At 72.1% G+C, this 57671-nt stretch carries 50 protein-coding genes (1 of these 50 running past the window's edge); 13 read left to right on the forward strand and 37 right to left on the reverse strand.

Annotated features, from left to right (window positions below):
- Positions 1-314: glycerophosphodiester phosphodiesterase family protein (locus H0524_RS07930; protein WP_309225061.1), on the reverse strand; the 314-nt coding region annotated here is incomplete at its 3' end.
- A 275-nt stretch (positions 315-589) separates the two neighbouring features.
- On the opposite strand from H0524_RS07930, the gene H0524_RS07935 reads away from it, so the two are divergent.
- Entirely contained in the window at positions 590-2029 is a 1440-nt protein-coding gene (locus H0524_RS07935) for an MFS transporter (RefSeq protein WP_180198080.1), read from the forward strand.
- 92 nt (positions 2030-2121) lie between these two features.
- Positions 2122-2784, forward strand: coding sequence for a leucine efflux protein LeuE (leuE, locus tag H0524_RS07940; protein WP_180198081.1), 663 nt, complete (start codon positions 2122-2124; stop codon positions 2782-2784).
- Positions 2785-2795: 11 nt separating this feature from the next.
- On the opposite strand, the gene H0524_RS07945 is transcribed toward leuE, so the two are convergent.
- From H0524_RS07945 to H0524_RS07965, 5 genes are all read right to left on the reverse strand, one after another.
- Positions 2796-3725: a sporulation protein gene (locus H0524_RS07945; protein ID WP_180198082.1), complete on the reverse strand. Its 930-nt coding sequence runs from the start codon at positions 3723-3725 to the stop codon at positions 2796-2798.
- Positions 3726-3748: 23 nt separating this feature from the next.
- Positions 3749-4813 carry a hemolysin family protein gene (locus H0524_RS07950; RefSeq protein ID WP_018728285.1) on the reverse strand — a complete coding sequence of 355 codons (1065 nt, stop codon included), beginning with the start codon at positions 4811-4813 and terminating at the stop codon, positions 3749-3751.
- Entirely contained in the window at positions 4810-6168 is a 1359-nt protein-coding gene (locus H0524_RS07955; protein ID WP_180198083.1) for a hemolysin family protein, read from the reverse strand. Before H0524_RS07955 ends, H0524_RS07950 begins: the two co-directional genes overlap by 4 nt.
- A gap of 177 nt (positions 6169-6345) precedes the next feature.
- A complete protein-coding gene (locus H0524_RS07960) occupies positions 6346-7902 on the reverse strand; it encodes a M20/M25/M40 family metallo-hydrolase (protein WP_180198084.1) in 1557 nt (518 codons plus the stop codon).
- Positions 7903-8061: 159 nt separating this feature from the next.
- On the reverse strand, positions 8062-8457 hold the full coding sequence (locus tag H0524_RS07965) for a hypothetical protein (protein WP_026322995.1): 396 nt from the start codon (positions 8455-8457) through the stop codon (positions 8062-8064).
- Positions 8458-8630: 173 nt separating this feature from the next.
- Between H0524_RS07965 and H0524_RS07970 the strand changes: the two genes are divergently transcribed.
- A complete protein-coding gene (locus H0524_RS07970) occupies positions 8631-13250 on the forward strand; it encodes an ATP-dependent helicase (RefSeq protein ID WP_180198085.1) in 4620 nt (1539 codons plus the stop codon).
- Positions 13251-13332: 82 nt separating this feature from the next.
- Positions 13333-14145 (forward strand): S-adenosyl-L-methionine hydrolase, encoded by an 813-nt coding sequence (locus H0524_RS07975; protein WP_180198086.1) that lies wholly within the window; start codon positions 13333-13335, stop codon positions 14143-14145.
- Between the two features lie 106 nt (positions 14146-14251).
- Here H0524_RS07975 and H0524_RS07980 read toward each other — a convergent pair whose 3' ends face one another.
- Positions 14252-15031, reverse strand: a complete 780-nt coding sequence (locus H0524_RS07980; protein WP_018728279.1) for an NAD(P)H-dependent oxidoreductase — start codon at positions 15029-15031, stop codon at positions 14252-14254.
- Positions 15032-15167: 136 nt separating this feature from the next.
- On the opposite strand from H0524_RS07980, the gene H0524_RS07985 reads away from it, so the two are divergent.
- Together H0524_RS07985 and H0524_RS07990 are read left to right on the forward strand one after the other, a co-directional pair.
- A complete protein-coding gene (locus H0524_RS07985; protein ID WP_180198087.1) occupies positions 15168-16016 on the forward strand; it encodes a helix-turn-helix transcriptional regulator in 849 nt (282 codons plus the stop codon).
- 18 nt (positions 16017-16034) lie between these two features.
- Positions 16035-19832 (forward strand): hypothetical protein, encoded by a 3798-nt coding sequence (locus H0524_RS07990; protein WP_180198088.1) that lies wholly within the window; start codon positions 16035-16037, stop codon positions 19830-19832.
- 82 nt (positions 19833-19914) lie between these two features.
- Here the strand turns inward: H0524_RS07990 and H0524_RS07995 are convergent, their stop codons facing one another.
- The 7 genes from H0524_RS07995 to H0524_RS08025 all read right to left on the reverse strand — a co-directional run bounded on the left by H0524_RS07995 (position 19915) and on the right by H0524_RS08025 (position 26161).
- Complete coding sequence (locus tag H0524_RS07995) at positions 19915-20694, reverse strand: hypothetical protein (RefSeq protein ID WP_180198089.1); 780 nt, start codon at positions 20692-20694, stop codon at positions 19915-19917.
- A gap of 22 nt (positions 20695-20716) precedes the next feature.
- Positions 20717-21592, reverse strand: coding sequence for a PspA/IM30 family protein (locus tag H0524_RS08000; protein WP_018728275.1), 876 nt, complete (start codon positions 21590-21592; stop codon positions 20717-20719).
- Positions 21593-21739: 147 nt separating this feature from the next.
- A complete protein-coding gene (locus H0524_RS08005; protein ID WP_018728274.1) occupies positions 21740-22192 on the reverse strand; it encodes a helix-turn-helix domain-containing protein in 453 nt (150 codons plus the stop codon).
- Positions 22193-22393: 201 nt separating this feature from the next.
- On the reverse strand, positions 22394-22921 hold the full coding sequence (locus H0524_RS08010) for a CinA family protein (RefSeq protein ID WP_180198090.1): 528 nt from the start codon (positions 22919-22921) through the stop codon (positions 22394-22396).
- A 26-nt stretch (positions 22922-22947) separates the two neighbouring features.
- Positions 22948-23535 carry a CDP-diacylglycerol--glycerol-3-phosphate 3-phosphatidyltransferase gene (pgsA, locus tag H0524_RS08015; protein WP_180198429.1) on the reverse strand — a complete coding sequence of 196 codons (588 nt, stop codon included), beginning with the start codon at positions 23533-23535 and terminating at the stop codon, positions 22948-22950.
- Positions 23536-23591: 56 nt separating this feature from the next.
- Positions 23592-25142, reverse strand: a complete 1551-nt coding sequence (gene rimO, locus H0524_RS08020) for a 30S ribosomal protein S12 methylthiotransferase RimO (protein ID WP_180198091.1) — start codon at positions 25140-25142, stop codon at positions 23592-23594.
- A 98-nt stretch (positions 25143-25240) separates the two neighbouring features.
- The gene (locus H0524_RS08025) at positions 25241-26161 is read right to left on the reverse strand and encodes an ornithine cyclodeaminase family protein (RefSeq protein ID WP_180198092.1); all 921 of its coding nucleotides are present in this window, start codon (positions 26159-26161) and stop codon (positions 25241-25243) included.
- Positions 26162-26264: 103 nt separating this feature from the next.
- On the opposite strand from H0524_RS08025, the gene H0524_RS08030 reads away from it, so the two are divergent.
- Entirely contained in the window at positions 26265-26579 is a 315-nt protein-coding gene (locus H0524_RS08030) for a multidrug efflux SMR transporter (protein WP_026322993.1), read from the forward strand.
- Between the two features lie 30 nt (positions 26580-26609).
- Here H0524_RS08030 and H0524_RS08035 read toward each other — a convergent pair whose 3' ends face one another.
- Positions 26610-29075, reverse strand: a complete 2466-nt coding sequence (locus tag H0524_RS08035; RefSeq protein ID WP_180198093.1) for a DNA translocase FtsK — start codon at positions 29073-29075, stop codon at positions 26610-26612.
- A gap of 112 nt (positions 29076-29187) precedes the next feature.
- Between H0524_RS08035 and H0524_RS08040 the strand changes: the two genes are divergently transcribed.
- The gene (locus tag H0524_RS08040) at positions 29188-29664 is read left to right on the forward strand and encodes a YbjN domain-containing protein (protein ID WP_018219032.1); all 477 of its coding nucleotides are present in this window, start codon (positions 29188-29190) and stop codon (positions 29662-29664) included.
- Positions 29661-31295, forward strand: a complete 1635-nt coding sequence (locus H0524_RS08045) for a YbjN domain-containing protein (protein ID WP_180198094.1) — start codon at positions 29661-29663, stop codon at positions 31293-31295. The genes H0524_RS08040 and H0524_RS08045 overlap by 4 nt, the downstream gene beginning before the upstream one ends.
- A gap of 35 nt (positions 31296-31330) precedes the next feature.
- Here H0524_RS08045 and H0524_RS08050 read toward each other — a convergent pair whose 3' ends face one another.
- From H0524_RS08050 to H0524_RS08075, 6 genes are all read right to left on the reverse strand, one after another.
- Positions 31331-33019, reverse strand: a complete 1689-nt coding sequence (locus H0524_RS08050) for a ribonuclease J (protein WP_180198095.1) — start codon at positions 33017-33019, stop codon at positions 31331-31333.
- A gap of 52 nt (positions 33020-33071) precedes the next feature.
- Positions 33072-33998: a 4-hydroxy-tetrahydrodipicolinate synthase gene (gene dapA / locus H0524_RS08055; RefSeq protein ID WP_180198096.1), complete on the reverse strand. Its 927-nt coding sequence runs from the start codon at positions 33996-33998 to the stop codon at positions 33072-33074.
- Positions 33999-34044: 46 nt separating this feature from the next.
- Positions 34045-34788 (reverse strand): FAD-dependent thymidylate synthase, encoded by a 744-nt coding sequence (gene thyX / locus H0524_RS08060; RefSeq protein ID WP_180198430.1) that lies wholly within the window; start codon positions 34786-34788, stop codon positions 34045-34047.
- 222 nt (positions 34789-35010) lie between these two features.
- Complete coding sequence (locus tag H0524_RS08065) at positions 35011-35598, reverse strand: DUF2752 domain-containing protein (protein ID WP_180198097.1); 588 nt, start codon at positions 35596-35598, stop codon at positions 35011-35013.
- On the reverse strand, positions 35595-36824 hold the full coding sequence (locus H0524_RS08070; protein WP_180198098.1) for a winged helix-turn-helix domain-containing protein: 1230 nt from the start codon (positions 36822-36824) through the stop codon (positions 35595-35597). The genes H0524_RS08065 and H0524_RS08070 overlap by 4 nt, the downstream gene beginning before the upstream one ends.
- Positions 36825-36834: 10 nt before the next feature.
- Entirely contained in the window at positions 36835-38073 is a 1239-nt protein-coding gene (locus H0524_RS08075; protein ID WP_180198099.1) for a glycosyltransferase 87 family protein, read from the reverse strand.
- 35 nt (positions 38074-38108) lie between these two features.
- Here H0524_RS08075 and H0524_RS08080 point away from each other — a divergent pair, with 35 nt between their 5' ends.
- Positions 38109-38705: a GNAT family N-acetyltransferase gene (locus H0524_RS08080; RefSeq protein ID WP_180198100.1), complete on the forward strand. Its 597-nt coding sequence runs from the start codon at positions 38109-38111 to the stop codon at positions 38703-38705.
- A gap of 81 nt (positions 38706-38786) precedes the next feature.
- Here the strand turns inward: H0524_RS08080 and dapB are convergent, their stop codons facing one another.
- From dapB to truB, 6 genes are all read right to left on the reverse strand, one after another.
- Positions 38787-39560 (reverse strand): 4-hydroxy-tetrahydrodipicolinate reductase, encoded by a 774-nt coding sequence (gene dapB, locus H0524_RS08085; protein WP_180198101.1) that lies wholly within the window; start codon positions 39558-39560, stop codon positions 38787-38789.
- A gap of 132 nt (positions 39561-39692) precedes the next feature.
- On the reverse strand, positions 39693-41060 hold the full coding sequence (locus tag H0524_RS08090; protein WP_375371996.1) for a M16 family metallopeptidase: 1368 nt from the start codon (positions 41058-41060) through the stop codon (positions 39693-39695).
- A 95-nt stretch (positions 41061-41155) separates the two neighbouring features.
- Positions 41156-43528 carry a polyribonucleotide nucleotidyltransferase gene (locus H0524_RS08095; protein ID WP_180198103.1) on the reverse strand — a complete coding sequence of 791 codons (2373 nt, stop codon included), beginning with the start codon at positions 43526-43528 and terminating at the stop codon, positions 41156-41158.
- A 234-nt stretch (positions 43529-43762) separates the two neighbouring features.
- Positions 43763-44032, reverse strand: coding sequence for a 30S ribosomal protein S15 (gene rpsO, locus H0524_RS08100; RefSeq protein ID WP_018728255.1), 270 nt, complete (start codon positions 44030-44032; stop codon positions 43763-43765).
- 222 nt (positions 44033-44254) lie between these two features.
- Positions 44255-45184 (reverse strand): bifunctional riboflavin kinase/FAD synthetase, encoded by a 930-nt coding sequence (locus tag H0524_RS08105; protein WP_180198104.1) that lies wholly within the window; start codon positions 45182-45184, stop codon positions 44255-44257.
- Between the two features lie 38 nt (positions 45185-45222).
- Positions 45223-46197, reverse strand: a complete 975-nt coding sequence (gene truB, locus H0524_RS08110) for a tRNA pseudouridine(55) synthase TruB (protein ID WP_180198105.1) — start codon at positions 46195-46197, stop codon at positions 45223-45225.
- A 49-nt stretch (positions 46198-46246) separates the two neighbouring features.
- Here truB and H0524_RS08115 point away from each other — a divergent pair, with 49 nt between their 5' ends.
- A complete protein-coding gene (locus H0524_RS08115) occupies positions 46247-46567 on the forward strand; it encodes a hypothetical protein (protein ID WP_180198106.1) in 321 nt (106 codons plus the stop codon).
- A 98-nt stretch (positions 46568-46665) separates the two neighbouring features.
- On the opposite strand, the gene H0524_RS08120 is transcribed toward H0524_RS08115, so the two are convergent.
- From H0524_RS08120 to rimP, 10 genes are all read right to left on the reverse strand, one after another.
- Entirely contained in the window at positions 46666-47994 is a 1329-nt protein-coding gene (locus H0524_RS08120) for an MATE family efflux transporter (RefSeq protein ID WP_180198107.1), read from the reverse strand.
- A 515-nt stretch (positions 47995-48509) separates the two neighbouring features.
- Positions 48510-48719, reverse strand: coding sequence for a DUF6186 family protein (locus tag H0524_RS08125; protein ID WP_180198431.1), 210 nt, complete (start codon positions 48717-48719; stop codon positions 48510-48512).
- Positions 48719-49126, reverse strand: a complete 408-nt coding sequence (locus tag H0524_RS08130; RefSeq protein ID WP_180198108.1) for a hypothetical protein — start codon at positions 49124-49126, stop codon at positions 48719-48721. Before H0524_RS08130 ends, H0524_RS08125 begins: the two co-directional genes overlap by 1 nt.
- A gap of 253 nt (positions 49127-49379) precedes the next feature.
- Positions 49380-50426, reverse strand: a complete 1047-nt coding sequence (locus tag H0524_RS08135) for a bifunctional oligoribonuclease/PAP phosphatase NrnA (RefSeq protein ID WP_180198109.1) — start codon at positions 50424-50426, stop codon at positions 49380-49382.
- Complete coding sequence (rbfA, locus tag H0524_RS08140; RefSeq protein ID WP_180198110.1) at positions 50423-50893, reverse strand: 30S ribosome-binding factor RbfA; 471 nt, start codon at positions 50891-50893, stop codon at positions 50423-50425. Before rbfA ends, H0524_RS08135 begins: the two co-directional genes overlap by 4 nt.
- Positions 50894-51048: 155 nt before the next feature.
- A complete protein-coding gene (locus H0524_RS08145) occupies positions 51049-51342 on the reverse strand; it encodes a DUF503 domain-containing protein (protein ID WP_018728247.1) in 294 nt (97 codons plus the stop codon).
- An 86-nt stretch (positions 51343-51428) separates the two neighbouring features.
- The gene (gene infB / locus H0524_RS08150; protein WP_180198111.1) at positions 51429-54434 is read right to left on the reverse strand and encodes a translation initiation factor IF-2; all 3006 of its coding nucleotides are present in this window, start codon (positions 54432-54434) and stop codon (positions 51429-51431) included.
- 93 nt (positions 54435-54527) lie between these two features.
- Positions 54528-54860, reverse strand: a complete 333-nt coding sequence (locus tag H0524_RS08155) for a YlxR family protein (RefSeq protein ID WP_180198112.1) — start codon at positions 54858-54860, stop codon at positions 54528-54530.
- 15 nt (positions 54861-54875) lie between these two features.
- A complete protein-coding gene (nusA, locus tag H0524_RS08160; RefSeq protein ID WP_180198113.1) occupies positions 54876-55919 on the reverse strand; it encodes a transcription termination factor NusA in 1044 nt (347 codons plus the stop codon).
- Complete coding sequence (rimP, locus tag H0524_RS08165) at positions 55916-56578, reverse strand: ribosome maturation factor RimP (RefSeq protein WP_180198114.1); 663 nt, start codon at positions 56576-56578, stop codon at positions 55916-55918. The genes nusA and rimP overlap by 4 nt, the downstream gene beginning before the upstream one ends.
- A gap of 238 nt (positions 56579-56816) precedes the next feature.
- On the opposite strand from rimP, the gene H0524_RS08170 reads away from it, so the two are divergent.
- On the forward strand, positions 56817-57251 hold the full coding sequence (locus tag H0524_RS08170) for a hypothetical protein (RefSeq protein WP_180198432.1): 435 nt from the start codon (positions 56817-56819) through the stop codon (positions 57249-57251).
- On the forward strand, positions 57248-57671 hold the 5' portion of the coding sequence (locus H0524_RS08175; protein ID WP_180198115.1) for a ferritin-like domain-containing protein. 20 nt of this gene lie beyond the right edge of the window; the window shows 424 of its 444 coding nt (coding positions 1-424); the start codon lies at positions 57248-57250; its stop codon lies beyond the right edge, outside the window. The genes H0524_RS08170 and H0524_RS08175 overlap by 4 nt, the downstream gene beginning before the upstream one ends.

Consider the following 57671-nt stretch of genomic DNA (forward strand, 5'->3'; position numbering starts at 1 on the left):
ATCAACACCAGATGCCCGTCAGCCGTACGCCGGACATCGATCTCCACCACGTGCGCGCCCGCCTTCACCGCGGACCTGATCGCCTTCAGGGAGTTCTCCGGTGCGGAGCGCCAGTGCCCGCGGTGCGCCACCACCAGCACCTCAGCACCCGGACCGTGCCGCAGGAACTGCTTCCGCACCTGCTCAATGGTGTGCGCTGGCCCCGACTCGACGGTCTGGGCGAGTGCCGACCCCGCAATCGGCGTGGCCTCGGCCGTGGCCTTGGCCCCCGCCACCGTCGGAGCCACACCGACCACCACACCCGCCGTCACCACGGCCAGCGCCCGACTCCACCATTTCCTACGCACGAGCAACTCCCGGGTAGACACCAGAATGATCAGCGGTCCGCGCCAATGCCAGCGCAAGCCACCGTCATCGTGCCGGTCACCCACCACGAAACACGGGCCCCAGCGGTAACAACGCAGCGAACAGGTGCTGACATGCCGATGCCGGACGTTCAAGATCTTTAGCTACACCCCCGGTTTCCGGTGATATCCCGCATTACCTTCGATGAGCACGAAGCGGTCATTTCACGATCAGGCGGGGGTGGATGTCGCAGTCGGACGCCCCGGGGAGAGCCGGGCACACCCGACGGTGGCGGATCATCGCCATCGCGGCAGTCGTCTCCTTCCTGAGCTTCTTCGACCTGAGCGTCATCAACGTGATGCTGCCCTCGATCGAACGCACGCTCGGCGCCGGCAACGGTGCTGTCCAGTGGATCGTCTCGGGCTACTCGCTGATGTTCGCGCTCGCGCTCGTCCCCGCCGGACGACTCGGTGACGCCAAAGGGCGGCGCCACGCGCTCATCCTCGGCCTCGCGTTGTTCACCGTCGCCAGCGCAGTTGCCGGAACGGCCGGCTCCGGCACCGCGCTGGTCGTCGCCCGGCTCGCGCAGGGTGCCGCAGCCGGTGTCCTCGTTCCCCAGCTCACGGCCCTGGTCGAGGAGTTGTTCCACCCCAGGCGGCGGGGCCGCCCGTTCGGGGTTCTCGGTGCCACGGCCAGCGTCGCCACCGCGATCGGACCGGTGGTCGGCGGGCTGATCATTGCTCTCGGTGGGGTGGAGAACGGCTGGCGGCTGGTCTTTCTCGGCAACGTCCCGATCGGCGTCGTCGCGGCGGTGCTCGTCTGGCGGCTGTTTCCAGCGAGACCGCTGAGCGGCGAGACAGATCACCGACCCGACCTGATCGGCACGCTGCTGCTGGGCACCGCAATCATGCTGGTGCTCCTGCCCGCGCTACAGCGGGAGCAGTGGCCGGGGCTGCTGCCGTGGCTGTTGCTGCCGGCCGGGATCGGCATCCTCTTCGCCTTCCGATCCTGGGAGACCTCCCCGGCGCGGCGACACCCGCCGGTCTTCGACTTTCGCCTACTCACCCATCGGACCTACCGCCTGGGGCTGCTGCTCGGCTTCTTCTACTACGCCGGTTTCACCTCGCTGCCGCTGATCTTCAGCCTGCACCTGCAGTACGGTCTCCACCGCAGTCCGTTGCACACCGGGCTCACGATCGCGCCATTCGCGGTGGGTTCCGCGCTGGGCGCGCTGCTCGGCGGCCGGCACGTCGAACGACTCGGCCGCCGGCTGATCGCCGTCGGGCTACTCACCGTCCTGGCGAGCCTCGCCCTGATGACCGCCCTCACCAGCTTTGCCGGGACGACCTTCTCGGTCCTGAACTCGTTCCCGCTGCTCCTCGCCGGCGTCGGTAGCGGCCTCGTGATCACACCGAACAACACCCTGACTCTTGCGCAGGTGCCCCGGCGAGAGGCCGGCAGCGCCGCCGGAATGTACCGGACCATGCGGCAGGTCGGCGCCGCGATCGGGCTGGCGGCGATCACCGCAACCCTGCTCGGCTCGGTCGGGGCCAACAACGGACACTGGCCAACCGCCCTTCGCTACGCGCTCGTCGTGGAGTTCGGCATCGTCACCGCCGCGCTACTCACCAACCTCACCGACATCGTCGGTAGCCGCCGCCAGCCACTCGACTCGGCAGCCTGACCGTTCGCACAGCCCATGCCCGGCCCTCGCGGTGGCCAACGACACAGACCAGCGACGGGAAAGGGACTCGCCCCGGTGGTGTCGGCACCGGCATGATGTCCGGCGTGCTGGGGATCACCGACATCTGGACGTACGTGCTGGGCACCGTGGCGATCATCATGCTGCCCGGACCCAACTCGCTCTTCGTGCTCTCCACCGCCGCCCGCCGCGGCGTGGCAGCCGGCTACCGCGCGGCCAGTGCGGTGTTCGTGGGCGACGGAGTCCTGATGATCCTCTCGGCCGCCGGGGTGGCGTCCCTACTCCAGGCGTACCCGCCGCTCTTCCTGGTGATCAAATATGCCGGCGCCGCCTACCTGGGCTACCTGGGCCTGGGGATGCTGCGCGGGGCCTGGCAGCGGTGGCGGACCCGCCACGACCCGGCCGCACCGCGACCTCTCGACGCCGACGCCCCCGCCCCACCACGCAGCCCGTTCCGCCGGGCCCTGGTGATCAGCCTGCTCAACCCGAAGGCGATCCTCTTCTTCGTCTCGTTCTTCATCCAGTTCGTTGACCCGCACTACCCCTGGCCGGCGCTGTCGTTCCTGCTGCTCGGGTCGATCGCGCAGCTCATCAGCGCGCTCTTCCTGACCATACTGATCTTCGCGGGCACCTTCCTGGCCGCCCAGTTCCACCAACGCCGCCGCCTGGCCGCGGGCGGGACGACCACGGTTGGCGCGCTCTTCCTCGGCTTCAGTCTGAAACTCGCCACCGGCTGACCCACCCCGGGTCACGTGCCATCGCCACCGCCACCGCCGCCGCCGACGCCCGGGCCCCCGGCCGTGCCGCCCAGCCCGAATCCCGGCGGCAGTGGCGCGTCCGGAGGTCGGCTCACATGCGCGGACTCGTTGATCGGGGCCGACCAGTCAGCGTGCGCCGCCATCGCCGCGTGCCGGTTGATCGCGCTCCGCAGCCACCCGTCCACGGTCGACACCCAGTCCCGCCGCTCGGCGCCGTGATGCCAGATCCGAAACCGGCTGATGCTCTGGTGGGTGATCCCGGCCAGCGCCAGTCGACGATCACACCAGAGGAGCACTTCGAGACCGGCGGAGTTGGCAATGAAGATCACCTCCAGCTCGGTGATCGGTCCGGAATACAACGGCGCAACCCAGTAGCCCAGCCGTTGGTGCAGCGCGAGTTGCTGCTCGACCCCGGGCAACCGCGCGGCGACCGAGCCGGCCTGCCGCAGGCTGAACCCCAGCATCTCCAGGGTGGTGAGAATGTGCGCCTGGGCGATCAGCGGGTGCACGAAGAGCGGCACCATCGCACCCTGATCCAGCCCGGGCTCGATCGCCACCTCGGTACGCAGCCCCATCCGCAGGCTGAGCAGCGGCGCTCCGCCGACCACCGTTACCGGGGTCTCCCAGGGCAGCGGGAACGAGAACGGAATACTGCGGGCCCGCCCGGCGCGCAGGACGAACCCGGTGGCGATCTCCACCTGATGGAACTGCACCAGCCGCCGGGGCGCCTCCGGGTCGTCCGGCTCGGCCGACGTGACCAGGCCGAGCCGGACATGCAGCACCGGAACGTCCACCGAGCCGGCGCTGACGACCACCCGCCCCGGCAGCAACAGGCCCGGGCGGGTGCTCGGGTTGGCCAGCGCGGTCCGGACGGTCAGCCCCGTCCGACCGGACTCCGGCGACACCCCCGTCAACCGCACCGGCCCCGGTTACCCAGACCAGGTCAGCGCAACCGCCGTCCCCGCGGAACCTGGTCCGTCTCGTCGTCGAACTCGCCGATGACCTCCTCCAGCAGGTCCTCCAGCGCGACAAACCCGACCGGCCTCGTCGGCCCCCCACCGTTGCGGACCAACGCCAGCTGGGAACGCCGGGCCCGCATCGCCGCCACCGCCTCGGTGACTGTGGCGGACGAGGGCAGGGTGAACGCGGTCGTCATCAGCTGCTCGGCCATCGCCGTCGGGCGGCTGGCCGCGGCCCGCACCGCCTCCCGTACGTGCACCAGCCCGCACACGTCACCGGCCTCGTCGAGCACCGCCAGGCGGGACCGCCCGCTGTCGCGGCTGACCTGCTCGATCTGGCCCGCATTCGCGTCCCGTCGCACGGTGACGATCCGGTCGAACGGCTCCATCACCTGCGCCACGGTGGTGCCCTGCAGCTGGAGCATGCTGGTCAGCAACTCGTGCTGCTCGGCACCGAGGAGCCCGTGCTCGCGGGACTGCTCCAGCAGCAGCCGCAGCTCCTCCGGGCCGTGCACCTGGGCGAGCTGATCCTGTGGTTGGACCTTGACCAGCCGCAGGATGCCGTTCGCCAGGGAGTTCAGCGCCGACAGCACCGGCCGGGCGACCCGGGCGAAGGCACGGAACGGCAGCGCCAACAACGTCGCCGACCGCTCCGCGTCGGTGATCGCCCATGATTTCGGCGCCATCTCCCCCACCACCAGGTGCAGGAAGGTCACCAGGCTCAGCGCGAAGATCAACGCGATCACGTGGCTCGCCGCGCTGGGCAGGCCCACGGCGTACAGCAGCGGGCTGAGCAGCCGCTCGATCGCCGGTTCGGCCAGCGCACCCAGCCCCAGCGTGCACAGCGTGATGCCGAGTTGCGCGCCGGCCAACATCAGCGAGAGTTCGCGTACGCCGTCCAACGCGGCCCGGGCACCCCGGCCACCACCGGCGGCGGCCTGCTCCAGCCGGTAACTCTTGCTCGCCACGAGGGCGAACTCGGCGGCGACAAAGAACCCATTCAACGCCAGCAGGACCACCGAGGCCGTGAGGGCAACACCGACGCTCATGCCTGCACCTCCGGCTGGTCTTCCGACTCCTGCAGGCGCAGCCGGACCGAGTCGGCGACGTGCCGGTCAACCACGAGCACCTCGACCAGCGCCCGGGGGCTGGCCGCCGCCTCATCCCCGTCTGCCGGCAGGGCGACCTCCAGTTGGTCGCCGACCTCGGGTACCCGGCCCAGTTCCCGCATGACCAGCCCGGAGAGCGTGTCGTACTCCGGGGCCACGGGCAGCGAGATGCCGGTGCTGTCGGCGACCTCATCGATCCGCCAGCGGGCCGGCACCACCCAGGAGCCATCGCGCTGTCGGGTCGGTGTCCGCTCCGGCGGATCATCCTCGTCGCGGATCGGCCCCACCAGCTCCTCGGCGATGTCCTCCAAGGTGATCACGCCGGCGAAGCCGCCGTACTCGTCAACCACACAGGCGAGCTGCCGGTGGCTGGAGCGCAGCCGGTCCAGCACCGTCGGCAACGGCAGGGTCTCCGGCACCAGCAGCGGGGGAACGGCCACCGTACCGACCGGGGTGGTGGCTCGGCGCTCCAACGGTACGCCGAGCACGTCGGCGATGCCGGTCACACCGATCACGTCGTCAACGCCCTCGGCCCCCTGGACGGGGAACCGGGAACGGCCGGTCTCGAGTAGCTCGACGACGCGGCTGACCGGTTCGTGGGCGCGGACGGTGTGCACGTCGACCCGGGGCACCATGGCTTCCCCGGCGGTGAGCTGACGGAAATCCAATCCGCGGTCCAGCAGGGTGGACATCTCCGCGGTCAGGTGCCCGCCCTCGCGGGACTCGGCGATGATCTGCTCCAGATCCTCCAGGGTGGCCCCGCTGGGCAGCTCCTCGACGGGCTCGACCCCCGCCCGGCGGAGCAGCCGGACGGCGGCCCGGTCGAAGAGCTTGATCACTGGAGCGGCGACCTTGAGGTAGATCAGGGTGGAGCCGGCGAGCGCCCGAGCGAGCGCCTCGGGGCGGGCGATGGCGAGGTTCTTGGGCGCCAACTCACCCAGCACCATCTGCACGATGGTGGCGATGAGCAGCGCGAACGCGACGGACAGCGGCCCGCTGACCTGGTCAGACATTCCGGACAACCCAAGCAGATCAGCCAGGCCGGCGCCGAGATACGGCTCGGCGACGTAGCCGACCAGCAGTGCGGTGACCGTGATGCCGAGCTGTGCGCCGGAGAGCATGAACGACAGCCGCCCGGTCACCTCCAGGGCCCGGGCCGAGGCCTTGTCGCCTTCGGCGGCACGCTGCTTGAGCTTGCCCCGATCTACGGCGACGTAGCCGAACTCCTGGGCCACGAAGTATCCGGTGGCTGCGGTGAGGACAACGATGAAGAGGAGCCCAACGACGATCAACACGGGAGCTTCAGGGCTCCCGTCGATGTCGGGGCCAGGGGTAGCCGGGCATAACCCGGCTCGCTACTGCTGCCCTCCTGGGCAGACGAGTCGATCATGTGCCTATTTTATCGGGAGTACCTGAAAGTCCGCTGGCGGTGCCGGAAGGGTCTCGGCGACCCGGACCCTTCCGGCGTACGGTCAGCTCTGGGTGATCCGGACGTCGTCGACGGCGGCCTCCACCAGGCTCGGGTTGCTGGCATCCGCCACATCGATCAGGATTCGTACTGTTTGACCGCTTAGAGATGATATATCCGTGCTGGCTACCTGCCAGGACCCAGCCCGGTTGCTCGCCGTGCCGGTGACGCTCAACGCCGTCACGGTGCTGCTGCCCACCACCCGGACCCGCAGGTAGTCGGCACTGGTGGCGTTGCTGAGATGGGCGAGGTACCAGGAGAAGCTGAGGGTCAGCGCGCCGGTCGACGGCAGGCTGACCGCCGGGGACTGGATCGTGGTGACCCCACCGTCGACGTCGTGACTGCCCGCACCGCTGCCCGCAGCCGCGCCGGTCACCAGGTCGAAGCTACCGCTCACCGTGGTGCCGAGTTGGAGGGTGGTCCCGGAACTGCTGGTGGTGGCGGGGTCGCCGCGTTCCCAGGCCCCGGTGGTGGCGGTGTCGGTGCCGGCCGGGTCCACGACCCAGCCGGTGGCGGTCTCGAAGGTGTCGCTCCAGACCGTCTCACCCGGCGGGGACGTCTGGGCCAACTCCCACACCGTGTACGCGATCGCGTCGGCGTTGCGGTCCAGCGCCGTGTCGTTGACGTTGGAGAGGGTGTCGCACGAACGGTGGTAGCAGGGGTCGAAAGCCTGTCCCGCCGTCCCGCCCCAGAGCGCCGCCTGGGCGCTGGACTTGATGCCCTCCGCGCCGGTGAACGTGCCCCCGGCCGGGATGCCGACCGCGATGAACGGCCCGTAGTCGCTGCGGCCGTTGAAGTCGGTGCCCTGGGTCGTCACGCCGATCGAGGTGTAGTACGCCTGGATGGTCTGCTCGATCTCGGCGGAGCCCTCCGGCCCGGGGCCGGCACCCACCCCGTCGGAGTCGTCGCCGTCATAGACGAAGTAGCCGGCGTTCGGCGAACCCACCATGTCGAAGTTGAGATACTGCTTGATCCGGTCGCGCTCCGCGCCCGAGAGGTTGTTCACGTAGTGACGGGAACCGCGCAGACCCAGCTCCTCCGCGCCCCACCAGGCGAACCGTAGCCGCTTGTCCGGGGTGAAGCCGCTGCTCGGTACGGCCAGTGCCACCTCGAGGATGGCCGCCGAGCCGGACCCGTTGTCGTTGATGCCCGGTCCACTGGTGACGCCGTCCAGGTGCGCTCCGGTCAGGACCACGGCGTCCGGGTCACCCGCCGGCCATTCGGCGAGCAGGTTGTAGCCGGTGGCACCGGCGTAGGTGAACGACTGCACGGTGGTGGTGTAGCCGACCGCGTCGAGCTGCGACCGCAGGTAGTTCACCGAGGCCAGGTAGCCGGGTCGACCGTGCGCCCGGTTTCCGCCGTTGGCGTTGGCGATCGACTGGAGCTGGGTCAGGTGGGCCTTCACGTTGGCCAGCGGGATGTCCGGGGCGTCCACGGCGATCGAGGACGGCGCGAGGCGGGGATGCACCGGCGCAGCGGCGGCCGCGGTGGCGGTCAGCGCCGTCGCGGCCATGACGGCCAGCACCGCTGGCCAGACGGATCTAGGGGTACGGGGTCTCATGGGTCCTCCGGGTCGGGGCGGGCCGCACCGGTGGGCACGACCGCACATCGGGGACAACATTGACAGCTTTCGCTATCCCAGCGTGCCCTGACACTCCCCGTACGGCAAGACGTGAACCGACCCGGAAGGCAACCAGCGGGGTGGCGGCCTCGGGGGCAGTCAGCGCGGTGGGCTCCCGGGAGGCCAATCCCAACGCGCCTCGACCAGCAGGTCCGGACGCCCGAGGTCGAGCACGACGCGGTTGACGACCCGCTGGGCGGCGGTCAGCGAGCGCACCGAGAGCAACCGCCCCCGGCTCTCCCGACGCAGGACGAAGTAGTGCACGGCCGCGCGCACTCGACCCCGGTCCGCGGCACTGGCCCGGGCGGTGGAGACGACCAGCTCGCGCAACACCTGGGCGAGTCGCTCGGCGAGTTCCAACTCGGACTCGGCCAGGCCGGCGCGGGCCGCGGCGGCGAGATGGCCGTCGACCTTCCGGATCAGCACATCGGTGCCAGCCCGGGCCGCCCGCCTACTCGCCGTCGACGCCACCGCGGGCGCCTTCTCGACCGCCATCCGCCCTCCACTCGCGCTACATCGCGAGGAAGTTACTTTATGTTGTGGGTCACAATCAAGCAGTTAACTAAGACTTAAGCAATCCATAGTTACATTCAATGCTTTTAACGTCTAGACGGACAGAACGCCACAGCTTTCGGATACGTGTCGTACCGTGGGGGCACGATAGGGGCGTGGCGAACCAGGCGGGCGGCAGGTCGACAAGCGGCGAGGCCAGCGACGCGACCGCAGCGCCCCACCCGACCGACAACACCGCGCTCGACGCGTTCGGCCCCGCCACCCGAAGCTGGTTCGCCGCCGCGTTCGCCGCGCCGACCACAGCCCAGGCGGGAGCCTGGCGCTCCATCGGTGCCGGCCGTAACGCACTGGTCGTGGCCCCTACCGGCTCCGGCAAGACCCTGGCCGCGTTCCTCTGGTCGCTGGACCGGCTGGCCCGCGAGCCCGCCCCGGCGCAGCCCCGGCAGCGCTGCCGGGTGCTCTACGTCAGCCCACTCAAGGCGCTCGCGGTCGATGTCGAGCGGAACCTGCGTACCCCGCTCACCGGCATCCGGCAGGCCGCCGCCCGGTTGGGTCTGACCCCGCCCGAGATCACCGTCGGCATGCGCACCGGCGACACCCCCGCCGACGAGCGCCGCGCCTTCGCCCGGACCCCGCCGGATGTCCTCATCACCACCCCGGAATCGCTGTTTCTCCTGCTCACCTCCGCCGCCCGCGACTCGCTCCGGGGCGTGCAGACGGTCATCGTCGACGAGGTGCACGCAGTGGCCGGCACCAAGCGCGGTGCCCACCTCGCGCTGTCGCTGGAACGGCTCGACGAGCTGCTACCCACCGCCGCCCAGCGCATCGGCCTCTCCGCCACCGTCCGGCCGGTTGACGCCTGCGCCCGTTTCCTCGGCGGAGCCCGACCGGTTGACGTGGTCGCCCCGCCCACCGCCAAGACCATCGACATCGGCGTCCAGGTCCCGGTCGCCGACATGACCCTCCTGGACGAGCCGGAGCAGCCCGGGCCCGACCTCGACCGCCCCCGCCGCGCGTCGATCTGGCCGGCGGTGGAGGAGCGGGTCTACGCCCTCGTCCGAGCGCACCGCTCCACGATCGTCTTCACCAACTCCCGCCGCTCCGCCGAGCGACTCTGCGCCCGGCTCAACGAACTGGCCGCCGAGGAGCTCACCGGCACCGCACCGCCGGGCGGGTCCGGGCCCGCCACCCGACCCCCGGCCGAGCTGATGGCACAGGCCGGGTCGGGGACCGGAGCACCGCCGGTAATCGCCCGCGCCCACCACGGCAGCGTCTCCCGATCCGAACGCGAACACATCGAGGAATCCCTCAAGTCCGGGCAACTCCCGGCGGTGGTTGCCACCTCCAGCCTGGAACTGGGCATCGACATGGGCGCGGTCGACCTGGTCGTGCAGATCGAGGCGCCGCCGAGCGTCGCCGCCGGGCTCCAGCGGGTCGGCCGCGCCGGGCACCAGGTCGGCGCCGTCTCCCGGGGCGTGGTGTTCCCCAAGCACCGAGGAGACCTGCTCGCCTGCGCGGTGGTCGCCGAACGGATGACCGCCGGCGCGATCGAGGAGCTGCACCACCCCCGCAACCCCCTCGACGTGCTGGCACAGCAGATCGTGGCGATGGTGTCACTCGAGCCGTGGCAGGTCAGCGACCTGGCCGACCTGGTCCGCCGTTCCGCGCCCTTCGCGGAACTGCCCGACTCGGCGCTGCACGCGGTGCTCGACATGCTCTCCGGCCGCTACCCGTCGACCGCCTTCGCCGAGCTGCGCCCCCGCCTGGTCTGGGACCGCGCCACCGACCTGCTGACCGGCCGGCCCGGTGCCCAGCGGCTCGCGGTGACCAGCGGCGGCACCATCCCCGACCGGGGTCTGTTCGGCGTCTTCCTGGCCGGGGCGGAACGGGCCGCGCGCGTCGGCGAACTGGACGAGGAGATGGTCTACGAATCGCGGGTCGGCGACGTCTTCCTCCTCGGCTCCTCGTCCTGGCGGATCGAGGACATCACCCCGGACCGGGTGCTGGTAACCCCCGCACCGGGCCAGGCGGCCAAGATGCCCTTCTGGAAGGGCGACCAGCCGGGCCGCCCGGTGGAGCTGGGCCGGGCCATCGGCGCCCGCCTCCGCACCCTGCTGCGGACCGACGACGACACCGCCGTAGCCGCGCTGCGCGCCGGGGGCCTCGACGAATGGGCAGCCGGAAACCTGCTGGCGTACCTGCGGGAGCAGCAGGCGGCCACCCGTAGCCTGCCGGACGACCGGACCGTGGTGGTCGAACGCTTCCGGGACGAGCTGGGTGACTGGCGGCTCGCCGTACACAGTGTCCTTGGCGCCCAGGTCAACGCCGCGTGGGCGCTGGCCATCGGCCGCCGGCTCAGCGAGCGGTACGGGGTGGACGCCCAGGTGCTCCCCGCCGACGACGGGATCGTCGTCCGCCTGCCCGACACCGCCGCGGAGCCGCCGGGCGCGGAGGCGGTCGTCTTCGAGCCCGACGAGATCACCCAGCTGGTGGAGGAGTCGGTGGGCACGTCGGCGTTGTTCGCGGCCCGGTTCCGCGAGTGCGCCGCCCGGTCGCTGCTGCTACCCCGTCGCGACCCGCGCCGCCGACAGCCGCTCTGGCAGCAACGGCAGCGCGCCGCCCAACTCCTCGACGTCGCCCGGGAGTACGCGGACTTTCCGGTCACCCTGGAAGCGGCTCGGGAATGTCTCCAGGACGTCTTCGACCAGCCCGCGCTCGCCGCGCTGATGCGCGACCTGGCCGCCCGCAGCGTACGCCTGGTCGAGGTGGAGACGGCGCAGCCGTCGCCGTTCGCGCGGTCGCTGCTCTTCGGCTACGTCGGGACGTTCCTCTACGAGGGGGACGCTCCCCTCGCCGAGCGGCGGGCCGCCGCCCTCGCCCTGGACTCGGCCCTGCTCGGCGAGCTGCTCGGCCGGGTCGACCTGCGGGAGCTACTCGACCCGGCGGTACTCGCCGAAACCGAACGCCAGCTGCGGTGGCGCACCGAACAGCGCCGCCCCCGCGACGCCGAGGATGTGGTCGAGCTGCTGCGGATGGTCGGCGACCTCAGCAGCACCGAGCTGGCCGAGCGGGGGGCACCGGCGCAGTGGTTGACCGAACTGGTCGCGGCCCGCCGGGTGCTGCAGGTCCGCATCGCCGGCGAGGAGCGCTGGGTGGGAATCGAGGACGCCGGCCGGCTGCGGGACGCGCTGGGTGTCGCGCTTCCGGTCGGCGTGGCCGAGGCGTACCTGGCCCCGGTCGCCGACCCGCTCGGTGACCTCATCGCCCGCTACGCGCGCACGCACGGGCCGTTCACCGCCGCCACCTGCGCCGCCCGGTTCGGGCTCGGAGTAGCCGTGGTCGAGGGGGCGCTGCGCCGGCTCGCCGCCGCCGGTCGGGTACTCGCCGGTGAGTTCGCCCCCGACGCGGTCGGCACCCAGTGGTGCGACGCCGAGGTGCTGCGCATGCTGCGCCGCCGCTCCCTCGCGGCACTGCGCCGGGAGATCGAGCCGGTGCCGCCCCGGGCGCTGGCCACCTTTCTGCCCCGCTGGCAACAGGTCGGTGCGGCCGGGCGAGGGGTGCCGGCGGTGGCCGCCGCCCTGGAGCAGGTGCAGGGGCTGGCCCTGCCCGGGTCCGCCCTGGAGCGACTGGTGCTGCCGGCCCGGATCGCCGACTACTCCCCCGCCCAGCTCGACGAGCTGTGTACCAGCGGCGAGGTGGTGTGGGCCGGTTCCGGGGCGATCTCCGGCGGGGACGGCTGGGTCGTGCTCGCGTACGCGGACACCGCCCCGCTGCTGCTTCCCCCGCCGGATGCGGCACTGACCCGCACCCCGCTGCACGACGCGGTACTCGACGCCCTCGACGATGGACAGGCGCTGTTCTTCCGTGCCCTCTCCGACCGGTTGGGCGCCACCGACGACACCGCACTCGCCGCCGTCGTCTGGGACCTGGTGTGGGCCGGTCACCTGACCAACGACACGCTCGCCCCACTGCGGGCCCTGCTGGCCGGTCGCGGGGCGCACCGGGCCCGCCCGGCCACACCCCGTACCCGCTACCGGCGGCCCGGCCGCGTCGCCCTGCCGTCCCGCAGCGGCCCACCCACCGTCGCCGGCCGCTGGTCACGCCTGCCCGAACGGGACACCGACCCGACCCGCCGCGCCGCGGCCCTCGCCGACGTACTGCTGGAGCGGCACGGCGTGGTGACGCGGGGAGCGGTCGCGGCGGAGCAGGTGCCCGGCGGGTACGCCGCCGTCTACCCGGTGCTGTCCGCGCTGGAGGAGCGGGGCGCCACCCGTCGCGGCTACTTCGTGGAAGGGCTGGGGGCCGCGCAGTTCGCCGTACCCGGGGCGGTTGACCGGCTGCGGGCGCTGGCCGACCCGGCCGACGCTGGGCGGGCCCGGGCGGGCCCGGCCCTGGTCCTCGCCGCGACCGACCCCGCCAACCCGTACGGCGCGGCGTTGCCCTGGCCGGAACGGGTCGTCGACTCCGGGGACGGCGGCGCCGCCCCGACCGGACACCGGGCCGGCCGCAAGGCCGGCGCCCTGGTGGTGCTGGTCTCCGGCGACCTGGTCCTCTACGTCGAGCGGGGCGGTCGGACGCTGCTCTCCTTCACCGACGACAACGATCTGCTGGCGACCGCCGGTAGGGCGCTCGCCGACGCCGTACAGGGGGGAGCGCTCGGGACGATCTCCGTCGAACGGGCCGACGGCGAGGCGGTGCGCTCGTCACCGCTGCACGACGCGTTGACCGCCGCGGGGTTCCGGCCCACCCCCCGCGGGCTCCGCCTCCGGGCCTGATCGGTCCGCCGGTTCCGGGCTGCCCCGGTGCTGTCCGTCGGGGTGCCTGGGTCGACCGGTGGGCTCAGCTAGCCTTCCCTCCATGGCGCCGACGCCCTGGATCTCCTTCACCACCGACTACGGTCTCGCCGACGGCTTCGTGGCCGCCTGCCACGGGACGCTGGCCCGGCTGGCGCCCACCGCCCGGGTGATCGACGTGACCCACCTGGTCCCACCCGGCGACGTCCGGCGCGGCGCGGCGGTGCTGGCGCAGACCGTGCCGTACCTGCCGGCGGCCGTCCACGTCGCCGTGGTCGACCCCGGCGTGGGCACGGCCCGCCGGGCGATCGCCCTCGCCGCCGGGGACGGACTGCTGGTCGGACCAGACAACGGGCTGCTGCTGGACGCGGCGGTGGCGCTCGGCGGGGTGAGCGCCGCGGTGGAGCTGACGAACCCGGACTGGCTCGGAACGCAGCTGTCCGCCACCTTCCACGGCCGGGACATCTTCGCGCCGGTCGCGGCCCGGCTGGCGCTCGGTGCGCCGCTCGCCGACGCCGGCCCGGCCGTCGAACCGGGCACCCTGGTCCGGCTGCCCACCCCGCTGGTCCACGCAGAGCCCGACGGGTTCACCGCCGAGGTGCTGACCGTGGACCACTTCGGCAACGTGCAGCTCGCGGCGACGGGCGCCCTGCTGGAACCGCTACCCCAAGCACTTTGGGTCACGCAGCGGCCAGCGGGCCCGGACCACGTCGGTGCGCCCGCGGTGCACGCCCGGACGTTCGACGACGCACCGCCGGGAGGGCTGGTGGTGCACGTGGACTCGGCCGGCCTGGTCGCGGTCGCGGTCAACGGTGGGCGGGCCGCCGACCGGTTCGGGGTGGTGCCGGGCGACCAACTCCGCGTCACCGCCGGTTGACCGGCAGCGTCGAGGCCGCCCGAGCGGGAGGATGGGTAGGTGCCCGACCTGCCAACCCCAACCTCCCGGCTGAACGGACCGCCGAGCCGGCGGTGGGCGAGGGCGGTCAGTCCCGCAGGTGCAACCCGAAGCTGGTACGGCCCCCGGGCTCCCGCCCCTCCTTCAGCCGCAACGAGGGGATCTCGTAGTCGCCGGAGTTCTGCTGTCGGAACGCGATCGGCTCGGTCGAATCCAGGGTGAGCAGGCGCTGCGTCCAGGCTTTGGCGATGTCCGGGTAGTCCTCGTCGGTCAGCCGATCGGCCCCGTACAGCACGAACGGCGGCAGCACCTCCATACCCGGGTAGTAGAGAATGCCGTGCTGGATCGGGAACAGCAGATCCTCGATGGGGCCGTTGATCCCCCGGTCAGAGTAGTGCGGCTCCGATCCACCGGCGGTCACCGACAGCAGTGCCTTCCTGCCGGCCAGGGTGCCTTCGCCGAAGCGGTCACCGAACCTGGTGTCGCTGTACTCGCCGACGCCGTACGCGAAGTGAAAGCTGAACACCCGGTCCACCCAGCCCTTGAGGATCGCGGGCATGGTGAACCACCACAGCGGGAACTGAAAGATGACCGTGTCGGCCCACAGCAGCTTCTCCTGCTCGGCGAGGACGTCCGGGGTGAGTGTCCCGGCGTCGAAGGCGCGGCCCGAGTCCAGGGCGACCTTCAGCCGATCGGAGGCGTCGGGTCCGTAGTCGGTGCGGTCCACGACCGCCTTCCAGTTCATCGCGTACAGGTCGCTGACCCGCACCTCGTGTCCGGCGGTACGCAGGGTGGAGACGGCGAGGTCCTTCAGCGAGCCGTTGAGCGATTTCGGCTCTGGGTGGGCATAGACGATCAGCGTCTTCATGAGGGCTCCCCTTCAGGTCGGTATCTCGATCCTGGGCGCCGGGGCGCTCGACATTCAGGGGTGCCGCTTCCTCGGACGGAACATCCTGGTAACAGCAGTACCACCCACCCGGCCGTGGCCCGGCAATACTGGGAGGATGGACAGTCTCGCGGGCTTCCTGCGGACCCGGCGTTCCCGGGTCGACCCGACGGCCGTCGGCATCCCCACCGACCGGCACCGCCGGGTGCAGGGGCTACGCCGCGAGGAGGTCGCGCACCTGTCCGGAGTCAGCGTCGACTACTACGTACGCCTGGAGCAGGGCCGCGCGACCCAACCCTCCGACCAGGTCCTCGACGCGCTCGCCCGCGTTCTCGGCCTCGACGAGACCGAACGCGAGCACCTCTACCGGCTCGCCCGACAGCGCCGCCACCGCACGAAGACACCGGGCGGGCGGGTCCGGCCCGAGCTGCTCCGCATCCTCGACCTGATAGCCGACGCGCCCGCGCTGATCATGAACCATCGCCTGGACGTGCTCGCCGGAAACCGCCTCGCCCGGCTCCTCTACGGCCTACCGATGCCGGGCCTGAACACCGCCCGGCACATCTTCCTCGAGGAGGACGAACGCGGTCTGTACGCGGACTGGGAGGCGTGCACGCTCAACGTGGTCGGACACCTGCGCCTGGCTGCCGGCAAGTACCCCGAGGAGCCCCGCCTCACCTCACTCATCGGCGAACTGGCGATGGGGAGCGAGCGCTTCCGCGGCCTCTGGGCCCGCGCGGACGTACGCGCCCGCACCCACGGCGGCCGAACATACCGGCATCCGCTGGTCGGACTCCTGGAACTGCACCAGGAAAGCCTCATGCCGCCGGACGAATCCGGGGTGGAACTGCTGGTCCTGTCCGCGGCCCCCGGCAGCCCCAGCGAGGACGGGCTACGCCTGCTCGCGGGGCTGGGCACGGACGAAGCGACGGACGGTCTCAGAAAGGGACGATTGGACACTTCCTAACCCACCCCCGCAGGTCGCATGCTGCGGTGGAGCGCTCACATACCGTTCGTTTCGCGCGTCCACCGCCACACCGAGGTGGTCGGTGCCGCGCCCGACGCCGGGAGAGCCATGGACCTGTTCCGCAGACTCCGGATCCCCTGGGCCGAGCGACCCGCCACCAACCACCCAGACGCCACCGATGACGACGGCCCGGTGGTGCCGGCGACACGGAGCGCGCAGGACGCCGCGGCGGGCCCGCCGTCGGAGGCCGCCAACCCGCCGCCAACCCTGGACCTGGTGGCACCGACAGCGCTGGACCCGGCGGCGCTGCCCCGCTGTTTCGGCCGGGTGCCGAACCACGCGCACAGCCCGCTACCGACCGTGGACGACGATGGCGACGTGCTGCCCGGCACCGGCATCCGCAAGTTTGTCGACCCGCTGCCCACCCTCGGCGCGGGCAACGACCCCGGTTGCCTGCCGGTGGCCGTACCCGACACCATCACCTACCCGGGCTGCGACTACTACGAAGTCGGCCTTCAGGAGTACGCGCAACAGCTGCACCGGGACCTGCCGGCCACCCGCCTGCGCGGGTACCGACAGCTGAACCTCGGTACCGATTCGACCGGGCACAACACGGTCACCCCGCCGGAGCGCCCGGTCCACCTCGGCCCGGTGATCATCGCGCGGCGTGGCCGCCCGGTACGGGTCAAGTTCATCAACCAGCTTCCTGCCGGTCGGGCCGGTGAACTGTTCCTCCCCGTGGACCCCACCATCGACGGCGCCGGCCCCGGGCCGCTCGCCGGGCCGGCACCATACCCGCAGAATCGGGCCGTACTGCACCTCGCTGGCGCGCAGACCGGTTGGATCAGCGCCGGCAACCCCTGGCACTGGATCACACCTGCCACCGAGATCACCCCGTACCCCACCGGGCCCGGGCTGACCCCGGTGCCCGACATGCCGCCGCCGGGCCGGGGCGCCACCACGCTGTACTACCCGAACGAGCAGAGCGGGCGGCTGCTCGCATTCCACGACAACACCGTCGGGTTGTCCCGGCTCACCTGCTACTCCGGCCAGGTGGGCGTCTACCTGATCACCGATCCCGCCGAGGATGGCCTGGTCGCCGAGGGGGTGTTGCCCGCCGACCAGATCCCGCTGGTCTTCGAGGACAAGACCTTCGTGCCCGACGACAGTCAGCTGGCCGCCACCGACCCGACCTGGGACCGCGACCGCTGGGGCGCGCGGGGCAGCCTCTGGCACCCACACATCTACCAACCCCGGCAGAACCCCTACCGCGCCGACGGCATCAACCCAACCGGGCGCTGGGACTACGGGCCGTGGACGCGAACCGCCGGGGAACTGGTGGCGACGAGCCCAACCGGATCGAACGGCAGCGGACCAACCGGCAGCGGGCCCGACAGCGCCGGACCGGAGCTGGTCCCCAACCCCCACCACGACCCGGTTGACGACGCCTCGGCGGAACCACCGATGGCACCCGCCATACCGCACCCGTCGGCGGTGCCGGCCGCGTACGGCGACACGGTACTGGTCAACGGTGTCGCGTACCCCTGGCTGACGGTCGAGCCGCGCACCTACCGGTTCCGCATCCTCAACGCGTGCCTGGACCGCAGCCTGAACCTCCAGCTCTACCAGGCGGGCTCCGCCGGCCCGCTGTGGGACAGCGAGGGCAGGCTGGCCGACCCGAACGCGGGCGAGATACCGATGGTCGCGGCGGTGCCGATGCCCGGCCGGCCCTCCCGGTGGCCGACCGACGGGCGGGAGGGCGGGGTGCCGGATCCGGGTGCCGCCGGCCCCGATCTGGTGCAGATCGGCAACGACGGGGGTCTCCTACCGGCCCCCGCGGTGCTCCCCAACCAGCCGGTGACCTACCGGTACGACCGACGCGACCCCACCGTACTCAACGTCGACCGGCACACGCTGCTGCTCGCCCCCGGAGAGCAGGCCGACGTGCTGGTCGACTTCGCCACCGTCACCCCCGGCAGCACCGTGCTCCTCTACAACGACGCCCCGGCCCCGTTCCCCGCCTTCGACCCCCGCTATGACCACCACACCGAAGCCCCGGACCACACCGCCGAGGGCGGGACACCACCGAGCCGCCCCGGGTACGGGCCGAACACCCGTACCCTGCTGCTGTTCCGGGTGGCCGGCGTTCCGAAGCCCCGCTACGACCTGGCCCGGCTCCGCGAGCGGCTACCCCGGGCGTACTCGGCCAGCCAGCGTCCACCGGTCGTGCCGCAGCCCGCCTACGACGCGGCGTTCGGCACCCGCACGGCCCGGGAGACCATCGTCCCGGTACACGCTGCGACGGTCGCGTTCGCCCCGGCCGGCAGCACCTCCCCCGTCCTGCTGCCGCTCGCGGTGAAGGCCATCGGGGAGGTCTTCGAGCCCACGCACGGCCGACTCGCCGGCCGCTTCGGCGTCGGTCCACCACCGGGAGCGTCACCCACCCCGGCCGTGGCACCACTCGACCCGACCGACCCGGCCACCGAGGTGGTGTCGGTCGGCGAGTCGGCGGTAACGGGGGACCCGGTCGCCGACGAGGTGCAGCTGTGGCGGCTGCGCGGCGCGGGTCGGCACACCCAGCCGGTCCGCCTCGACGGCGTCGACCTGCAACTGGTCAACCGAGCCGGGTGGGACGGCACGCTCCGCGCGCCGGCACCGAACGAGCTGGGCTGGAAACAGGTGGTCCGGGTCAACCCACGGGAGGATGTGGTGGTGGCACTGCGCCCGGTCGCACCGCCCCTCCCATTCAAGATCACAGACAGCGTACGCCCGCTGGACCCGAGCCGACCAGCGAACGTCCGCCCCCCAGGCGCGTCGCGCGGCGGCCAGGCCGCCCCGGCGGGCACCCAGCCGGTCAACCTGGGCTGGGAGTACCGCTGGCACAGCCAGCTCGCCGGCTACCGCGACCAGGGCCTGAGCCGGCCGCTGGTGCTGCGGGTCGCCCCGAAGGCCCCGACCGGGCTGACCGCGACACCGGGACCAGGATCGGCCACCACGCTGCCGGCGATCCTGCTCGCCTGGACCCGCAACGGCGACCGGCCCCCCACCACCAGCCACCAACTCCAACGCGCCACCGACCCGGCGTTCACCGATGGACTCGCCACGATCACGGTGGCCGCGGACGCCACCCGGTACACCGACGCCACCGTCATTCCCGGGGTGACCTACCACTACCGCATCCGGACGGAGAACGCGGTCAGCTGCTCGGCATGGTCGAACTGCGCGCCCGCATCGGTGCAACTCACCGCACCGACCGGCCTGGCCGCGGCGGTGCCGCCGGCCGCACCGCTACGGGTGGGGTTGCACTGGCGCAACCGCTCCTTCGCCACCGGCGTTGACGTGCAGCGCGCCACCAACCCCACGTTCACCAGCGGGCCCGGTACCACCGCCATCAGCGTCGGTGACACCCATCTGGACACCGCCGCGGCGCCGGACACCCGCTACTACTACCGGGTCCGCACCACCTACCTCGGCTCGGCCTCCCCCTGGTCCACGGTGGCTCAGGTGACCACACCGCCCCGGCCGGGGGCACCGGAATCGGTGACTGTCACCGCCACCGCGGTCGCACCGGACACGGCGACGGTCATCCTCGGTTGGACGACGAGCGCAGCCGTCGGGTCCGGGGCCGGCTTCACCGTGCAGCGGGCCGCGGACCCTGCCTTCAGCCGGGACGTCGCCACCTTCACCGTGAATGGACGGGGGTTCACCAACACCGGCCTGGCCCGCCGAACCACCTACCACTACCGGATCCGTGCGTTCAACGTCGTCGGACTGTCCCCGTTCGCCACCCCGATCGTGGTGACGACGCCGGACTGACATCCCGCCCCACCACCGCCAGCTGGTGCTGATCCGTGTGCCGTTGCAACGCCACCGCCGCCCGCAGCTGTGGCCCCGTGGTTCAGGAGGCGCGGAAGGTGGGGTCGGTGGCGCGCAGCTCCGCCAGTGCCGAAGCCGTACCGTGCAGCAGGTCGGTCGCCTCGGTGAGCCGGGCCACCGCCGGTTCCTGGACATCGGACCGGACGTTCTCGGCCACGTAACCCGCGGCGGCCGCCACCAGCCGCTCGTACGCCTCGACACCGTTGCGCAGTTGGTCGGCGAGGGCCGTCCGGGCCTGCTCAAGCGAGGGCCGGGTGTCCGGTGGCGCGAACCGAATGGCCCGTTCGACCTCCGCGACCCGGAGGGCGAGGTCCCGCAGCGAGTGGTCGGCCGCGGTGGCCTCGGCGACCGCGGGCGCCGCCAGCCCGGTCAGCCGGCCCCGCAGGCCGGCGAAGGTGGAACCGGCCCGATCCAGCCGACCCCACGGCTCGGCGGCGCCGGTGCCGCGCAGCGCGACCCGGGACCGTACCCGTCGGGCCTCGGCGAGCATGCCGGAGCCAGCCGGGAGGCGCTGCACCGCCGCGACCAGCCGGGCCCGCGACTGGGCCGCCGCCTCGTCCGGGCTCAGCGCCGGCGGCGCCGGCTGGGCGGCGAGCGCCCGCAGGTCGGCCCAGCGCCAGGCGGCGAGCACAATCGCTCCACCCGCGCCGGCGGCCCAGGCCGCGTCGGGCAACCCCAGACCGGCGTACGGCGTCAGCACCGCGGCGGCGGCGCCGAGCCCACCGGCGATGACGCTCCACCGCCGAGCTGAACGCCGCCGACGGGCCAGCCGCCGGAAGTACCGCGTCCGCTCGTCCGCCACGTCGCCTCCCCACCCGCGCCGCTCAGCCGGCGGCGGTGCTGTCCCCAGTGCCGCGTTCGCGGCCCAGAGTGGAGCGAATCTCGTCGAGCCGGGCCACGGCGGCCGAGTCGGCGACCGGAGCACCCTGCTGCTCGGACCGGGTGACGGCAGGCCGCTCGGCCGTGCCGCGTAGCTGTTCCCCGGCCATGCCGGCACGAATCTGATCGAGTCGGGCGGAACCCGCCGCGTCGAGAGCCGCCTGCTGAAGGTCGAGCATCTGCCCCTCGACCGAGTTGCCGGCGAGCTCGGCTCGGCCCATCGCGTTGGCGTAGCGCCGCTCGATGCGCTCGCGCACCTCGTCCAGGGTGGGGGTGGTACCCGGGGCGGTGATCGCGGACATCGACTCCAGCGATGCGGCCACGTTCTCCTGCATCTTGGCCTGCTCGAGCTGGCTGAGCAGCTTCGCCCGCTCGGCGAGCTTCTGCTGGAGGATCATCGAGTTGTTCTCGACCGCCTTACGCGCCTGCGCCGCCGCGCCGAGCGCCTGGTCGTGCAGGGTCTTGAGGTCTTCGGTGGCCTGCTCCGCGGTTACCAGCTGGGTGGCGAGCGCCTGGGCGGACTGCTCGTAGCGGGTGGCTTCGGTGACGCTGCCCCGGACGCGGGCCTGATCGGCCAGGACCAGGGCCTGGCGGGCGTTGCCCTGCAACCGTTCGACCTCGGACATCTGTCGGGACAGCTTCATCTCCAGCTGCCGCTGGTTGCCGATCACCGCGGCGGCCTGCTGGACGAGCAGCTGGTGCTGCCGCTGAGATTCCTCGATCGCCTGCTGGACCTGCACCTTCGGATCGGCACGCTCGTCGAGTTTGGTGCCGAAGAGCGCCATCAGATATTTCCAACCCTTGACGAACGGGTTCGCCATCTCCGCGGTATCCCCTCACTAGCAACGCGGCCGGCCGCGACCTGGCCGGCCGCGACGGCAGTGACTCCATCGTCGCAGGCGGATGCCAGTTTGGGCAGCCGCCGACAACGCAGCGGGGCCACGGTGCCATGACAACCCTACGCGCGCTCAGGCGGCGCAGACCACGTCCCGGTCCGTTGCGCGAACCCGGGTGTGCAGGGTCGCCTTGAGCGGCGACTCCTGGCGGACCTGCACCGACACTGTGCCGTCCGAGGAGACCTGGCGGACCGCCCGGCCGGCGGTCTTGCCGTGGTTGGCGGCCGGGACCGGGGCGGACTGCTGCCCGGTCGGCTCGTCCTGGACCGGCACCAGCACCCCCGACATCTGCTCGGCGAGCGCCACCGTGTCGCTCACCTCACGCAGCAGCTCGGAGAGGCGGGCGCCGAGCGCGTCACAGATGGCGGCCAGCAGCTCGCTCGACGGTTCCTTGTGCCCACGCTCGATCTCGGAGAGGTAGCCGAGGCTGACGTTGGCGGCCGAGGAGACCTCGCGCAGGGTGCGGTGCTGCCCCTGCCGGCGTGTCCGTAGCGCGTCACCGATCAGGCGGCGTAGCAGGACCATCGCACCTCCCCTGGAGGAACACTCCGTGTCTCGACGACCCGGGGAATCCGGGCCCCGACCACCGGAACCTTCCCGCAACCGTACCCGGTGCCGGCTTGGCCGACATACCGCCCCGCCTGCCGAATCGGGCAGCGGGCCGGCAAGCCAACCAAACGGCAACGCTGCCGACAAAGAGTGCCGACCTTATCACGTTCGGTATCGCTACGCACCATCGACCGGATCGCGGGGCGCCCCGGCCACCCGTTCGGCCAGCAGCCGAAGCGCCTGCACCACACTGGCGGACCGGATGAGCTCACGGCCTCCACCCAGCTCCAGCCGGCGCACCGCGCTGCCGCTCGGACCGGCCACCGCCACGTACACCAGGCCGACCGGCTTGCCGCCCTGCGGCTCCGGCCCGGCCACGCCGGTGGTAGCCAGGCACCAGTCGGCGGCGCACCGCCGCCGACCTCCCCGCGCGAGCGCCACGGCCACGTCCGGGTCGACCGGACCACGCCCGGTGAGCAGCTTCGCCGACACCTCGGCCAGCTGGGACTTCAGCTCGGTCGCGTAGACCACCAGCCCACCGCGGTAGACGCTGCTCACCCCGGCGACCTCCACGATCGTGGCGGCGAGCAGACCACCGGTCAGCGACTCGACCGTGGCGAGCGTCTCCCCCCGCCGGGCCAGGCTGTGCACGACGCTGGCGGCGGGGCCTTCGACGGGCCGCTCGGCATCCGCTCCCAGCCCCATGGTTGCTCTCCCCCCGCCGGTCCTGGTCAGCGCGCGGGCCGCCGCAGCCGAAGCGCCTGCACCACGTAGTCGATGCCACTGACCACCGTAACCGCCACCGCGGCACCCATGACCCACGGTCCGACCAGGTCCAGCGGCGCCGGCATGGGCCAGAGGTACCAGACGATCGCGAGGGTCTGCAGAGCCGTCTTGATCTTCCCACCCCGGCTGGCGGCGATGACGCCGTACCGGATCACCCAGAACCGCAGTGCGGTGATGCCCAGCTCCCGAAAGAGGATCGTTCCGGTCACCCACCACGGAAGCTGGTCGTAAGCGGAGAGCAACAACAGCGCGACGCCGGTAAGCGCCTTGTCCGCGATCGGGTCGGCCACCTTACCCACCGAGGTGACCAGCCCGAAACGGCGCGCGATCCACCCGTCCACCAGGTCGGTGAAGGCAGCCCCGACGAAAATCAGACAGGCCGCGATCCGCCAGCCGACGTGAGTCATCTCGGAGACGACCACCGAGACGGCGAAGACCGGCACCAACACCAGCCGCAGCAACGTCAGGGCGTTGGCGGCGTTGAGCACCGGCACCCGGGTAGCCGCCGGCGCTGGCTCCGCCGCTCCGGTCACCGCCGTGTCCCGCCGCCGCTCCGGCCCCGCGCCCTCCGTGTCCCCCCGCCGCACCGTCACCGCGCCACGCCCGGCGCCGCCGAGATCATCGCCTCCGGTACGGCGAGGAGGTCCACACCCTCCGTAGCGGTGACGGTGCACTGCACCAGGTCACCAGGGCGCAGTGCGGTGAGGTCCGCGCCCCCCTCGGCTGGGGCGACCAGGGTGGTTGAGCCGTCCACCTCGGGGGCCTGGTGCGCGGCCCGACCCTCCACCACGCCGCCGTCGACCGAGTCGACCAACACCTGCACCGTCGAGCCGAGCCGCTGCTCGGCCCGCTGCGCGCAGAGCTCGTCGGCGAGGGCGCTGAGTCGGTCGTAGCGACGCCGGACGGTAGCGGCGGTGACCTTGCCGGGCAGGCCGGCGGCCTCGGTGCCGTCCTCGTCGCTGTAGTCGAACACCCCGATCGCGTCCAGCCGCGCCGCCTCCAGGAAGCGGACCAGTTCGGCGACGTCGGCCCGGGTCTCGCCGGGAAAACCGACGATGAAGTTGCTCCGCGCGCCGGCCTCCGGGGCGAGCTCCCGGATGCTGCCCAGCAGTTCCAGGAACCGGTCGGTGGAGCCGAACCGGCGCATTCGCCGCAGCACCGTCTCGCTGGAGTGCTGGAAGGAGAGGTCGAAGTACGGGGCGACGCCCGGCGTGGTGGCGATCGCCTCGACCAGTCCGGGACGGGTCTCCGCCGGCTGGAGGTAGCTCGCCCGTACCCGAACGATGCCGTCCACCGCGGCGAGCTGGGGCAGCAGCTTCTCCAGTGCCCGCGGGTCGCCCAGGTCCTTGCCGTAGGAGCTGGAATTCTCGCTGACCAGGACCAACTCCCGCACCCCGGTCTTGGCCAGCCACTCCGCCTCGGCGAGCAGCGCCTCCGGCGGACGGGAGACGAACGCACCGCGGAAGGCGGGGATGGCGCAGAAGGCACACCGCCGGTCGCAGCCGCTGGCCAGCTTGAGCGACGCGACCGGTCCGGTGTCGAGCCGACGCCGCAGCACCGGACGCAGATGCGCCGGAGTGTGCTCGTCCACCTCGATTGGAGCGGACCGCGTGCCGGAGTGCGGCACAGGGACCGGGGTGCCGGAGTGCGACACGGTGGCCGGGGTGCCGTGGCCCGGCACCGACACCGCCGCCTCCGCCCGCCGCACCGGGGTGAGCGGGAGCAGCTCGCGCCGGTCCCGCGGGGTGTGCGGGTCGATCGCGGTTCCGGCGAGCACCGACCCGAGCCGATCAGAGATGTCCGGGTAGTCGTCGAAGCTCAGCACCGCCTGCGCCTCGGGCAGGCTCTCCGCGAGCTCCCGCCCGTACCGCTCGGCCATGCATCCCGCCGCCACCACCTTCGCGCCGGTTTCGGCGGCGGCCAACAGCGTCTGGATCGAGTCCTGCTTGGCCTTCTCGACGAATCCGCAGGTGTTCACAACCACCACGTCGGCGCCTTCACCGTCGGTGGTCACCTGCCAACCGTCGGAGTGCAGCCGGGCAGCCAGCTCCTCGGAGTCGACCTCGTTGCGGGCGCAGCCCAGGGTCAGCAGGGCGACGCGGCGGCCGTCGGCGGGGGCGGGAGGGGTGGCAGACACCATCCGAGGGTACCGGGCGCGGGTTGACCATCCGGCAACCGCCAGCAGCCGGCCTCGACGGGCTCCCCTCCGGGTCAACCCGACACAGCCGCACCGGTTGGTCAGACCGTCGCGGTCACCCGGACCAGGCGATCGAGCAGGAACAGCTCGGTACCGCCCAGGCCGGTGGCGCAGCAGACGGAGATCTGGTCCGCGCTGGTCCGGCCGGGCACCGCCGCCGCCAGGACCGCGCCCAGGTCGCGCAACCGTTCGGCGTACGGGGGTAGGGCGGCGAGCATCGGTGGGGCGTACCCGGCGGCCTGGGCCGGCGAGTCGGTGACCAGCACCTCGGCCCGGTCCAGCAGATCCGGGCCGAACTCGTGCCGGTCGACCTGCTTGAAGCCCACCGCGTTCACGTGGGTGCCGGGCGCGAGGTCCGCGGCGGCCACCACCGGGGTGGTGCTGGAGGTGGCGATCACGACGATGTCCCGGCCGGCGACGGCCGCCGCCGCGGAGTCGACTGCCCGCGCCGGTACGCCCAGTTCGGCGTGGATCCGGTTGGCGAAGGCGGTACGCCGCGCTGCCGAGCGGCTGTACACGCGCACCTCCCGCAGGGGCCGTACCGCCGCGGCGGCCCAGACCTGCGCCCACGCCTGCCGGCCCGAGCCGACCACCCCGAGCGTGGCCGCGTCCGGGCGGGCCAGCGCGTCGATGGCGACCCCACCCAACCCACCGGTACGCCGGGAGCTCAGCTCCGTCCCGACCGCGACCGCCCGGACCCCGCCGGTGCCGGCGTCGTGTAACACCACCACCGGTTCGCTTCCCGGGAGCCCGAAGGTGTCGTAGGAGCAGGAGCCGTACCACTGACCGACGAGGTGGCCGGCGGTCAGCACCATCCGGCCCCCGTCCAGCGGTGCGGTGGCCCGGGGCGGGGCGACCAGTCGACCGTCGTGGGCGGCGCGCAGCGCGTCCCGCATGGCGGCGACGGTCGTCGGGGCGTCGAGCCCGGCAGCGACCTCGGAGTCAGTGAGAAGCAGCGACATAAACCGATACTGCAAGATAAAGCTAGGTTTAGCTCCAGCCGTAGTGGTGAAGATCACCTTCACCGCGCTGCTCCGCTCTCCGGTAGCTGCTACCGTCCCGCAAATGGCCTGGACCGTGTTGGTGATCTCCGGACTCCTCGAAACCGCGTGGGCCATCGCCCTCGACCGCAGCGCCGGCTTCAGCCGGCTCGTCCCCACGATTGTCTTCGCCGTCACGGCTGCCCTGAGCATGATCGGCCTCGCCTACGCGCTCCGGGAGATCCCGGTCGGCACCGGCTACGCGGTCTGGGTCGGCATCGGCGCGGTCGGTACCGCCGTGGTGGGGATGGTGGCGTTGAACGAGTCAACCAGCCTGCCCCGGCTCCTCTGCCTCCTGCTGGTGGTCGCCGGCGTGGTGGGCCTGAAGATCTACCACTGACGGCCGAGCCCGTCGGGACGACGGCCCCGGTCAGTCCCCGCCGCCGCGCAGGCCGACCAGAACCTCCGGCAACTCGTCCGGCTTCACCAGGACATCCCGGGCCTTGGAACCCTCGGACGGGCCCACCACGCCGCGGTTCTCCATCAGATCCATCAGCCGACCCGCCTTCGCGAAACCGACCCGCAGCTTGCGCTGCAGCATCGAGGTGGAGCCGAACTGCGAGGTGACCACCAGCTCAACCGCCTGCACCAGCAGGTCGAGGTCGTCGCCGATATCCTCGTCGATCTTCTTCTTACTCTCCTGGGCCACGGTGAGCACATCCGCGCGGAACTCCGGCTCCCGCTGCTCCCGGCAGAACCGGACCACATCGGCGATCTCCCGCTCGGTCACCCACGCGCCCTGGATCCGGACCGGCTTGGCGGCACCCATCGGTAGGAAGAGACCATCACCGCGACCGAGCAGCTTCTCCGCACCCGGCTGATCCAGGATGACCCGCGAATCGGCCAGCGACGAGGTCGCGAAGGCGAGCCGGGACGGCACATTGGCCTTGATCAGACCGGTCACCACATCCACCGACGGGCGTTGGGTGGCGAGCACCAGGTGGATGCCGGCGGCCCGGGCGAGCTGGGTGATCCGGACGATGGAGTCCTCCACGTCCCGCGGGGCAACCATCATCAGGTCGGCCAACTCGTCCACGATCACCAGCAGGTACGGGTACGGCCGCAGTTCCCGCTCACTGCCGGGCGGAGCCGTGATCTCACCATTGCGAACCTTGCGATTGAAGTCGTCGATGTGCCGGACCCCGTTGGCGGCCAGATCGTCGTAGCGCATGTCCATCTCGCGCACGACCCACTCCAGCGAGTCGGCCGCCTTCTTGGCGTTCGTCACGATCGGCGTGACCAGGTGCGGGATCCCCTCGTAGCCGGTCATCTCGACCCGCTTCGGGTCGATCAGCAGCAGCCGCACCTCGTCCGGGGTGGCCCGGGTCAGGATCGAGACCAGCAGTGAGTTCAGGCAGCTCGACTTCCCCGCGCCGGTGGCCCCCGCGATGAGAATGTGCGGCGTCTTCGCGAGATTGGCCACCACATAGCCGCCCTCGATGTCCTTACCGAGCGCGACCACCATCGGATGGTGGTCGCTGGTGGCCGCCCGGGAGCGCAGCACGTCGCCGAGGGCGACATTCTCCGGATCAGTGTTCGGGATCTCCACACCGATCGCGCTCTTGCCCGGGATCGGGCTGAGGATGCGCACGTCCGGCGACTTCACCGCGTAGGCGATGTTGCGGGAGAGTTGGGTGATCCGCTCCACCTTGACGCCGGGGCCCAGCTCGACCTCGTACCGGGTCACCGTCGGCCCCCGGGTGAAACCGGTGACCGCGGCGTCCACGTCGAACTGCTCAAACACCCCGGTCAGCGCGGCGATCACCTCGTCATTGGCCCGGCTGCGCTTCTTCGGGGCGGCACCACTGCCCAGCAGGGTCGCCGGGGGCAGCGCGTAGTCGCCCGCCAGCCCGGTCAACGCGAGCTGCTCGGCCCGGGTGGGCAGCGGCGAGTGCTCCGGTGGCTCCGCCGGCTTCCGACTGGCCGGCACCTTCGCCGACGACTTACGGGGCAGTACGAGCGTCTCCTGCAGATCCGCGCCCGCCAGATCATCGGCGAAGTCATCCGGGTCCGGCGTTGGCGGCGGCGTCCGCTTCGCCGCACGCCTGCGCACCGGCTTGCCGGTCTCCGCCGCGGCCTCCTCGGTGGCTTCCGCGCCCGCCGTGGTGCCGACCACCGTGCCGGCCAACAGACCGAGCCGCTCCGGAATCTTGTTGATCGGGGTCGCGGTGACCACCAGCAGCCCGAAGACCAGGAGCAGTAGCAGCAGCGGCACGGCCACCCAGGCGGTTACCGCCCGCTCCAGCAGGCTGCCCACCCCCGCACCGATCAGGCCACCCGCGAAGTCCCGCTGCTCCTGCGAGGTCGGCTCCTGCCCGATGTGCAGCAGCGCGGCCGTAGCGACCAGCATGGACGCCCAGCCGACCGGGCCCCGCCCCCGGTGTTCCGGGGCGGTCTGCTCCCGCATCAGCCGCCAGGCACCGATCATCAGCAGCACCGGCACCACGACGGCGATCGCACCGAGAAACAGCCGTACGGCGTCGGCCAGCCGCTCCCCGACCGGTCCGGCCTTGTCGAACCAGATGCTGGCCCCGCTGAGCAGCGCGAGGCCGAGCACCAGCAGCCCGGCGCCGTCGCGCCGGTGCTCGGGGTCGAGGCCACGGGCCGCGGCGGCCTGCCGGCCAGCGGCGCGAACCGACCAGCCCACCCCGTGCGCGAGACCCATCCACAGTGCCCCGAGCGCCCGGCCCACCGAGCCAGCCGGGTTGGTGCGGGCCGGCGGACGACGCTTGGCGGCAGCCCGGGGCTTCTTCGCCGGCTGCCGGGCACGGTTGTTCGTACTGCCTCGCGGCGACGCGCCGCGCCGCCGACTCGCCTGAGAGGTACGGCCCGCCATAGCATCAACCTAGCGGCGGTACCCGGCGGATCGCCGCTATTTCAGGTCGTGTCCGCGCGTCGGCACGCGAATCCGCCGCCGGTCGTGATATTCGCCTCAGAAGGGATGCCGTATGGCGTCGCCGACCGGGGATATTCCGGACCGCCTCCTGGGCGGCTACCCGGGCGCCCTGAGCCCACTCACCAATGAGCTGGTCGCCACCGTACTCACCCAGCGGGGCTACGCGGTGGAGACCGACCCGGCCGGGGAACTGGTCGGCCGGTGGGCCGACAGTCTCATCTGGTTCCTGCGGCCCGGGACCGCCGGCGAGCTGCTCCAGGTACGCACCGTCGTGGCACCCACCTTCGCGATCGAGTACGTCCCCGCGCTGCACGCCTTCTGCAACGCCTGGAACCACGACCGGCTCTGGCCCAAGGCGTTCGTACACGTCGAAGATGACGGTCGGGCGCGAATCTGTGGAGAGGTCATCACCGACCTCGAACGCGGCGTGACCCCGCACCAACTCGACCGACTCCTCGACCGCGGCATCACCACCGGTTGCCAGCTCGCCGCCGAGGTGGACCGGCTACCCGGCGGGGTACGGTCGTGATCGGGCAGCCCGGCGGCCGCGGGCTGGACGAGTTCGGCTGGCCGGGGCGGCCACCACGCCGCCAACGACCCGGGCGGGACGGCCGCCCCCTCGCCGAGGAGCTGGCCGACGCCCGGGACTCCCCCGACGGCGAGACCCGCAGCGCCGAGCTGGAACGGATCGCCGCGCGCGCCGACGCCGCCGGCGACGACCGGTCGGCGCTGGCGGCCCGGCTCGCGCTGATCGAGACCTACCTGCTCGACGAAGGGCGGTGGCGCCTGGTCGAGCCGGTCCGCCGCTGCCTCGCCGCCGTGGACCGGCGGCCCGACCTGATGCCGCCCGACGGTCACGAGACCCTGGCCCGCTACCGGCGGTACGCGGTCGAAGCCCTGCTCGGCAGCCCGCGTGGTGGCCTGGACCAGGCCCGGGCCCTCCTCGACGACCTCGGCACCGCCGACACCGCGACCGCCGCCGAACTCTACTGCCGGATCGCGGACCACCTCGGCGACGAGCCGACCGCCCGGTCCTGGTACGACCGCTGGGTAGCGGCGCCCACCACCCCGGCCGACGGCTGCCTCAGCTGCGCCGCCGTCCGACGGGCGGAGCTGCTCGCCGGGTGGGAGGAGTGGTCCGCCGCGCTGGACCTCCTGGCCGGGGTGAACCCGGACGAGTGCACCGGAGCACCGGAGCGGGGGCTAGCCGCCGGGATGCTCCCGTGGCTCCGAACCGGCGCGACCGAATCGGCCGCGGCGGCACACGTGCACGCGTACCAGCGGCACCGACGCGAACGGGCCGGCTTCGCGTACCTCGCGGCGCATCTGCGCTTCTGCACGCTCAGCGGAAACCCGGTCCGCGGCCTGGCCGTCCTCACCGAGCAGCTGCCCCGGCTGGATCGGGCTCCCGACGAGCTCTCCGCGATGGAGTTCGCCGCCGCCGGGGCGCTGGTGTGCGGGGTCGCTGTCGCGGCCAACCTCGGCGAGCAGCGGGTGCACCGCCCCGGGTACGGGCAACGGCCCGCGGCCGACCTCGACCTCGCCACCCTCGGGGCCGCGCTGACCGACCTGGCCACCGGGCTGGCCGGCAGCTTCGACGCGCGCAACGGCACCGGGCACCAGTCCGGGCGGGTCGCCTCCTGGCTGGACGAGCGGGGCGCAGCCGAACGGGCCCTGGCCCATCCGGTGGCGCTGCCGTTCGAGCGCCCGGACGACGACGAACCCGACCGCGAGCCGGACGACCAACCGGCCGACCAGCCCGCCCCGCTCAGCCTGGCAGCGATCACCAACGCCCTGGACCGGCGCGGCGACAAGTACATCCTGGACGCCACGGACACCGTCGTGGGGCGCTGGGGTGAGGCGCTGATCCAGGTACGGCGGGCCGGCGAGCGCGGCGAGGTCCTGCACGTACGTGCCGTGGCCGGTCGCCGGCTGCCCGCCGACCGGCGCGCCGAGGCGTACGCGTTCTGCAACGCCTGGAACCAGGACCGGCTCCTACCGACGGCGTACGTGCACGACTCCGGCGCCGAGCTGGTGCTGGCCGGTGATGTCAGCACCGACCTGTCCCACGGGGTCGCGCCCACCCAGCTGGATGTGCTGCTGGCCGCCGCGGTACGCACCGGCTCGGCGTACGCCGACGCGGTCGCGGAGCTGCCCTGACCCGGGCCGGCTCCCCGACCTCACCGCGCCTCGGCTCAGACCTCCACCACGTTCGGGACGATCATGGGCCGACGCCGGTACGCGTCGTTGACCCACCGCCCCACCGCGCGGCGCACGATCTGCTGCAGTTGGTGCGGATCGGTGATGCCGTCGGCCGCCGCACGGTTGAGCACCTCGGTGATCAACGGCACCACCGGGTTGAACGCCTCCGGGTCCTCGGAGAAACCCTTGGCGGAGACGGTCGGCCCACCAACCACCTTCCCGGTGACCGAATCGACCACCACGGTGGCCGCGATGAACCCGCCGTCGCCCAGGATCCGCCGCTCGGTGAGCAGCGACTCCGACACGTCCCCGACGGCGAGGCCGTCGACGTAGACGTACCGGCTCCTGACCCGTCCGACCACGCTGGCCCGCCCCTCGACCAGGTCGACCACGTCGCCGTCCTCGCAGAGCACCACCCGATCGGCGGCGACCCCGGACTCGACGCCGAGCCGGGCGTGGGCGCGCAGGTGCCGCCACTCACCGTGGACCGGCATCAGGTTGCTCGGCCGAACCATGTTGAGCAGGTAGAGCAGCTCGCCTGCGGGGGCGTGCCCGGAGACGTGCACCTTGGCCACGTCCTTGTGCACGACGACGGCACCCGCCCGGGCCAGTCGGTTGATCACCCGGAAGACCGAGGTCTCGTTGCCGGGCACCAACGAGGAGGCGAGCACCACGGTGTCGCCGGGGGCGATGGTGATGTGCCGGTGATCACCGCTGGCCATCCGACCCAGCGCGCTCATCGGCTCGCCCTGGCTGCCGGTCGACATCAGCACGATCTGGTCGGGCGGCATGCTGGTGGCCTCGTCGAGCCCGACGACCAGGCCGGGTGGGATGTTCAGCAGACCGAGGTCGCGGGCGATGCCCATGTTGCGCACCATCGACCGGCCGATCAGCGCCACCTTGCGGCCATGCTCCACCGCGGAGTCGAAGACCTGCTGGACCCGGTGCACGTGCGAGGCGAACGACGCGACGATGATCCGGCCCCGAGCCTTGGCGAAGATCGAGTCGAGTACCGGGCCGATCTCCCGCTCGGGCGTGACGAAGCCGGGAATCTCGGCGTTGGTGGAGTCGGACAGGAGCAGGTCCACCCCCTCCGCGCCGAGCCGCGCGAAGCCGGCCAGGTCGGTGATCCGGCCGTCCAGCGGGAGCTGGTCCATCTTGAAGTCGCCGGTGTGCAGCACCAGGCCGGCCGGGGTACGGATGGCCACGGCGAGCGCGTCCGGGATCGAGTGGTTGACCGCGAAGAACTCACACTCGAAGGGGCCCAGCTGCTCCCGACCGCCCTCCCGCACCGTCAGCGTGTACGGCTGGATCCGCCGCTCGGCGAGCTTCGCCTCGACCAGGGCGAGGGTGAACTCCGAACCGACCAGCGGGATGTCCGGCTTGTGGGCGAGCAGGTACGGCACCGCGCCGATGTGGTCCTCGTGGCCGTGCGTGAGCACGATCGCCTGAACGTCGTCGAGGCGGTCCAGGATCGGGGCGAAGTCGGGCAGGATCAGGTCCACGCCCGGCTGCTCCACGTCCGGGAAGAGCACGCCGCAGTCGACGACCAGTAACTTCCCGTCGTACTCGAAGACGGTCATGTTCCGACCGATGGCGCCGAGCCCGCCCAGCGGAATGATCCGCAGCCCACCCTCGGGCAGCGGCGGCGGCAGTTCTGTCTCGATTCGCGCCTCGGTCACGCGTTCACCTCATTCTGCGACGCCGTCACCCGGCGTCCGTCGTGTCGTTCGTTCATTCAGGGAGGTCCAGGCCCGCCGCCGCGCAGGCGGCGCGGAGCTGGGCGAGCTGGTCGGCGGTGGCGTCCACCAGCGGGGAACGGACCGGACCGGCGGGCAGTCCCTTCGCCGCCAGGCCGGCCTTGACCAGGATCGTGCCCGGAGCCCGGAAGATTCCCGTGTACAGCGGCAGCAGCCGTCGGTGCAGGGCGAGCGCGGTGGCGTTGTCCCCCGCGTCGAACGCCCGGATCAGCTCCTGGGTCCGCGCCCCGGTGAAGTGGGTTGACGTGCCGACCACCCCGACCGCACCGACCGCCAGCGCGGGCAGCAGGAGCGAATCCTCGCCGCTGTAGACGGCCATACCGGTCCGGCTGGTCACCCAGCTGGTGGCGGTCAGGTCGCACTTGGCGTCCTTCACCGCGACGATCCGGCCGTGCTCGGCCAGGCGCACCAGCGTCTCGGTCTCGATCGCCACCCCGGCGCGGTGCGGGATGTCGTAGAGCATCACCGGCAACCCGCTGGCGTCGGCCACCGCGGTGAAGTGTCGCACCAGGCCCGCCTGCGGCGGCCTGCTGTAGTACGGCGTCACCACCAGCAGGCCGTGCGCTCCGGCCTTCTCCGCCGAAGCGGCCAGCTCGATGGTGTGCCGGGTGTCGTTGGTGCCGACCCCGGCCACCACCTTGGCGCGATCGCCGACGGTGGCGACCACCGTCTCGATCAGGCGTTCCTTCTCCGCGTCGGTCGTGGTCGGCGACTCACCGGTGGTGCCGTTGACCACCAGCGCGTCGTTGCCCTGCTCGTCGACCAGGTAGTTCGCCAACCGGGCCGCACCATCCAGATCGAGCGCACCATCGGCGGCAAAGGGTGTCACCATGGCCGTGAGCACCCGCCCGAACGGCCGGGAGGCCGTCTGGGCGGGAGTGTCGGGGAGGTCACTCGTCATGCGTCCAACCTATCGGACGGCCTCCGAGCCCCCGACGGGGAAGGGCTCAGGACACCTTCGCGTGCGGGCTGGTCGCCACCTCGGTGCCGTCGGGCAGGGCGGAGATCACGAAGTCGTTGAAGACACTCGGGGCCACCCCCTGCAGCTGGCGGAGGCACTCCACCGCCAGCTCGCGGATCTCCACGTCGGCGTGCTCGGTCGCCCGCATGCCGACAAAGTGCCGCCACGCCCGGTAGTTGCCGGTGACCACGATGCGGGTCTCGGTGGCGTTCGGCAACACGGCCCGCGCCGCCTGCCGCGCGCGCTTGCGCCGCAGGGTGGCGTTGGGCTCGTCGGTGAAGCGCTGCTCCAGGCCCTCCAGCAGTTCGGTGTACGCCTGCACGCTCGCCTCGGCGGCCGCCACGAACCGCTTGTGTAGCTCCGGGTCGTCGGCGATCACGGCCGGCTCCACCATCGCCGCGTCCCGCTCCGGCACGTACCGCTGGGACAGCTGCGAGTACGAGAAGTGCCGGTGCCGGATCAACTCGTGGGTGAGCGACCGCGACACCCCGGTGAAGTAGAAGCTCACCGAGCCGTGCTCCAGCACGCTCAGGTGGCCCACCTCGAGAATGTGGGCGAGGTAGCCGGCGTTGGTCGCCGTCGCCGGGTTTGGCTTCTTCCAACTCTGGTAGCAGGCCCGCCCAGCGAACTCCGCGAGCGCCTGCCCCCCGTCGGCGTCAGTCGACCACCCCACGTCGTCTGGGGCCGCGAATTGGGTCCACGCAATAAGCTTGACCTGGGGCTGCACCATGTCCGGCATTCCTGCGACTGTAGTGGCGCGACCGGCGCCGACGGAAATCGGACCCCGCAGTCGGCGGGGAGCGGGCTTGGCCGCGGCACTCCCCATGGTGCGGGCCGGCACAGCGCGAGCACCGGCGCACCGGGAGTAGGCGGCGACCGGCGGGGCGGCGTGTGGCGAGCGCCACGCTGTGCCTACCGCCACGAGCGACCGGGGGCGAGCTGCAGAGCCCGGTCAGACGTAGAGCGCGGTGAACGGCGCCCAGGGCAGGTTGCGCGCCACGGAGAAAGCCAACCAGGCGCCCAGGAAAACCCCGATCAGCTTGTTACTGATCCGCAGTTCGGGTAGCCGCCACCCGAAGGCCTGTCGACCCGCCCACGCCACGAACAGGTACGCCAGGAAGGGAAGCGCGAAGACGAGGAGGAGATGGTGTCGGGCAGCGGCCGGCAGGTCGGCGTGCAGCAGGTACCAGAGGGCCCGGGTGCCACCACAGCCCGGACAGTCGAGCCCGCTCGTCAGCTTGAGCAGGCAGGTGGGGGCCGCATCCGGCGTGGACCGGGTCGGGTCGATCATCAGCGTGTAGCCAATGCCGGCGCCGATGCAGCCCAGGGCGGCCAGCGGCACCACCCACCGAGGCGCGCGTTGCTGGAGACGGAGCACGAAACGGGTCAGTCGGTCCGGCTGCGGAGCCGGATAGACCGGCGCCGCCGCCACCGGCCAGCCAGGCGGCGGTGGGGCCGCAGCCGCAGACCGCTGGCCAGCAGCATCAGTCGCCGCGGCGGCCCGGCTCTGCGGCCCGTCAACGCTCGTCACGTCGATCACGGTACACCCGCCACGCTCCTCAGGGCAGCGGCCAGCGGCACCGCCAGGTCACCTGCCGTCGGTGGCGCCACCGCGGCCAGGCCCAGCCAGCCAGCGAGCCGGTACAACTCGGCGGCGAGCGCGAGCGCCGTCTCACCCGCCTCCGCGCCGGGCTCCTGCCACGCTGCCGGCACGAGGAGTACCCCGTTCTTCCGGTCGGCCTTCAGGTCGACCCGGGCCGTGAACCGCTCCCCCTGCAGAAACGGCAACACGTAGTAGCCGTACACCCGCTTCGGCGCCGGGACGTAGATCTCGATGCGGTAGCTGAAATCGAACAACCGCTGCGTGCGGCCCCGCTCCCAGACCAGCGGGTCAAAAGGGCTGACCAGCCGGTTGCCCCGCACCCAACGGGGCAGTCGGGCCTCGGCGTGCAGCCAGGCCGGCTGCCGCCAGCCCGCCACGGTTACCGGAAGCAGCTCCCCCGCCTCCGCCAGCTCGGCAATCGCCGCCCGCGCCGGCGCCAGCGGCAACCGGAAGTAGTCCCGCAGCTCCGGCTCCGCCGCCACGCCGAGGGAGCGGGCGGCCACGGCCACCAGCGCCCGGTACGCCTCGGCGTCGCTCGGGGTGGGCGCCGCCAGCACCGCCGCCGGCAGCACCTGCTCCGGCAGGGCGTAACGGCGGGCGAAGGACGTCGTACGCTCGGCGGCCGTCACCTCGCCGGACCAGAACAGGTACTCCACCGCCCGCTTCGTCGCGGACCAGTTCCAGCCCCAGTTGCCGGTCACTCGGTCAGCGTCCTGCTCGATCTCCGCGGCGGTGATCGGCCCGCGGGCCGCTACCTCGTCCCGGACCCACGCCACCAGATCCGGCTGCTCCTCGGCGATCCGGCGCATGCCGCCCCACGCCTGGCTACGGGCGCGCGCCATCCGCCAGCGCAGCGCCGGCTGCAACGCGACCGGCACCAGCGACGCCTCGTGCCCCCAGTACTCGAAAAGATCACGGGGCTGGCGGTACGCGGCCCCGTCGAGCAGCGTCGTCGGATAGGGACCGAGGCGGCTGTAGAGCGGCAGATAGTGCGCCCGCTGGAGCACGTTGACCGAGTCCAGCTGGATCAGGCCGACCCGGTCCAGCACGCGACGCAGGTGCCGACGGGTGGGAACACCAGTCGGCGCCGGGTCGGTGAAACCCTGGGCTGCCAGGGCGATCCGTCGGGCTTGGGCGAGCGAGAGCGATTCCGGCGTCGTCACCGCGGGGACACTAGGTCACCGGTACGACACCGCTCCGGGTTCGGCCCGCCTCCTCCTGCCCGGCCGTCCCGACCGCGGTCTGGTGCGTCGCGGTCCGGATCGGCAGAAACGCCAGCAGGGCCAGGCTGATCCAGACGTACGTGTTGCTGCCGAGGAAGCCGTCGATCCCGGTGAAGTCCCGCTCCCAGGCCCACACGATCCGGCTGATCAGGAACGCGTACGCGATGCCCACGGCCGCCAGTAGCCGGCGCCGCCGACGGCTGTCGGCGGGCGCGGCCATCGCGTTGTCCACCAACAGGATGAGCGCCGGCAGCAGCCAGACCAGATGGTGCACCCAGGTGACCGGGCTGACCAGACACATCAGCACACCGGTCAACGCCAGCCCGGTCGCCTCGTCGCCGACGGCCACCGCGGACCGGGCCCGCCACACCCAAAGCGCCAGTACCACCACCACCAGTACCAACCAGGCGACGGTACTCGGATCCTCCGGGTTCAACCGGGCCACCACTCCACGGAGGGACTGGTTGGAGACGAAGGAGAGCTCACCCACGCGGTTGGTGTTCCACAGCGCCTCGGTCCAGAACACCCGGGAAGCGTCCGGAAAGAGGGCCGCGGCGAACAGGGTCGCGCCGGCGGCGGTACCCATCGCGGTGACCGCCGCCCGCCAGCGCCCGGTCACCAGCAGGTAGACGATGAAGATCCCCGGGGTCAGCTTGATCGCGGTGGCCAGGCCGATGGTGGCACCGGCCCACCGGCTCCCCGACGGCAGTAGTCGCAGCAGATCAACCGCCACCAGAAACAGCAACAGCATGTTGACCTGGCCAAAGTTCACCGTCTCCCGCATCGGCTCGTACGCCGCGGCGAGGCAGAGCGCTACCGCGATGGCAAACCAGCGGGTCCAGCCGGCACGGCGCGAGATCGGGTCCAGCAGCCACCAGAGCAGCACCAGGGTGACCACCACGCTCGCGGAGACGCTCAGCACGATCGCCACGGTCCAGGAGACGTACGCCATCGGCAGCATGACCAGGGCTGCGAACGGCGGATAGGTGAAGCCGTACTGGGTGAACGGGCGCAGGAAGTCGTAGATCTCCCCGCCGTCGTGCACCCAGTAGCGGATCGCGCCGTAGTAGACCCCAAGGTCAAAAAACCCGTGCCGCGCGGCCGCCACGGACAGGAACAGGGCCACCCCGACAGCGAGCCCGACCACACCGATCGCCTGTCTGACCGTCCGCTTGGCACCCTGCGCCATCGTCGCCTCCTCCACCCTGCGTAGGCTTTCGTGCCATGGCTCTCGGGTACGTCCGCCCGGCGCGTCCGCAGGACGCCGGCGATATCGCACGCATCCAACTCGCAACCTGGCGGGTCGCGTACCGCCGCATCCTGCCCCGGCAGGTGCTCGCGAACCTCGACGAGGCGTGGCTGGCCCAGCGGTGGACCGCAGCGGTGCAAGAGCCGCCCTCGGCCGCCCACCGGGTGCTGGTCGCCGTCGAACAGGCCGAGCAATCGTATCTGGTGGGATTCGCCGCCTCCGGCCCGGCCGACGTCGAGGCCCAGGCACCCGGCGAGCCCGCCGAAGCGCTGGGTCCGGACGTCGTTGCGGTCACCGACCTGCTGGTGGAGCCGCGCTGGGGCCGGCGCGGGCACGGCAGCCGGCTACTCGCCGCCGCGGTGGACCACTGGCGTGATGACGGGTTCACCCGCGCGGTGGCGTGGGCGTTCGACGCCGACGCGGCGACCCGGGGATTTCTGACCGGCACCGGGTGGGAACTGGACGGGGCGACCCGCGCGTTGGACGTGGACGACATGCTGGTCGCCCAGGTACGACTGCACGTCGCGGTCCCCGCGGAGCCGACCCCACTCCCTGACGACCCGACTCCCTGACGACCCGCCTCGCGGATCAACCCGCGACCCGGCCCCCGACTCCCGGGCCGCCCGGTGCACTGCCGGCCCGGGGCGATCCGCTCAGTCGAGCAGGGCGTCCAGGCCGACCGTCAGGCCGGGCCGATTGCGCACCTCGCGGGCAGCCAGCAGCACGCCGGGCATGAAAGACGCCCGGTCGTACGAATCGTGCCGGATGGTCAGCGTCTCGCCGGTGGTGCCGAAGAGCACCTCCTGGTGGGCCACGAGGCCGGTGGCGCGGACCGAGTGCACGCGTACGCCGTCGATCTCGCAGCCGCGGGCACCGGCCACCTCGTCCCGGGTGGCGTCCGGTGCCGGACCTTGACCGGCGGCGGCGCGGGCCGCCGCGATCAGGCGCGCGGTGTGCGTCGCGGTACCGCTCGGCGCGTCCAGCTTGCGCGGGTGATGCTGCTCGATGATCTCGACTGACTCGAAGTGGCGGGCGGCCCGTTCGGCGAACTGCATCATCAGCACCGCCCCGATGCCGAAGTTGGGGGCGACGACCACGCCCACCCCCGGCTTCCGGGCCAGCCAGCCGCGCATCCGCTCCAGTCGCGCCTCGGTGAAGCCCGTGGTGCCGACCACGGCACTGATGCCCTGGTCGATGCACCAGTGCAGGTTGTCCATGACCACGTCAGGGGTGGTGAAGTCGACGATCACCTCGGCTCCGGCGTCGGAGGCGTTGAACAACCAGTCGCCCTGGTCGACCATGGCCACCAACTCCATGTCGGTGGCCGCGTCCACCGCCTTGCACACCTCGATGCCCATCCGGCCACGGGCGCCCAGCACACCGACCCGGAGTGGCTCGTCCGCGCTCTTGTCCTGCTCGTCAGTCACAGCCGACAACCTATCCCAGCCGGGACAGGAGAATCGCCCGGGTGGGGTCGGGGTAGCCCGATGGACCGCGGCCGGAATTCCGGTGCCGGCGCTCCGGCTGGGCAGCGATTCGGAGGTGGTCCGGCCGGGCGGTCAGGCGGGAGTGGCCGGAGTCACTCCGGCGGCGAAGTCGGACTCGCCGAACGGACCCACCACCGCCAGCGACATCGGGCGCCTCAGCAACTCCGCGGCGAGCGCGTTCACGTCGGCCAGGGTAACCGCGTCCACCTGGGCCAACAGGGTGTCGACCGGCATCAGTTCGCCGTAGAGCAGCTCCCCCTTGGCCAGCCGGCTCATCCGGGAACCACTGTCTTCCAGGCCCAACACGAACGCGCCCTTGCTCATGCCCTTGCCCCGGGCCAACTCGGCTGCGGTGAGTCCGTCGGCGGCCATCCGGGCCAACTCCGCGCGGATCAACTCCAACACCTCGTTGGCGCGACCCGGCGCACAGCCGGCGTAGACGGAGAACAGGCCGCTGTCGGCGTGCTGGCTGGCGTAGGAGTAGACCGAGTAGGCCAGCCCCCGCTGCTCACGGATCTCCTGGAAGAGCCGGCTGGACATGCCGCCGCCGAGGATGTTGTTCAGCACCCCGAGGGCGAACCGACGCTCATCCCGCCGATCGATGCCGGCACCGCCGAGCACGACGTGCGCCTGCTCAGTCTCCTTCGGCCCCACCAGGGTGGTCGCCGGCTGCGTGCGTACCGCCGGGGTGGCGCTCCGGTACGTTGCGGGCGCCGCCGGGTCGGTGTCCAGGGACGTGCCCTGCAGCGCCTGCCGGACCAGCTTGACCACGCTGGAGTGGTCCAGGTTCCCCGCGGCCGCGATGACGATCCGGGGCGGGGTGTAGTGCCGCCGGTAGAAGCCTTGGATCTGTCGCCGGGTCATCGGGGTGACCGTCTGTTCCGTCCCCGAGATCAGCCGGCCGAGCGGGTGCTCACCGTAGACGGCCCGGGCGAAGAGGTCGTGTACCTCGTCGCCGGGCTCGTCGTCGTGCATGGCGATCTCCTCGAGGATCACGCCCCGCTCGACCTCCACGTCTTCCGGGGTCAGCACCGAGTCGGCGACCAGGTCGCACATCACGTCGATGGCGAGGGGCAGATCGTCGTCGAGCACCCGCGCGTAGTAGCAGGTGTATTCCTTCGTGGTGAAGGCGTTGGTCTCGCCGCCGACCGCCTCGATCGCCGACGAGATCTCCAGTGCCGACCGCCGGTGTGTCCCCTTGAACAGCAGGTGCTCAAGGAAGTGGGCGGCACCGGACTGGGGGCCGGTCTCGTCCCGGGAGCCGACCGACACCCAGATGCCGAACGAAACGCTGCGCATCGCGGGAATGGCCTCGGTGAGGACCCGCAGCCCGCTGGGGAGCACGGTCCGGCGGACCGTGCCACCCAGCGGGTCGTCGCTGAGCGTACGGGTGACGGCGCGGCTGGCCGCGCCGCCGGGAGCGCCCCGAAACGCGGCCACCCCCCATCGTTCCGGTGTGGACGGTACGGAGACAGTCCGGCTCACGAAGGGCTCTCCCGGTTCGACGAGGGGTGGATGGTGCGCTGGTCCGACGGTCAGCTGCGCCGGGTACGACGGCGCGGACGCGACTCGCCGCCGTCACCGCCGTCACCGCTGTCGCCGCTGTCGCCGCTGTCGCCACGGTCCGGGCCCCGGCCACCGCGCTCGCGGTCACCGCGGTCGCGCGGTCCCCGGTCGCCCCGGTCCCGACCCGCCGGCCGCTCGCCGGCGCCCTCCGCCGGGACCTCGGCGCCCTCCGGGCGCACCTTGTCCAGGTAGATCTTGCCCCGCTGGTCGATGTCGGCGATCTCCACCTCGACCTTGTCACCGACGTTGAGGAAGTCCTCGACCTTCTCGACGCGCTTGCCGTCGCCCACCTTGGAGATGTGCAGCAGACCGTCGCGGCCGGGAAGCAGCGAGACGAACGCGCCGAAGGCGGCGGTCTTGACCACCGTGCCGAGGAAGCGGTCGCCCGCCTTCGGCAGGGTCGGGTTCGCGATCCCGTTGATCCGCTCGACCGCGGCCTGTGCCGCGGGGCCGTTGGTCGCGCCGACGTAGATGGTGCCGTCGTCCTCGATCGAGATCTCGGCGCCCGTCTCGTCCTGGATGGCGTTGATCGTCTGCCCCTTCGGGCCGATCACCATGCCGATCTTGTCCACCGGGATCTTGACGGTGGTGACCCGCGGCGCGTAGTCACTCATCGTGGCCGGCGCCTCGATCGCCGCCTGCATCACCTGCAGGATCGTCTGCCGGGCCTCGTAGGCCTGCTGAAGCGCCGCGGCGAGCACGTCCGACGGGATGCCGTCGAGCTTGGTGTCGAGCTGCAGCGCGGTGACGAAGTCCGGCGTACCGGCGACCTTGAAGTCCATGTCACCGAAGGCGTCCTCGGCACCGAGGATGTCGGTCAGCGTCACGTACCGGGTCTTGCCCTCGACCTCGTCGGAGATCAGGCCCATGGCGATGCCGGCGACCGGCGCCTTCAGCGGCACCCCAGCGGAGAGCAGGCCGAGCGTCGAGGCGCAGACCGAGCCCATCGAGGTCGAGCCGTTGGAGCCAAGCGCCTCGGAGACCTGCCGGATCGCGTACGGGAACTCCTCACGCGAGGGCAGCACCGGGATCAGGGCCCGCTCGGCGAGCGCGCCGTGGCCGATCTCCCGCCGCTTCGGCGAGCCGACCCGGCCGGTCTCCCCGGTCGAGTACGGCGGGAAATTGTAGTTGTGCATGTAACGCTTGGACTTCTCCGGGGAGAGCGTGTCCAGGGACTGCTCCATCCGGAGCATGTTCAGCGTGGTGACGCCCATGATCTGGGTCTCACCCCGCTCGAAGAGCGCCGAGCCGTGCACCCGGGGCAGGACCCCGACCTCGGCGGTCAGCGGGCGAATGTCCCGCGGGCCACGGCCGTCCATGCGGACCTGCTCGCGCAGCACCCGGTTGCGGACCTCGGACTTGGTCAGCGACCGCAGCGCGGCGGAGAGCTCCTTCTCCCGGCCCTCGAAGCGCGGGCCGAGCTCCTCGACCACCCGGGCCTTGATCCGGTCCAGGGCCTCCTCGCGGTCGGCCTTGCCGGCGATCTTCAGGGCCTCGGCCACGTCCTCCCGGGCCAGCTCCGCGACCGCGTCGTACGCGTCGTCGGAGTAGTCGAGGAAGACCGGGAACTCGGCCACCGGCTTCGCCGCCACCTCGGCCAGCTCGCTCTGCGCGCGGCACAGTTCACGGATGGCCGGCTTGGCCGCCTCCAGCCCGCTGGCCACGACCTCCTCGGTCGGTGCGGAGGCGCCATCGGCGACCAGCTTCGCGGTGTGCTCGGTGGCCTCCGCCTCGACCATCATGATCGCGACGTCGCCGTCGGGCAGGGTCCGACCGGCGACCACCATGTCGAAGGTGGCGCGCTCCAGCTCCTCGTGGGTCGGGAAGGCAACCCAGGAGCCGTCGATGTGGGCCATCCGGGTCGCCCCGATCGGGCCGGAGAACGGCAGGCCGGAGAGCTTCGTCGACATCGAGGCGGCGTTGATGGCCACCACGTCGTACGGGTGGCTGGGGTCGAGCGCCAGGACGGTCTCGACGACCTGGACCTCGTTGCGCAGGCCCTTGACGAACGAGGGACGCAGCGGCCGGTCGATCAGCCGGCAGGTGAGGATCGCGTCCTCGCTGGGGCGCCCCTCCCGGCGGAAGAACGAACCGGGGATCCGGCCCGCCGCGTACATCCGCTCCTCGACGTCGACGGTCAGCGGGAAGAAGTCGAAGTGTTCCTTCGGCTGCCGACCAGCGGTGGTGGCGGAGAGGACGACCGTCTCGCCGAGCTGGGCGACGACGGAGCCGGCGGCCTGACGGGCCAGCCGGCCGGTGGAGAAGGTGATCACACGGGTGCCGAAGGCCCCGTTGTCGATCGTGGCGGTACGAGACTGGGTACCGAGATTACTTTCGGTCATCTGTGGTTGCGCTCCTTCGCGTCTGCGGACCGCGACGCGCAGCTGCTCAGACGGCCGGTCTTCGATCGAAGCGCCCGGGCGGATCGGCGAGGTGCCGGATGCCCGGAGGCCACTACCGGAGACCGGTGCGCTGACCGGCTCCCGGTGGTCGGGGGGTCGTGCGGCCCTGATTGTCGGAATTTCTGGCGGTGAACCGGAGCGGGGGAGCAGCCGTTCGGCCACTCCCCCGTCACGTCACCGGCGCAGACCGAGCCGCTCGATCAGCGACCGGTAGCGGCTGATGTCCTTCTTCTGCACGTAGTTGAGCAGCCGACGGCGGCGGCCGACCAGCAGCAGCAGCCCACGGCGGCTGTGGTGGTCATGCTTGTGCACCTTCAGGTGCTCGGTCAGGCCCGCGATCCGCTTGGTGAGGACGGCCACCTGGACCTCCGGCGAACCGGTGTCACCCTCGACGGTCGCGTACTCCTCGCGGATCTTGGCCTTGTCCTGCTGGTCGAGCGCCATGTTCTCCCTGTTTCGGTGGGTTGATCGGTATGGTGTCCGCCAGTTGGGCTTCGCCCGGATGGCCAGGCGGGGCCCGGCGGCGGACGGTCCTCGCACCCGCGGCGTCGTGCAGGCACGCCAGGACCCACGTCGGTCGGCCGACGTCCCTGTCAGGCTACCAGCCGGTCCGGAAGCTCCGGACCAGGGGCGGACCGGGGTGTCGAACCCGTTCGCTTTCCGTGCTCACCCCAGGGCTTGGCGGGTGCGCTCGACGTCCTCGGTCATCTGGGCCACCAACGGCTCAATCGAGTCGTAGCGGACCTGCCCGCGCAGGTGCGCCACGAAGTCCAGGGCCAGCCGCTCGCCGTACAGGTCCGCGTCGAAGTCGAGCACGTACGCCTCGACCCGCCGTTCCCGGCCGGAGAAGGTCGGGTTCGTGCCGATCGACACCGCCGCCAGCAGCGGCTCCCGCTGCCCCCGCCGCACCAGGCGGGCGGCGTAGATGCCGTCGGCCGGGACCGCGGCGTACCGGTGGCCGAGCAGGTTCGCGGTAGGGAAGCCCAGCTCGCGACCGCGTCGGTCGCCGCGGACCACCACGCCCTCCAGCCGGTGCGGCCGCCCCAACGCGCTGGCAGCGGCCACCACGTCCCCGGCGGCGACACACGACCGGATGTACGTGGAGGAGAAGACCGTCCCCGCCTCGGCCACCAGGGGTGCCCCCTCGACGGCGTAACCGAAGGTCCGACCGAGCTGCTCCAGCAACGCCACGTCCCCCGCGGCCCGATGCCCGAACCGGAAGTTCTCCCCCACCACGACCAGCGCGGCGTGCAGGTGCTCGACCAGAACGTCGTGCGCGAACGCCTCTGCCGACAGCCGGGAGAAGTCCGGGGTGAACGGCACCACGCAGAGCACGTCCACGCCGAGCGCCTCGATCAACTCGGCCTTCCGGGCCGGCTCGGTGAGCACCGCCGGGTGCGAACCCGGACGGACCACCTCGGCGGGGTGCGGATCGAAGGTGACCACCACCGACTTGACGCCGAGTTCGCGAGCCCGCGCCGCCGCGTGCCCGATGATCGCCTGGTGCCCCCGGTGCACGCCGTCGAAGACGCCGATGGTGACGACCGACCGCCCCCAGCCGCCGGGCGCCGCGTCGTACCCCCGCCACCGCTGCATAACGCTCCTCCCCTGTCGCTGTCCCGACCGCCGCGCCGTCAGGCCGGGGCCAACACGATCTCGGCACGGGCCCGACCGGCCCGCTCGCTGACGATAGCGACCAACCCGCCCGCCGGGCCGAAGACGGCGTACGGGCCGTCGATCCCCGCCGGATCCAACGGACCGCCGTGGGAGAGCACCCGCTCCTCCTCGGCGGTCGCCTCCCGGCGCGGGAAGAACCGGTCGGCCGCCGCCGCGAGGGAGAGCGTGACCACCTCGGGTGCCCGGCGCTCCAGCTCATCGAGGGTAGCGGCCTCGGCCAGGGTGAAACCGCCCACGGCGGTACGCCGCAGCGCGGTGAGGTGCCCGCCGACGCCGAGCGCATGGCCGGCGTCCCGGGCGATCGCCCGCACGTACGTGCCGGAGGAGCAGGTGACGTCCACGTCCACGTCCACCACGTCCGGCTCGTCACGCCGCAGCGCCCGCACGTCGAGCTGGGAGATGGTGACCCGCCGGGGTGGCAGGTCAACGCTGTTCCCTTCCCGGACCCGGCGGTACGCCCGCTGGCCGTCGATCTTGATGGCACTGACCGCGCTCGGCACCTGGTCCACCGCACCGGTCTGCGCCGCCAGCACGGCCCGGACCGCCTCCTCGCTCACCTGACCAGCCGGGGCGCTGGAGATCACATCCCCCTCGGCGTCGTCGGTGACCGTCGCCTGTCCCAGCCGAATCGTGGCGGCGTAGCTCTTGCCGGCCCCGATGACGTAGGTCAGCAGCCGGGTGGCTCGCCCCACGCCGAGGACCAGAACCCCGGTCGCCATCGGGTCGAGCGTGCCACCGTGCCCGACCCGCCGGGTCCGGGCCAGCCGGCGCACCCGCGCCACCACGTCGTGCGATGTCATGCCGCCGGGCTTGTCGACCACGATCAGTCCGTCTGCGCTCACGACCGCCAAGCCTGCCAGACGGGCGGGCCCGGCCGGCACCGGGACGCCCACCCGAACGACGCGCCCCACCACCGCCAGGACGAGGCGCATTGACGCCGGCTGCTATCACTAGACTGATCAGCCAGCGAAGGGTCGGGCAATGTCACGTCAGCGCCAGGGGCAGAGGCAGGACCAGAATCGGTCTCCTCGACTGCACCAGCCAGAGCAACCGCCCAACCTCCCCGCCTGGATGATCGACCCACCCTCCCCGCGCCGTACTGCTGGGGACCGGATCGCCGCAGCGCTGCTCGTGCTCCCGGGTGCCGCCACCCTGCGCCGGCGATGGCAGGTGTGGCAGGGCCGCCGCCGGCTGTACCAACGCTTCCCGAACACGATGAAGGTGGTCGGCTTCGTCGTGTCCTTCGCCGTGACCCTGGCGCTGGTGATGGCGGTGTACGTCCTGCTACCCAAATTGTCCTGACCCGAGGGGTTGGCGGCACGGGCCGGTGGTTGCGCCCGCCCGACTGGTCCGGCCCGGCCAACTCAGCCGAAGGGTGGAGCAGACGCTGGGCCGGCTACTCAGGTCCGGACGGCGCCGACGACCGCCCAGCGACCGGAGCGCAGTCGCAGCAGCAGGGCGGCCAGCCGGAGCACCACGAAAAAGGTGAGCCCAGCCCAGATCCCACCGAGTCCGAGGTCCAGTCCGTACGCCAGCCAGATGGCCGGCAGAAATCCTCCCAACGCCGCCACGATCGTGAGGTTCCGCAGGTAGCGGATGTCCCCCGCGCCGATCAACACCCCGTCCAGGGCGAAGACGACGCCCGCCAGCGGCAACATCGCGACGAACCAGGGCCAGGCCACCATCGCCTCCTCGCGGACCTGCCCATCGGCGCTGAACCAGCCCGGGACCACCCCGGCGCCAGCGGCGATGACCAGCGCGAACGCCGCGCCGCAGCCGGCGCCGAGCAACCCGATCCGGCGGGCCAGTCCACGGGCACCGGCCGCGTCGTCGGCACCCAGCGCGGCGCCGACCAGGGCCTGCGCGGCGATGGCGAGCGCGTCGAGCACCAGGGCGGTGAAGAACCAGAGTTGCAGGACGATCTGGTGGGCGCCGACCGCCGCCGCGCCGAAGCGGGCGGCCACCGCGGTCGCGGAGAGGAAGCTCGCCTGGAAGGCAACCCCGCGGATGAGCAGGTCCCGACTGAGCACAAGCTGCTGGGCGAGGACCCGGGGCCGGGGGCGGAGGGCCACCCGCTCGGCGACCAGCGCCCCGGCGAAGAGCGCACCAGAGATCGTCTGCGCCACGACGTTGGCCACCGCCGATCCGGGCAGGCCGAGCCCGACGGGATAGACCAGCACCGGGCAGAGCACCGCGGAGAGCAGACTCGGGCCGAGCACGAACCACAGCGGCCGGCGGGTGTCCTGGACGCCCCGCAACCAGCCGTTGCCAGCCGCGGCGAGGAGCAGACCCGGTGCGCCGAGCGCCGCGATCCGCAGCCACTGCGCGGCGGCGTCCGCCACGTCGTTGTCCGCCCCGACGAGGGCACGGGCGAGCACGCCGCCGCCGGCCTGCATGCCGACCGCGACGAAGACCCCTACCGCGAGCGCGAGCCAGGAGGCCTGGACCCCCTCGGCGATGGCGGCGGTGCGGTCACCAGCCCCGAACCGCCGGGCGGAGCGTCCGGTGGTGCCGTAGGCGACGACCGTGCCCAGCCAGGCGATGAGCGTCAGCACGGTGCCGCCGATCGCCAACGCGGCGAGCGGGACCCGGCCGAGGTGTCCCACCACCGCCGTGTCCACCAGCACGTACAGCGGTTCGGCAGCGAGCACCACGAGGGCGGGCAGGGCGAGCGCGGCGACCCGGCGGGGCGAGGCGGAGCGGGTTGCGGAGGCGGCCGGCGGGTTCATCGTCGCCGATCCTGACACGGCCTGGTAAGGACCGCAAACCGGACTAGTCACTTACCAACGGTTCGCGGCGCCGGACAACGGGCGGCCAGCGCCGTCCGTCGGGGAGGGCGTCAGCCAGTCGGCGACGTCACTGGCGCGTGTCCATCGAGGTCTGCAGCGCACGGCGCAACTGCTCACGCGCCTCGTCAGCGGTGTCGGGCTTGGGCTTGTTCGGCATGGGAAACCCCTTCCAGGGCGCGAGCCACCACCGCAGCGGTGGAACTCACGGGCAAGGTCTGCCACCCGCGGGCGTCCGGGGTTGCCGGAGCAGCGCACGGAGCAGCGAGCCCGGGTCGGTCCGACCCTGGAGAGCGGCGACGCCGGGTACGGCCCCACCACTCACGACCAGCACCGTCAGCACGGCATCGGTCAATACCCAAGCTATCGTTCAGGTCCGCCCACCGCCGACTGTTCCCACCATCCGGGCGGAGCCAGAGCTCCGGAGGCCGCTGGTCGGCCGGCGCGGAAGCGGCACCTCAACGAGCCAGGAAGTGCCAGCCCAGCCACCACCAGAAGCCGAAGAGCCCAATCCGGCCGACCGGCACCGAGCCGACCTCGTACCGCATGATGTACGCGCAGACCGCACCCAGGGTGGGGATACGGGACCCCTCCCGGCGGGCCGCCAACTCCACCGCGACAAAGAGCGCCACCGCCACCAGGAAACCGCCGATCGCCAGTGTCCGCATCATCGCCGCACCAGCCCCCAGAACGCGGACAACCAGGCCAGCCAACCCGCTGAGCGGATCACCCCGTCCTCCAGCAATGGATCCGCCAGCCGGGAGAAGGTCGGGAAATCATCACCAGCAGCGGCAGCGAAGGTGGTCCCCTCGAAGACCACAAACACCACCACCGGCAACGTCCACCACACCGCACCCCGGTCCAGCCGAACCGGTGCGGGCCGCCGGGGCACCCGGTTACCCAGGCCAAGCCAGATCAGGACACCACCGGTGCCGAGCGTCCACAGGTTCGCCTCAATCGAGAAGGACGGAAACCGGCCACCCACCAACGACAGGCAGACGAGCACCGGCACGGTGACAGCGGGGCGATCCCAGGCACGCGGCGCCTCGATGGTCATGTCACAGGGCTGTTCCATTCCACAATTCTGCCCACCGTTACCGACGGCGGGAAGACCGAACACCCGTAAGCCGACCCTGATCTTTGTCGGCAGATCATCTGCCGACCGGCCAGCCGGCCGTTAACCGCAAGGCTGACCTGACCGCCACCACAAGGCTGACCGCTACCGCAGGGCACCCCGACCGTTGGCGCAGGGCTCTACCCAACCGTTAGCGCAGGGCTACCCGACCGTTGCCGCGAAGCCCACCAGACCGACACCGCGCGGCCACCCCTCAACCGCCGGTCGGGGCGAGTAGCGCCTCGGCCAGCTCCCGCCGGACGGCCTCCACCACCTCGTCGGCGCCGCCCCGGCCGGTGAAGCCGGCGGCGAGCCGGTGCCCTCCGCCGCCCAACGCCATCGCCACCCGGCTCACGTCGACCGCGCCCTTACTCCGCAACGACACCGCCCACTCGCCGTCGGCGGTCTGCTTCACCACGCAGCTCACGTCGGCCTCCGCCGTGCACCGCACCGCATCGATCAGCGCCTCCAGCACGTACGCCGGCTGCCCGTGCCGGGCCAGGTCCTCCTGGCTCGCCCAGGTCCACACCAGGCCGTGACCGCCCGCCGCGGCGGGCTCCAGCCGGGCCCGACCGACCACCTCGGCGCAGAGCCGCACGGCACCGAACGGGCGGGTGTCCAGGACGCGCCGGGAGATCTCACCGGGACGGATGCCCGTGGCGAGTAGCCGGGCCGCGAACCGGTGCACCGCCGCGGTGGTGGCCGCATACCGGAACGACCCGGTGTCGGTGGTCAACGCCACGTAGAGACACTCCGCGATCTCCGCGTCGAGCGGCACCCCCAACCGGTTGAGCAGCTCGTCCACGAGCACCGCGGTGGCCGCCGCCCCGGGGTCAACCAGATTGATCGCGCCGAAGCCGGGGTTCGACACGTGGTGGTCGAGCACCAACGTGCTGCCGGCGGTCGTCAGCCGGTCAGCTAGCTCCCCCAACCGGGACTCGCTCGCCGCGTCGAAGCTGATCAGAAGGTCTGGATCGGCAACCGCCTCCGCCGCCGGCACCAGCAACTGCTCACCGGGCAGCCCGCGCAGCGGCTCCGGGAGCTGCGGCGGGCCGGGAAAGGCGGCCTGTACCTGTCGCAGACCAAGCCGGCGCAGGCCGAGAGCGAAGCCGAGCATACTGCCGAGGGCGTCCCCGTCCGGGTTCACATGACAGACCAGCAGCACCCGCCCCGCGGCCGGCACTGCCCGGACCGCGGCCACCGCCGCCGCCCAGTCGGCGTCCGCCGGCGTGGACCGTGCCCCGGCGGCGGAATCGGTCACCGCTGCTCCCCGCCCGGCGGCGGCACCTCGTCCCCGGCCGCCTCGGACTCCTCCTCCAGCCGGTACGGCTGGGCCTCACCCGCATACTCGGCCCGGGTGGCGAGGCGCTGCACCTCGGCATCCGCGTGGCGGGCCTGGGCGAGCAGGTCGTCAATGTGCTTGACCTGGTCCTGAACGTCGTCCAGGACGAAGGTCAGCGTCGGCGAGTGGCGCAGCCCCAGCGCCTTCCCCACGGTGCTGCGCAACATGCCCTTGGCGCTCTCCAATGCCGCAGCGGTGCTCGCCTGGGCGGCCGCGTCGCCGAGCACCGTGTAGAAGACCGTGGCGTCGCGGAGGTCAGCGGTGATCCGCGCATCCGTGATGGTGATCATGCCGAGCCGGGGATCCTTGATCTGGCTACGTACCACCGACGCCACCAGCTCACGCACCCGCTCCGCGTGCCGGCGCACCTTGGCCGGATCCGACATCTCGCCACCTCCAGGCGTACCGCTCCCGGCCGCCGGGCACCGGGAGTGCCCAAGCCGCCGGCCATCACCACGAACACTACCCGCGCCGCCGGTCCGCCCGTACGCCGCCGGTGCGGTGACCGCCCAGGGGGCAGACCCGCAGCGACGCCAGTGGATCAGTCGTCCGCGCCGTACAGTCGCCGCCGCACCGACAACAGTTCAACCTCGGGACGGGTGGCGACCAGTCGCTCACACGAGTCGAGCACCTCGCGTACGTGCGCCGCCGTCGCGGCCACCACCGCGACGCCGATCTCCGCCCGCCCGTGCAGGTCGAGCGCCCCCACCTCGGCGGTGGAAACCTCGACGCGGCGCAGCGCCGCCACGATCGGCCGAACATAGGACCGTTTGGCCTTCAGCGACCGGGAGTCGCCCGGCAGGAGAAGGTCGAATACCGCAGTTCCGGTGAACATCGTCCCGGAGACTACGGACGAAGCCGGACATGATCAAGGGGTTTACGCCGTCTGGCGTAAACCCCTTGACCTGTGTCCCTACCGGATCAGGCGCGCGCCTTCTCCCGCATCTCGAAGGTCTCGATCACGTCGCCGACCTGGACGTTGTTGTAGCCGCTCAGGGTCAGACCACACTCGAAGCCCTCGCGCACCTCGGTCGCGTCGTCCTTGAACCGCTTGAGCGAGCTGATGGTGAGGTTGTCCGCCACCACCGCGCCGTCACGCAGCAGCCGAGCCTTGGCGTTGCGCCGCAGCAGACCCGACCGGACGATGCAGCCGGAGATGTTGCCGACCTTGGACGAACGGAACACCTCGCGAACCTCCGCGGTGCCCAGCTCGACCTCCTCGTACTCCGGCTTGAGCAGGCCCTTGAGCGCCGCCTCGATCTCCTCGATGGCCTGGTAGATGACGGTGTAGTACCGCATCTCCACGCCCTCGCGGTCGGCCATCTCGCGGACCTTGTTGGCGGCCCGCACGTTGAAGCCGATGATCGTGACCGCCTCCGACGAGGCGCTCGCGAGCATGACGTCGCTCTCGGTGATCGCCCCGACGCCGCGGTGGATGATCCGTAGCTGGACCTCCTCGGGGATGTCGAGGTTGAACAGGGCATCCTCGAGCGCCTCCACGGAACCGGAGACGTCGCCCTTGAGCACCAGGTTGAGCGAGGTCTTCTCGCCCGCCTTGAGCTGCTCCATAAGCGTCTCGAGGGTGGCCCGGCCGCGGGAGTTGGCGAAGGCCGCCGCTCGCCGCCGTGCCTGCCGCTGCTCGGCGATCTGCCGCACGGTGCGGTCGTCCTCGGCGGCCAGGAACGTGTCGCCCGCCCCCGGCACCGCGGTCAGACCCAGCACCAGCACCGGACGAGCCGGACCCGCCTCGGCGACCTGGTTGCCGTTCTCGTCGAGCATCGCCCGAACCCGGCCGTGCGCCCCGCCGGCGACGATCGAGTCGCCCGCCCGCAGGGTGCCCTTCTGCACCAGCACCGTCGCCACCGCGCCCCGGCCCTTGTCCAGGTGCGCCTCGATCGCCACACCCTGCGCCGGGCCGTCGGTCGGAGCGGTCAACTCCAGCGACGCGTCCGCGGTCAGCAGGACCGCCTCGAGCAGGCTGTCGATACCGGTACCGGGCTTGGCCGCCACGTTGACGAACATGGTGTCGCCGCCGTACTCCTCGGCGACCAGTCCGTACTCGGTCAGCTGTTGGCGGACCTTGTCCGGGTTGGCGTCCGGCTTGTCGACCTTGTTGACCGCCACCACGATCGGCACGTCGGCCGCCTTGGCGTGGTTCAACGCCTCGATCGTCTGCGGCATCACCCCGTCGTCGGCCGCGACGACCAGGATCACGATGTCGGTGACCTGGGCGCCACGGGCACGCATGGCGGTGAACGCCTCGTGACCGGGGGTGTCGATGAAGGTGATCGCCCGGTCCTGGTCCTCGTGCGGTACGTGGACCTGGTAGGCGCCGATGTGCTGGGTGATGCCACCCGCCTCGCCGGCCACCACGTTCGCCTTCCGGATCGCGTCCAGAAGCTTCGTCTTACCGTGGTCGACGTGACCCATGACGGTCACCACCGGCGGCCGGCTGACCAGACGGTCCTCCGCCACCTCGGCGTCGAGGTCGATGTTGAACTGCGCGAGCAGCTCGCGGTCCTCGTCCTCCGGGCTGACGATCTGGACGACGAAGCCCAGGTGCTCACCCAACAGCAGCAGGGTGTCGTCGGAGCAGGACTGGGTCGCGGTCACCATCTCGCCCAGGTTGAACATCTCCTGGACCAGCGAACCCGGATTAGCGTTGATCTTGTCGGCGAAGTCCGACAGCGAGGCGCCACGGGACAACCGGACGGTCTGACCCTGCCCCCGGGGCGCACCCGAGGACATGGTCGGGGCCGACAGGTTGTCGAACTCCTGTCTGCGCTGCTTCTTCGACTTGCGACCGCGGGTCGGCCGACCACCGGGACGCCCGAAGGCACCCGCGGCACCGCCACCGCGACCACGGCCACCGCCGCCGGGACGGCCGCCACCGGGGCCGCCGCGGAAACCACCGCCGCCACCACCGGGGCCGCCGCGGTAACCACCGCCGCCGCCACCGCCGCCACCGGGGCCGCCGCGGTAACCACCGCCGCCGCCACCGCCGCCACCGGGGCCGCCACGGTAACCACCGCCGCCGCCACCGCCACCGGGGCGGCCGGCGCCGCCACCACCACCGGGACGACCGGAACCGGGACCGCCGGGACGGCCGGGACGCTGGCTCGGCATGGAGGCCGGGCTCGGCCGCGGCGGCATGGAGGCCGGGCTCGGCCGCGGCGGCATGGAGGCCGGGCTCGGCCGCGGGCCACCCGCACCGGCGGCCGGGGGACGCTGCTGGCCGCCCTGGATGCCGAACGGGTTGTTACCGGCGCCACGCGCCGGCGGACGACCGCCGGACCGGGGACCGGGGCCCGGAGTGGGCCCGCCGGAACGCCCGGCGGCCGGCGAGCCGGGCCGGGGCGGCATCGTGCCGGGACCGGGGCGGGGACCCGGACGCGGACCACCCTCGGTGGGCGGCTCCCGCCGGACGTTCTCCCGCTGCTGCTGCCGGGCAGCCTGCGCGGCCTTGACCGCGGCCTCCTGCTCGGCCTTCAGCGCGGCGGCACGCGCCTCGGCGGCCGCCACCTCGATGTCGTGGGCGCTCGCCGGCTTGGCGGCCGGGGTCGCGGACTGCGGCGGACCCGGAACCGGACCCTTGGGTTTCGGGCCGGGCGTCGGGGCACCCGGCCGCCGCGGCGGCATGGGCTTGGCCGTGACCCGGGATCCGCCCGAGGGCGGCGCCGGGGTCGGGGTCCGGGGAGGGGTTGGAGTCGGGGTCGGGGTCGGGGTCGTCGCCGCCGGCGGAGCTGCCGGCGCGGGCGAACCAGCGTTGTTGACGAACGCGTTACGCAGCCGTCGGGCGACCGGCGCCTCGACCGTGCTGGACGCGGACTTCACGAACTCGCCCATCTCCTTGAGCTTGGCGAGAACGGTCTTGCTTTCGACCCCGAGCTCCTTGGCGAGCTCGTGTACGCGGGCCTTTCCTGCCACTGCACTCCTCATTCCGAGGTCGTGCGGGCAGCACCCGCAGCGACCTCACTCGTGCACTTGAAGCCTGGTCATTTCTGCGACTTCATCGTGTGCTCATGTCGGTCGTCCTACCTTGCTAGCGACCCGCGTCCGGTCGGGTTGGCCGGACGTCGTGGCTGGCGCATCGAGGTGCCTCGCAAGCTCACCGTGGTCGGGGACCCCGATGACGCGCAGCGCCCGCCCGAAAGCACGACGCCGCACCGCCTGCGTGAAGCAGGCCGGGTCTGGGTGCACGTGCGCCCCCCGACCCGGCATCCTGCGGGCCGGGTCGGGACGGAGGCTGTGACCAGCCCCAGCACCCACCGCGACAACCCGCAGCAGTTCCTTGGTTGACGCTCGAGACCGGCAACCCACACAGGTGCGCTCCGGCAGCGCGCGTCGTACCACTGGGAAAGTCTACCCCTACCCTCCAGAGATCGCGCGGCCCGGCTCCGGGACGTGATCGACATCGGGGTCGCCCGCCGGACGGGCCGGCTCGACGTCGGAGCGAATATCAATCCGCCAACCGGTCAACCGGGCGGCAAGCCGGGCGTTCTGCCCCTCTCGCCCAATAGCCAGTGAAAGTTGGAAATCCGGCACCGTCACCCGGGCGGTACGGGAGGCCAGGTCAACCACCTCCACCCGGAGGGCCTTGGCTGGCGAGAGCGCGTTGCCGACGAAGGCCGCCGGATCCTCCGACCAGTCAATAATGTCGATCTTCTCCCCGTGCAGCTCACCCATGACCGCCCGCACCCGCTGACCCATCGGCCCGATGCAGGCACCCTTGGCGTTCACCCCCGCCGCGGTGGAGCGGACCGCGATCTTCGTACGGTGACCTGCCTCACGGGCGATCGCGGTGATCTCCACCGTGCCGTCGGCGATCTCCGGCACCTCGAGGGCGAAGAGCTTCTTCACCAACGCCGGGTGCGAGCGGGACAGGGTCACCTGCGGACCGCGTACGCCCTTGGCCACGTGCACCACGACGCAGCGCACCCGCTCGCCGTGCGCGTACTGCTCACCGGGGACCTGCTCCGACTGGGGCAGCACCCCCTCCAGCTTGCCCAGATCCACGCTGACGATGCCCTTCTCGGCACGCGCCTCGTGCGCCTGGACCACCCCGGTCACCAGGTCACCGTCCCGGCCCACGTACTCGCCGAAGTGCACCTCGTCGGTGGCCTCCCGCAGCCGCTGAAGAATCACCTGCTTGGCGGTCATCGCCGCGATCCGACCGAAGTCGTGCGGGGTGTCGTCCCACTCCCGCACCACACCGCCGTCGGGCTCCACCTCCTGGGCGAAGACCAAGGCCGCGCCGGTCTTACGGTCGATCTCCACCCGGGCGTGCGGCTGCGCACCCTCGGTGTGCCGGTACGCCGTCAGCAGCGCGGTCTCAATCGCCGCGAGGATCGTGTCGAACGGGATTTCCCGCTCACGCTCCAGTGCGCGCAGCGCCGCGAGGTCGATGTTCACCTCTCCTCGCCCTCCACATCATCATCGTCGTCGAAATCGCCGGCCTCGTCGGCGCCGTCAGCGCCATCCGCCTCGCCCGGGCGGGTGAACTCGATCTGCACCCGTCCCGGGCCCAACTCGGCGTGGCGCCACGCCGTCCGGCCGGCGTCGGTCTCCAACACCACCTGCTCATCGTCCGCCTCGACCACCCGGCCGGTTACCTGGCGGTCGCCGGTCTCCGGCCCACCCCGCACCATGACCCGTACCAGCCGGCCGGCGTTCCGCCGCCAGTGCCGGGGGAGGGTGAGCGGGCGGGACACCCCCGGCGAGCTGACCTCGAGTTGGTACTCGCCGGCGACGAGGTCCCCGCGCTCCTCCTCGGCCGCGTCCAGGGCTGCGGAGACGGCCCGCGAGACGTCGGCGACGCCGTCCAGGTCGATACCACCGTCGGCGTCGACAATCACCTGCACCACGTGGCGCCGGCCGGCCCGGGAGATCGACAGCTCCTCCAGGTCGTATCCGGCCGCACCGATGACCGGTTCGACGACCTCGTGCAACCGAGCCCGCCGGCTGGCGAGATCACCGCCGCGGCCGACCCGACCGGCGCTGCGCTGGCCACCCGTGCGCCGCGGTCGCCCCGTCGGCCCGGTGGGCCTGGTGGCCCGGCCACGCTGGCTCATCTAGCGCCCCTATCTGCTGTTGGCGGCACCCGGTCGGTCGCCATAGCCACACGCCACCGGGGCGGACGCGCCGGTGGTTGCGCAGAGCGTAACGCGCTGCCCGTCAGTCGGATGGGCCGGCGCACCGACTCCGGCCAACGCGAGGGGGGCCAGCATGGTGTTGACTTGGACGGTGATGGGCAAAACGACGCAGCCGGACCCACTTCCGGACGGAACAATGAGACATTCCAGACGAAAAGTGCTACGAGTAGGCGCCCTCCTGACCCTCGGTGGCGCCGTACCGTCGCTCACCGGCTGTGATCCGTTCAACCAGGAACCACCCCCACCCGACCCACTCGCCCCCATGGTGGATGAGGCGCTCGCGCTCGCCGCGGCCTACCGGGACGCCACCACGACGCACCCCACGCTGGCCGAACGGCTGACGCCGATCACCGAAGCGCACGCCGCGCACGCGGCGGAGCTGGCCCGGATCACCAAGGTGGCCCTACCGTCGGCCACCCCGACCACCAGCACCCCCGCCAACGCCGACGCGACCCTCACCGGGCTACGCGAACGCGAACGGGCAGCCGGCGAGTCGGCCACCCGGGCCTGCCTGGCCGCACCGGCCGAGCGGGCCGCCCTGCTCGCCAGCATCGCCGCGGCCCGCGCCAGCCACCTGGAGGCGCTGCAGTGAACACCCCCACCCCGGGCGCGAGCTCCGCCCACGCCGCGGCCCTGACCGCCGAATACGCCGCCATCTGGGCCTACGGCCCGATCGGCGTACGCCTGACCGGCCCCACCCAGGAGGCGGCCCGCGATGCCGAGGCGACACACCGGCGCCGCCGAGACGACCTGGTGCTGCACCTCACCGACGCTGGTGACAGCCTCCCGGCCGACCAGGCCGGCTACGCCCTACCGTTCCCCGTCACCGACGAGGCGAGCGCCCTCCGGCTCGCCGTTGACGTCGAGGAACGGACGGCGGGATTCTGGCAGGCGGCGGTGGCCGCCACCAGCGGCGCCGAGCGGGAACGGGCGCTCGCGGCGCTGGTTGACTGTGCGGTGCGGGCCACCCGCTGGCGGCGAACCGCGGGGATCACCCCCCTGACCACGCCCT

It is taken from the genome of Salinispora sp. H7-4, assembly GCF_013416675.1.
GTDB classification, from domain to species: Bacteria; Actinomycetota; Actinomycetes; order Mycobacteriales; family Micromonosporaceae; genus Micromonospora; species Micromonospora vitiensis.

Bases quoted from the DNA above. Each gene is read 5' to 3' on its own strand.
- H0524_RS07935 (WP_180198080.1), top strand. From the start codon at position 590: ATGTCGCAGTCGGACGCCCCGGGGAGAGCCGGGCACACCCGACGGTGG.
- leuE (WP_180198081.1), top strand. From the start codon at position 2,122: ATGATGTCCGGCGTGCTGGGGATCACCGACATCTGGACGTACGTGCTG.
- H0524_RS07950 (WP_018728285.1), bottom strand. From the start codon at position 4,813: ATGAGCGTCGGTGTTGCCCTCACGGCCTCGGTGGTCCTGCTGGCGTTG.
- H0524_RS07960 (WP_180198084.1), bottom strand. From the start codon at position 7,902: ATGAGACCCCGTACCCCTAGATCCGTCTGGCCAGCGGTGCTGGCCGTC.
- H0524_RS07965 (WP_026322995.1), bottom strand. From the start codon at position 8,457: ATGGCGGTCGAGAAGGCGCCCGCGGTGGCGTCGACGGCGAGTAGGCGG.
- H0524_RS07975 (WP_180198086.1), top strand. From the start codon at position 13,333: ATGGCGCCGACGCCCTGGATCTCCTTCACCACCGACTACGGTCTCGCC.
- H0524_RS07980 (WP_018728279.1), bottom strand. From the start codon at position 15,031: ATGAAGACGCTGATCGTCTATGCCCACCCAGAGCCGAAATCGCTCAAC.
- H0524_RS07985 (WP_180198087.1), top strand. From the start codon at position 15,168: ATGGACAGTCTCGCGGGCTTCCTGCGGACCCGGCGTTCCCGGGTCGAC.
- H0524_RS07990 (WP_180198088.1), top strand. From the start codon at position 16,035: ATGCTGCGGTGGAGCGCTCACATACCGTTCGTTTCGCGCGTCCACCGC.
- H0524_RS08000 (WP_018728275.1), bottom strand. From the start codon at position 21,592: ATGGCGAACCCGTTCGTCAAGGGTTGGAAATATCTGATGGCGCTCTTC.
- H0524_RS08005 (WP_018728274.1), bottom strand. From the start codon at position 22,192: ATGGTCCTGCTACGCCGCCTGATCGGTGACGCGCTACGGACACGCCGG.
- H0524_RS08010 (WP_180198090.1), bottom strand. From the start codon at position 22,921: ATGGGGCTGGGAGCGGATGCCGAGCGGCCCGTCGAAGGCCCCGCCGCC.
- rimO (WP_180198091.1), bottom strand. From the start codon at position 25,142: ATGGTGTCTGCCACCCCTCCCGCCCCCGCCGACGGCCGCCGCGTCGCC.
- H0524_RS08025 (WP_180198092.1), bottom strand. From the start codon at position 26,161: ATGTCGCTGCTTCTCACTGACTCCGAGGTCGCTGCCGGGCTCGACGCC.
- H0524_RS08030 (WP_026322993.1), top strand. From the start codon at position 26,265: ATGGCCTGGACCGTGTTGGTGATCTCCGGACTCCTCGAAACCGCGTGG.
- H0524_RS08035 (WP_180198093.1), bottom strand. From the start codon at position 29,075: ATGGCGGGCCGTACCTCTCAGGCGAGTCGGCGGCGCGGCGCGTCGCCG.
- H0524_RS08040 (WP_018219032.1), top strand. From the start codon at position 29,188: ATGGCGTCGCCGACCGGGGATATTCCGGACCGCCTCCTGGGCGGCTAC.
- dapA (WP_180198096.1), bottom strand. From the start codon at position 33,998: ATGACGAGTGACCTCCCCGACACTCCCGCCCAGACGGCCTCCCGGCCG.
- thyX (WP_180198430.1), bottom strand. From the start codon at position 34,788: ATGGTGCAGCCCCAGGTCAAGCTTATTGCGTGGACCCAATTCGCGGCC.
- H0524_RS08075 (WP_180198099.1), bottom strand. From the start codon at position 38,073: ATGGCGCAGGGTGCCAAGCGGACGGTCAGACAGGCGATCGGTGTGGTC.
- H0524_RS08080 (WP_180198100.1), top strand. From the start codon at position 38,109: ATGGCTCTCGGGTACGTCCGCCCGGCGCGTCCGCAGGACGCCGGCGAT.
- H0524_RS08095 (WP_180198103.1), bottom strand. From the start codon at position 43,528: ATGACCGAAAGTAATCTCGGTACCCAGTCTCGTACCGCCACGATCGAC.
- rpsO (WP_018728255.1), bottom strand. From the start codon at position 44,032: ATGGCGCTCGACCAGCAGGACAAGGCCAAGATCCGCGAGGAGTACGCG.
- H0524_RS08105 (WP_180198104.1), bottom strand. From the start codon at position 45,184: ATGCAGCGGTGGCGGGGGTACGACGCGGCGCCCGGCGGCTGGGGGCGG.
- truB (WP_180198105.1), bottom strand. From the start codon at position 46,197: ATGCGCCTCGTCCTGGCGGTGGTGGGGCGCGTCGTTCGGGTGGGCGTC.
- H0524_RS08115 (WP_180198106.1), top strand. From the start codon at position 46,247: ATGTCACGTCAGCGCCAGGGGCAGAGGCAGGACCAGAATCGGTCTCCT.
- H0524_RS08120 (WP_180198107.1), bottom strand. From the start codon at position 47,994: ATGAACCCGCCGGCCGCCTCCGCAACCCGCTCCGCCTCGCCCCGCCGG.
- H0524_RS08125 (WP_180198431.1), bottom strand. From the start codon at position 48,719: ATGCGGACACTGGCGATCGGCGGTTTCCTGGTGGCGGTGGCGCTCTTT.
- H0524_RS08130 (WP_180198108.1), bottom strand. From the start codon at position 49,126: ATGGAACAGCCCTGTGACATGACCATCGAGGCGCCGCGTGCCTGGGAT.
- rbfA (WP_180198110.1), bottom strand. From the start codon at position 50,893: ATGTCGGATCCGGCCAAGGTGCGCCGGCACGCGGAGCGGGTGCGTGAG.
- H0524_RS08145 (WP_018728247.1), bottom strand. From the start codon at position 51,342: ATGTTCACCGGAACTGCGGTATTCGACCTTCTCCTGCCGGGCGACTCC.
- rimP (WP_180198114.1), bottom strand. From the start codon at position 56,578: ATGAGCCAGCGTGGCCGGGCCACCAGGCCCACCGGGCCGACGGGGCGA.